Origin of the sequence: Shewanella sp. SM20 (assembly GCF_025654545.1) — a bacterium.
GTDB classification, from domain to species: domain Bacteria; phylum Pseudomonadota; class Gammaproteobacteria; order Enterobacterales; family Shewanellaceae; genus Shewanella; species Shewanella oncorhynchi.
In genome coordinates, this window is record NZ_JAKKRK010000024.1 from 1 (window position 1) to 57,671 (window position 57,671).

53 protein-coding genes (1 of these 53 running past the window's edge) are annotated in these 57,671 nt (G+C 45.6%); 30 read left to right on the forward strand and 23 right to left on the reverse strand.

Translation table 11 applies throughout. The annotated features are described in order from the left end of the window. Positions 1–238: integrase core domain-containing protein (locus tag L5M18_RS11475; RefSeq protein ID WP_263197006.1), on the forward strand; the 238-nt coding region annotated here is incomplete at its 5' end. Between the two features lie 1,114 nt (positions 239–1,352). Beyond that, positions 1,353–1,745 (forward strand): DUF6678 family protein, encoded by a 393-nt coding sequence (locus L5M18_RS11480; RefSeq protein WP_263197008.1) that lies wholly within the window; start codon positions 1,353–1,355, stop codon positions 1,743–1,745. 196 nt (positions 1,746–1,941) lie between these two features. Here the strand turns inward: L5M18_RS11480 and atcC are convergent, their stop codons facing one another. The 6 genes from atcC to ppk1 all read right to left on the reverse strand — a co-directional run bounded on the left by atcC (position 1,942) and on the right by ppk1 (position 8,604). Then, on the reverse strand, positions 1,942–2,838 hold the full coding sequence (gene atcC, locus L5M18_RS11485) for a cold adaptation protein AtcC (RefSeq protein ID WP_263197009.1): 897 nt from the start codon (positions 2,836–2,838) through the stop codon (positions 1,942–1,944). 11 nt (positions 2,839–2,849) lie between these two features. Continuing rightward, positions 2,850–3,608: a cold adaptation protein AtcB gene (gene atcB, locus L5M18_RS11490; protein WP_006086363.1), complete on the reverse strand. Its 759-nt coding sequence runs from the start codon at positions 3,606–3,608 to the stop codon at positions 2,850–2,852. After that, on the reverse strand, positions 3,608–4,135 hold the full coding sequence (gene atcA / locus L5M18_RS11495; RefSeq protein WP_263197011.1) for a cold adaptation protein AtcA: 528 nt from the start codon (positions 4,133–4,135) through the stop codon (positions 3,608–3,610). The genes atcB and atcA overlap by 1 nt, the downstream gene beginning before the upstream one ends. A 22-nt stretch (positions 4,136–4,157) precedes the next feature. Further along, positions 4,158–4,442 carry a J domain-containing protein gene (locus tag L5M18_RS11500; protein WP_006081330.1) on the reverse strand — a complete coding sequence of 95 codons (285 nt, stop codon included), beginning with the start codon at positions 4,440–4,442 and terminating at the stop codon, positions 4,158–4,160. A gap of 403 nt (positions 4,443–4,845) precedes the next feature. Beyond that, on the reverse strand, positions 4,846–6,390 hold the full coding sequence (gene ppx / locus L5M18_RS11505) for an exopolyphosphatase (protein WP_263197013.1): 1,545 nt from the start codon (positions 6,388–6,390) through the stop codon (positions 4,846–4,848). A gap of 42 nt (positions 6,391–6,432) precedes the next feature. After that, on the reverse strand, positions 6,433–8,604 hold the full coding sequence (gene ppk1 / locus L5M18_RS11510; protein WP_028760273.1) for a polyphosphate kinase 1: 2,172 nt from the start codon (positions 8,602–8,604) through the stop codon (positions 6,433–6,435). 375 nt (positions 8,605–8,979) lie between these two features. Here ppk1 and yegD point away from each other — a divergent pair, with 375 nt between their 5' ends. Continuing rightward, positions 8,980–10,452 (forward strand): molecular chaperone, encoded by a 1,473-nt coding sequence (yegD, locus tag L5M18_RS11515; protein WP_263197014.1) that lies wholly within the window; start codon positions 8,980–8,982, stop codon positions 10,450–10,452. Between the two features lie 71 nt (positions 10,453–10,523). After that, positions 10,524–11,012 (forward strand): CreA family protein, encoded by a 489-nt coding sequence (locus L5M18_RS11520; RefSeq protein WP_006086367.1) that lies wholly within the window; start codon positions 10,524–10,526, stop codon positions 11,010–11,012. Between the two features lie 155 nt (positions 11,013–11,167). On the opposite strand, the gene L5M18_RS11525 is transcribed toward L5M18_RS11520, so the two are convergent. The 3 genes from L5M18_RS11525 to pdsR form a co-directional block, all read right to left on the reverse strand. After that, positions 11,168–12,367 carry a cystathionine beta-lyase gene (locus L5M18_RS11525; protein WP_263197016.1) on the reverse strand — a complete coding sequence of 400 codons (1,200 nt, stop codon included), beginning with the start codon at positions 12,365–12,367 and terminating at the stop codon, positions 11,168–11,170. A 229-nt stretch (positions 12,368–12,596) separates the two neighbouring features. Beyond that, positions 12,597–14,756 (reverse strand): proteobacterial dedicated sortase system histidine kinase, encoded by a 2,160-nt coding sequence (pdsS, locus tag L5M18_RS11530; RefSeq protein ID WP_028760269.1) that lies wholly within the window; start codon positions 14,754–14,756, stop codon positions 12,597–12,599. Positions 14,757–14,849: 93 nt separating this feature from the next. Continuing rightward, the gene (gene pdsR, locus L5M18_RS11535; RefSeq protein ID WP_006081337.1) at positions 14,850–15,542 is read right to left on the reverse strand and encodes a proteobacterial dedicated sortase system response regulator; all 693 of its coding nucleotides are present in this window, start codon (positions 15,540–15,542) and stop codon (positions 14,850–14,852) included. A 258-nt stretch (positions 15,543–15,800) separates the two neighbouring features. On the opposite strand from pdsR, the gene pdsO reads away from it, so the two are divergent. From pdsO to L5M18_RS11550, 3 genes are all read left to right on the forward strand, one after another. Further along, positions 15,801–16,631, forward strand: a complete 831-nt coding sequence (gene pdsO, locus L5M18_RS11540; RefSeq protein ID WP_263163079.1) for a sortase-associated OmpA-like protein PdsO — start codon at positions 15,801–15,803, stop codon at positions 16,629–16,631. A gap of 87 nt (positions 16,632–16,718) precedes the next feature. Beyond that, on the forward strand, positions 16,719–19,025 hold the full coding sequence (locus tag L5M18_RS11545) for a marine proteobacterial sortase target protein (RefSeq protein WP_263197018.1): 2,307 nt from the start codon (positions 16,719–16,721) through the stop codon (positions 19,023–19,025). A gap of 17 nt (positions 19,026–19,042) precedes the next feature. Further along, the gene (locus L5M18_RS11550; RefSeq protein ID WP_263197019.1) at positions 19,043–19,750 is read left to right on the forward strand and encodes a class GN sortase; all 708 of its coding nucleotides are present in this window, start codon (positions 19,043–19,045) and stop codon (positions 19,748–19,750) included. Between the two features lie 105 nt (positions 19,751–19,855). Here the strand turns inward: L5M18_RS11550 and L5M18_RS11555 are convergent, their stop codons facing one another. Next, a complete protein-coding gene (locus L5M18_RS11555) occupies positions 19,856–20,881 on the reverse strand; it encodes a GGDEF domain-containing protein (RefSeq protein ID WP_028760265.1) in 1,026 nt (341 codons plus the stop codon). Between the two features lie 209 nt (positions 20,882–21,090). On the opposite strand from L5M18_RS11555, the gene L5M18_RS11560 reads away from it, so the two are divergent. Beyond that, on the forward strand, positions 21,091–22,713 hold the full coding sequence (locus L5M18_RS11560; RefSeq protein WP_263197020.1) for a M28 family metallopeptidase: 1,623 nt from the start codon (positions 21,091–21,093) through the stop codon (positions 22,711–22,713). Between the two features lie 139 nt (positions 22,714–22,852). Here the strand turns inward: L5M18_RS11560 and L5M18_RS11565 are convergent, their stop codons facing one another. The 3 genes from L5M18_RS11565 to L5M18_RS11575 form a co-directional block, all read right to left on the reverse strand. Next, a complete protein-coding gene (locus tag L5M18_RS11565) occupies positions 22,853–23,716 on the reverse strand; it encodes a hypothetical protein (RefSeq protein WP_212599818.1) in 864 nt (287 codons plus the stop codon). Positions 23,717–24,095: 379 nt separating this feature from the next. Then, entirely contained in the window at positions 24,096–25,097 is a 1,002-nt protein-coding gene (locus L5M18_RS11570; RefSeq protein WP_263197022.1) for a RimK family alpha-L-glutamate ligase, read from the reverse strand. 20 nt (positions 25,098–25,117) lie between these two features. Further along, positions 25,118–25,567: a DUF413 domain-containing protein gene (locus tag L5M18_RS11575; protein WP_028760261.1), complete on the reverse strand. Its 450-nt coding sequence runs from the start codon at positions 25,565–25,567 to the stop codon at positions 25,118–25,120. 108 nt (positions 25,568–25,675) lie between these two features. Here L5M18_RS11575 and hdfR point away from each other — a divergent pair, with 108 nt between their 5' ends. After that, the gene (gene hdfR / locus L5M18_RS11580; RefSeq protein ID WP_263197023.1) at positions 25,676–26,545 is read left to right on the forward strand and encodes an HTH-type transcriptional regulator HdfR; all 870 of its coding nucleotides are present in this window, start codon (positions 25,676–25,678) and stop codon (positions 26,543–26,545) included. A gap of 10 nt (positions 26,546–26,555) precedes the next feature. Here hdfR and L5M18_RS11585 read toward each other — a convergent pair whose 3' ends face one another. Further along, positions 26,556–26,927: a diacylglycerol kinase gene (locus L5M18_RS11585; RefSeq protein ID WP_028760259.1), complete on the reverse strand. Its 372-nt coding sequence runs from the start codon at positions 26,925–26,927 to the stop codon at positions 26,556–26,558. Between the two features lie 280 nt (positions 26,928–27,207). On the opposite strand from L5M18_RS11585, the gene L5M18_RS11590 reads away from it, so the two are divergent. From L5M18_RS11590 to L5M18_RS11620, 7 genes are all read left to right on the forward strand, one after another. After that, on the forward strand, positions 27,208–28,137 hold the full coding sequence (locus L5M18_RS11590; protein ID WP_263197025.1) for a DNA ligase: 930 nt from the start codon (positions 27,208–27,210) through the stop codon (positions 28,135–28,137). Positions 28,138–28,212: 75 nt separating this feature from the next. Continuing rightward, positions 28,213–28,431: a hypothetical protein gene (locus L5M18_RS11595; RefSeq protein WP_263197027.1), complete on the forward strand. Its 219-nt coding sequence runs from the start codon at positions 28,213–28,215 to the stop codon at positions 28,429–28,431. Between the two features lie 223 nt (positions 28,432–28,654). Continuing rightward, on the forward strand, positions 28,655–29,122 hold the full coding sequence (locus L5M18_RS11600; protein ID WP_028760209.1) for a GNAT family N-acetyltransferase: 468 nt from the start codon (positions 28,655–28,657) through the stop codon (positions 29,120–29,122). Positions 29,123–30,155: 1,033 nt separating this feature from the next. Beyond that, positions 30,156–31,430, forward strand: coding sequence for a hypothetical protein (locus L5M18_RS11605; RefSeq protein ID WP_263197028.1), 1,275 nt, complete (start codon positions 30,156–30,158; stop codon positions 31,428–31,430). Positions 31,431–31,449: 19 nt separating this feature from the next. Then, positions 31,450–31,980, forward strand: a complete 531-nt coding sequence (locus tag L5M18_RS11610; RefSeq protein ID WP_263197029.1) for a hypothetical protein — start codon at positions 31,450–31,452, stop codon at positions 31,978–31,980. Then, positions 31,977–33,965 carry a GMC family oxidoreductase gene (locus L5M18_RS11615; RefSeq protein ID WP_263197030.1) on the forward strand — a complete coding sequence of 663 codons (1,989 nt, stop codon included), beginning with the start codon at positions 31,977–31,979 and terminating at the stop codon, positions 33,963–33,965. The genes L5M18_RS11610 and L5M18_RS11615 overlap by 4 nt, the downstream gene beginning before the upstream one ends. Before the next feature lie 334 nt (positions 33,966–34,299). After that, a complete protein-coding gene (locus L5M18_RS11620) occupies positions 34,300–34,677 on the forward strand; it encodes an SH3 domain-containing protein (RefSeq protein WP_263197031.1) in 378 nt (125 codons plus the stop codon). 293 nt (positions 34,678–34,970) lie between these two features. On the opposite strand, the gene ylqF is transcribed toward L5M18_RS11620, so the two are convergent. Both ylqF and L5M18_RS11630 read right to left on the reverse strand, forming a co-directional pair. Further along, the gene (ylqF, locus tag L5M18_RS11625) at positions 34,971–35,912 is read right to left on the reverse strand and encodes a ribosome biogenesis GTPase YlqF (protein ID WP_011919190.1); all 942 of its coding nucleotides are present in this window, start codon (positions 35,910–35,912) and stop codon (positions 34,971–34,973) included. Between the two features lie 150 nt (positions 35,913–36,062). Further along, complete coding sequence (locus L5M18_RS11630) at positions 36,063–36,902, reverse strand: isopenicillin N synthase family dioxygenase (RefSeq protein ID WP_011919191.1); 840 nt, start codon at positions 36,900–36,902, stop codon at positions 36,063–36,065. A 359-nt stretch (positions 36,903–37,261) separates the two neighbouring features. Here L5M18_RS11630 and L5M18_RS11635 point away from each other — a divergent pair, with 359 nt between their 5' ends. Then, positions 37,262–38,167, forward strand: coding sequence for a bifunctional methionine sulfoxide reductase B/A protein (locus tag L5M18_RS11635; protein WP_263197033.1), 906 nt, complete (start codon positions 37,262–37,264; stop codon positions 38,165–38,167). A gap of 156 nt (positions 38,168–38,323) precedes the next feature. Here the strand turns inward: L5M18_RS11635 and hemB are convergent, their stop codons facing one another. Further along, a complete protein-coding gene (gene hemB, locus L5M18_RS11640) occupies positions 38,324–39,307 on the reverse strand; it encodes a porphobilinogen synthase (protein WP_028760201.1) in 984 nt (327 codons plus the stop codon). A 351-nt stretch (positions 39,308–39,658) separates the two neighbouring features. Between hemB and tsaB the strand changes: the two genes are divergently transcribed. From tsaB to rnd, 7 genes are all read left to right on the forward strand, one after another. Beyond that, positions 39,659–40,372: a tRNA (adenosine(37)-N6)-threonylcarbamoyltransferase complex dimerization subunit type 1 TsaB gene (gene tsaB / locus L5M18_RS11645; RefSeq protein WP_263197035.1), complete on the forward strand. Its 714-nt coding sequence runs from the start codon at positions 39,659–39,661 to the stop codon at positions 40,370–40,372. A 106-nt stretch (positions 40,373–40,478) separates the two neighbouring features. Further along, positions 40,479–40,793 carry a hypothetical protein gene (locus L5M18_RS11650; protein ID WP_168824022.1) on the forward strand — a complete coding sequence of 105 codons (315 nt, stop codon included), beginning with the start codon at positions 40,479–40,481 and terminating at the stop codon, positions 40,791–40,793. Beyond that, entirely contained in the window at positions 40,786–41,514 is a 729-nt protein-coding gene (locus L5M18_RS11655) for a M50 family metallopeptidase (protein ID WP_219233714.1), read from the forward strand. The genes L5M18_RS11650 and L5M18_RS11655 overlap by 8 nt, the downstream gene beginning before the upstream one ends. Positions 41,515–41,724: 210 nt before the next feature. Then, complete coding sequence (locus tag L5M18_RS11660; protein WP_263197036.1) at positions 41,725–42,537, forward strand: class I SAM-dependent methyltransferase; 813 nt, start codon at positions 41,725–41,727, stop codon at positions 42,535–42,537. 21 nt (positions 42,538–42,558) lie between these two features. Next, positions 42,559–43,422: an alpha/beta fold hydrolase gene (locus tag L5M18_RS11665; protein ID WP_263138284.1), complete on the forward strand. Its 864-nt coding sequence runs from the start codon at positions 42,559–42,561 to the stop codon at positions 43,420–43,422. Positions 43,423–43,626: 204 nt separating this feature from the next. Beyond that, a complete protein-coding gene (fadD, locus tag L5M18_RS11670; protein WP_263197038.1) occupies positions 43,627–45,300 on the forward strand; it encodes a long-chain-fatty-acid--CoA ligase FadD in 1,674 nt (557 codons plus the stop codon). Between the two features lie 70 nt (positions 45,301–45,370). Beyond that, positions 45,371–46,480, forward strand: a complete 1,110-nt coding sequence (rnd, locus tag L5M18_RS11675; protein ID WP_263197039.1) for a ribonuclease D — start codon at positions 45,371–45,373, stop codon at positions 46,478–46,480. A gap of 92 nt (positions 46,481–46,572) precedes the next feature. On the opposite strand, the gene minE is transcribed toward rnd, so the two are convergent. From minE to minC, 3 genes are read right to left on the reverse strand one after another with little or no spacing between them, the layout of a single operon-like run. Continuing rightward, on the reverse strand, positions 46,573–46,830 hold the full coding sequence (gene minE / locus L5M18_RS11680; RefSeq protein WP_028760193.1) for a cell division topological specificity factor MinE: 258 nt from the start codon (positions 46,828–46,830) through the stop codon (positions 46,573–46,575). Positions 46,831–46,832: 2 nt separating this feature from the next. Further along, positions 46,833–47,642 (reverse strand): septum site-determining protein MinD, encoded by an 810-nt coding sequence (minD, locus tag L5M18_RS11685; protein WP_006086391.1) that lies wholly within the window; start codon positions 47,640–47,642, stop codon positions 46,833–46,835. Between the two features lie 27 nt (positions 47,643–47,669). Further along, entirely contained in the window at positions 47,670–48,335 is a 666-nt protein-coding gene (gene minC / locus L5M18_RS11690; RefSeq protein ID WP_006086392.1) for a septum site-determining protein MinC, read from the reverse strand. Between the two features lie 122 nt (positions 48,336–48,457). Here minC and L5M18_RS11695 point away from each other — a divergent pair, with 122 nt between their 5' ends. Both L5M18_RS11695 and L5M18_RS11700 read left to right on the forward strand, forming a co-directional pair. Further along, entirely contained in the window at positions 48,458–48,736 is a 279-nt protein-coding gene (locus L5M18_RS11695; RefSeq protein WP_028760191.1) for a YcgL domain-containing protein, read from the forward strand. A 143-nt stretch (positions 48,737–48,879) separates the two neighbouring features. After that, positions 48,880–49,320 carry a YcgN family cysteine cluster protein gene (locus L5M18_RS11700; protein WP_263197041.1) on the forward strand — a complete coding sequence of 147 codons (441 nt, stop codon included), beginning with the start codon at positions 48,880–48,882 and terminating at the stop codon, positions 49,318–49,320. A gap of 172 nt (positions 49,321–49,492) precedes the next feature. Here the strand turns inward: L5M18_RS11700 and L5M18_RS11705 are convergent, their stop codons facing one another. Continuing rightward, complete coding sequence (locus tag L5M18_RS11705; RefSeq protein WP_263197042.1) at positions 49,493–51,013, reverse strand: methyl-accepting chemotaxis protein; 1,521 nt, start codon at positions 51,011–51,013, stop codon at positions 49,493–49,495. Between the two features lie 469 nt (positions 51,014–51,482). On the opposite strand from L5M18_RS11705, the gene pheS reads away from it, so the two are divergent. From pheS to lpxM, 4 genes are all read left to right on the forward strand, one after another. After that, positions 51,483–52,466, forward strand: a complete 984-nt coding sequence (gene pheS / locus L5M18_RS11710) for a phenylalanine--tRNA ligase subunit alpha (protein WP_263197043.1) — start codon at positions 51,483–51,485, stop codon at positions 52,464–52,466. 15 nt (positions 52,467–52,481) lie between these two features. Then, complete coding sequence (gene pheT, locus L5M18_RS11715) at positions 52,482–54,869, forward strand: phenylalanine--tRNA ligase subunit beta (RefSeq protein ID WP_263197045.1); 2,388 nt, start codon at positions 52,482–52,484, stop codon at positions 54,867–54,869. 3 nt (positions 54,870–54,872) lie between these two features. After that, a complete protein-coding gene (gene ihfA / locus L5M18_RS11720; protein ID WP_006081370.1) occupies positions 54,873–55,169 on the forward strand; it encodes an integration host factor subunit alpha in 297 nt (98 codons plus the stop codon). Between the two features lie 104 nt (positions 55,170–55,273). Next, positions 55,274–56,212 (forward strand): lauroyl-Kdo(2)-lipid IV(A) myristoyltransferase, encoded by a 939-nt coding sequence (gene lpxM, locus L5M18_RS11725; protein WP_263197047.1) that lies wholly within the window; start codon positions 55,274–55,276, stop codon positions 56,210–56,212. 155 nt (positions 56,213–56,367) lie between these two features. Here the strand turns inward: lpxM and hypA are convergent, their stop codons facing one another. Together hypA and hypE are read right to left on the reverse strand one after the other, a co-directional pair. After that, the gene (hypA, locus tag L5M18_RS11730; protein WP_028760186.1) at positions 56,368–56,721 is read right to left on the reverse strand and encodes a hydrogenase maturation nickel metallochaperone HypA; all 354 of its coding nucleotides are present in this window, start codon (positions 56,719–56,721) and stop codon (positions 56,368–56,370) included. Further along, positions 56,721–57,671, reverse strand: the 3' portion of a protein-coding gene (gene hypE, locus L5M18_RS11735; protein ID WP_263197049.1) for a hydrogenase expression/formation protein HypE. It continues 66 nt past the right edge of the window; the window shows 951 of its 1,017 coding nt (coding positions 67–1,017); the start codon falls outside the window, past its right edge — the gene reads right to left on this strand; its stop codon occupies positions 56,721–56,723. The genes hypA and hypE overlap by 1 nt, the downstream gene beginning before the upstream one ends.

Below are 57,671 nucleotides of genomic sequence, written 5' to 3' on the forward strand. Positions count from 1 at the left end.
TCGTCGCGGGAATTGTTGGGATAACGCACCAATGGAGCGTTTCTTTAGAAGTTTGAAATCTGAGTGGATACCCGCCAATGGTTATGGGAATTTTACAGAAGCAGATAAAGAGATCACAAATTACATCACTGGATATTACAGTGAGACCAGACCCAATCAATATAATGGTGGGTTAACGCCAAATGAGTCAGAACGTTTATATTGGAATGACTCTAAAATCGTGGCCAATTTTACTTGACCACTACAAACTCATGAAATAATATCTCTTCGTTATCCTATTGGGGATATAGTTGGAGGCTCTGATATACATTTTTGCCATACATCGGAGTGGCGGGAAAGCCATGTAGATGGTCTCCATATATACTACAACCCCTTTGCGGAAGTGCCGCTCGATAGAAAGTTGCTCAATACCATGCAAATAACCCAAAACAGCTACGATACAAAGGCTAACCACTCAATTCAAATCCATCATGATGGGTGTTTGGTTTCTAGGCAAGTTTACACAAACGACGGACAATAATTCGCCTAACACAGAATTATGAACAGCCTCTTAGACAATGAATTTCGCGCGCTGTTGGGTGCCCGTTAACAAACGAACTGGAAACTCGCGGCGTTTCCAGTCCCATTGAGGCGTGGTGGTTGTTGTGTTTGAGTTTGGGGGAATGCGTTGTCAGTCCCTTAGGCGAGAGTTAACCCATAGAAATTTTTATCCGAAATTCACCTGATACAGTCGACGTCCTGACACGCTTTTGTCCCAAAGCGTGCTGCGTAACGCTTTTAAATCTACAGATTACGCGAATGCACGAAAGGTGAGCCATGGTGATTTGTGAGACGACCGTCCGCCCCATGGACGGGGCGGTCGAGCATCCAAGGATGGACTGGCTGCGAGTCGACGAGCGAATGCCATGGCAAGCCTGTGCGAGTGGATACCCGTAAACGCTAAACTTCTAACAACTGAAATTACTGCTCCCCAAACACTACTTTTCAACACATTTCTGTCCCAAAGTATGTTGCGTATGTCTTTAAATCTACAGATTACGCGAATGCACGAAAGGTGATCCATGATGATTGGCGGACTTGAACAACATCCATGCTTAACTGCCAGTTCGCCCTCCATGGCTCTCGTTCATAAACTTAGAATCCCTAGGCTTCTATTCACCCTGTCGACGAGCAAATACGATGGCAAGCCAATATGAGTAGGTCAAACCAATAAGCGCTCCACGATTTAAAATGGCTGGCCTAATTTATTACCCATCATTTTATCTGTCATATTAATTAGTTTTTATTGGCAATATATATCTATTAAAGCTATATCATTTAGTTTTTCACTGAGTCGCTTGGGACACTAAAAAATGAATTCTGAAGTTTTGAAGTATGTGAACGAGCATCAGCTTTCGTCTGTAATGAATAAAACAAAGTGGTGCGAGCTTGAAAAGGCATTAAATGGATCTGAAGACTTTATTCCCTATGTGCGATACAAATTGATTTATGATGAAAACCCTAATGCAGGTTTTACTGCTGTGTGGTGGCACGAGTTACTTGAAATAGCAGAAACCATTGAGTGGTTAGAAGTTAATCCATTCAAAAGAGAATGGCTAGGCCGATTAGTGGCGGATCGAGTGACGGACTTTTCTGATGTTGTAAGCGCACAATTAGCCCAATATTCAATTCCTTATTCGATAGAAAATGGCATGTTTCGGATTTGGGGTTATCTGAGGAGGGATGAATCTCCAGAATTTATCTAACTGAAGAGTTATATCTCTGTAAGTCACTTATTTTAAAGCTAAAACTACTCAAAACTGAGACCTCAATACTGATTATTGAGATTGGGCATAGAGACAAAAGACAGTAAAAAAGTGCTTTATTTTTCAATAAAGCACTCATTTTAAGCGAGTCAAGCACTCGTTAACCTATTGATCATATTACCGATTAAAGTAGCGGTCAAAGTACTATGTAGAGTGGCCAGCCGAGAAGGCCGACGAGACCTTCCTTGTGTTCGAATCTTTCTAAGCGTTCGGGTGAAGCGTCGCTGAGTAATAGTTCGCGGTAGCTTTTCGCAAAGTGCAGGGTACGCAGTAGGGCGGGGACAAAGTTTTTACCGAGATCTTTACTGATGGTTTCAGCGAGTTCTGCGGGTAATTCTGCTAACGCTTTCTGGGTTTCCAATTCAATATGCTCACGGGTAAACCACTCCTCTTTTAAGGTGATTTTGCCGATACGCTTTTTCAAATCTTGTCTGACTTTGGCGCCATCAAACAACAATCGATACAGTACCGCTTCGGCTAATACACTCTCTAGATTGAGAAAATCTAGCGGATCATAGCTCGATTGCGCGTAAAACTGTGCCAATAGGGCCGCAATTGACTGTTGGCGTTGATGCTCAAGCAGGGCATCTTGATAGGCTTCATAGCCTAACCATTCTTCCGCATCGGGCGGGCTAGACACTTGTTCTAGCAAGAACTTGTCGACATCACCGTACAGTGACTTGCCGTTGATGAGTTTATGCTTGCTGACAGTGCTGAGCATGCTCCAGCCTTTTTGAAAGCATTTGACTACGCCATCTGCGGTGATCAACAGGCGTATCGCCTGCTGCGGGTTTTGGTTTGACAATTCCATCAAACCAAGACTCACCACACCAATGACATCGTGCGCCGCTTGTTCGAGCAGGTGCATTTTATACTTGTTGTAAAACTTATCGGCCAGTTTGAGGCTCATCAAAATGGCTTTGGATTTGATTTGTGACAGCTGTTCACCGCTCAGCGTTTCGTCTGCTTGGCCTTGGACCAATACCTTGCTCAGGTAGGGTCCTTGATCTACATCACGCAGTACCAGTTGCATCAAATAATTCCTTAATCCAAAAAGCTAAACATATCATCGACTTCAGCGTATTCATCCGTCACTTGGTTTTTCTCTTTGGCTTGAATAACCAGCTCGTTGACAAACTTGCTGATGATCATTTCCCAACCTGAGCTTTCGTTTCGCAGCAGACTCTTAATGGCTTTTTCAACATCGGGCGCGAGCTCGTGGATCAAGGCCATTAGGCTGCGTGGGTCGTCTATGCTGAGGCTGTGTGCATCTTCACTAGCGACGCGGCTGTCATAGCCGATGGTTTCAGTGTCTTCTTCGTCATCGTAGAGATCTGTGTAGCCGTCTTCATCTTCATGTTTTTCGCCTAACATCATTTCGATGAAAGGGATCGACAGGTAGAAGAGGCCCGCTGGATCTTCGGCGATACATTCTAAAATCGCAGTTTGCTTTTCTTCGCTATCTTGGATGCGAATTAAATAGGTTAAAAAATCAAAGGTATGCTGAATAAGTTCTTCGGCATTGTTTTTGATTTTTTCTTCCCAGTACAAAGGTTGCTGACAGACGATGTCGCGAATTTGTTCTGGGGTCATGAGTTCAGACATGATCGAAGGACAAGAGATATCATGATGACTGTTGATTTGGGTCAGCGTGACGATATCCATGTGTTCGATAACTTCGACTAATTGCTCATCGCTCATGGTATTTGCAATGATTTCAAAGCGTTTGCTCGCTTGTTTTGGCTCTACGTCCGCCAACTCTTTAATTTCGGCGACGGTAATCTCAATGAGACTAGTGTTCATTAGCGGTCCTCATCATCGTAGTGATCGTAGTAGCCATCTTCCTCTTCGCCTTCATCATCCTCGTCGTTATCTGAGGTGCCAACATAATCGTTGTCATCATCTTCATCGTCGTGATGCTTCGCTGCTGGCGTTGCTTTACCTTGAGTTTCAAGTAAATACAGTACGGCGCAGCTTTCAATCAGTAAGGTTTCCGAGTAACCACGCACGGCTAACACTAAAGGTAAATCAGCATTGTTAAAGCCAATCGTGACTTTAAACTCATCCCACTCGGGTTGAGTAGCCGTGTTTATCCAATGTGCCCACTTGAGTTTGGCTTCGGCGGGAAATTTAATTCGACCGTAAAGCGCGACAGGCAGGTACTCAGGCACAGTATCGAGCATCTTAGGATCGGCTTCTAACACCTTTTTGATTTGGCTAGTAAATTGCTCTAGCGCTTTAGGTGTATCGGGATCGTCGTAGGACTCGATATTGTCGTAGGCATTATTTTTAAGCTCATTAATGCGTGAGATATTCAGTTTTTTGACCATTTGACACTACTCTAGAAAACGCTCAAGGATAAAATTGATCCCACAGCTCGCGCATGGCGCTCGCGGGATCGGTCACTATGACGTTATTGAAATCTTTGATAAACGCGTTACGTCGCTTAGGATCGGACAACACATCATAAGCATTTTTAACGCGTTCAAGTTGTACGGCGGCTTGCTGCTTTTCCTCTTCCGAGGCGCCTAACAACTTGTCGGGATGATATTTGTTTGACAGCCGTCGATAGGCTTTTTTAATGTCGTCTTCTTTGGCACTGGGTTTTATACCAAGCACACTAAAGTGGTTAATCATACTTGTACCTGCAGGCGATGGGGCTGATATCGCGAGATAAAAAGGGTTTGACTCTGATTATCTTTAAATTCGTGGAATTATGATTAGTCAGCCGTGGATGATAGCAGAAATCCCCACTCAGCGGCAAACGCGCGAGCAGGAATTTGTGCTTTAGTGAAGGGTTAAAAATCCTTTAAACTTTAATCTGTTGTGGCGCATGGATTAAGTCTACCGCTATGCTGTTGAAATCCCATTATCAAGCCAGATTCACTGCTAACTTAACCTTGTTTTTAGGCGAGATAATGGCCCTCGATTAAGGGCAATATTTTAGCGCCGAACAGTGCCGAATCCTCGCTAAACGCATTCACACAGAGCTAACCCACACTCGGCTCGGCCACGTTAGGCTGAGCTAACGCCGTAACCGCTAAGTCAGACTAGACACTAAACGTAGGTTCATTCCAAGGGTGAGCATTTGTTTTTGTTCTCGCTGTAAATCTTTCATAAACAAGCTGATTTTCCGCTTATGGCTTGGTAGTACTAGCATGAGTCCATCGGGGATCACTTTAATATGATCTAAGGTCAGCGTCTTAGCGATACGGCCAAGATTGAGCAAGACAGCAAGCCTAAGCAGGCAGAGTAGGCGATTGAGTGTGAGCTTATGGTTGGGATCGAGCTCAGCCAGCATTAATTCGTTAGGCTTTTTTCTGTGATTGGTGATAAGCCGCGCTAAATCCAGCTGTAATGCTTCGCTAAACCCAGGTAAGTCACTGTTACTGATAATGTAACCGCCGTGTTTGTGCAGGGATTTTGAATTAATGTGTAATCCGATCTCATGTAAAGTCGCGCTATAGGCGAGCAAGCGCGCATGGGGCCTTAATTGCCATTCGTCGGCGACTTGTTCAAACAAGGCCATGGCAGTGTCGCGTACCTTAGCCGCGTGGGCCATATCGATATGATAAAGCTGGGCAATACTGTCGACGGTGCGGTGGCGAATATCCTGATATTGACCAATCTTGGCCAGTTCATAGAGTACGCCTTCACGCAGTGCACCTGGGCTAAACTCAAGTTTTTGAATCGGTAAGCGCCTAAAAAAGCTGATCAAAATGGCAAGTCCGGCGGGCACTAAAGGAATGCGTTTATCATCGACGTTGGCAAATTGGATTTGGCTAATATGGCCACATTTGATCAACTTGATTTTGAGCTGTTTGAGTCGTGATAGCGTGATGGTTTCATCGCCGTGCTCTTCTTGAATTGCTTCGCAGATGGCTTTTACTGTGCCTGAGCTACCCAAGGTGAGTTCCCAGCCGCCCGCGAAATATTCCTTTGAGAGCGACGCGAACTGCTTATCGGCCGCACTTTGGGCATCGCGAAATGAGGCAGGGGTGATGAGCCCATCAATAAAGAAACGCTCATTAAAACTCACACAACCGCAGCGCAGGCTAGATAACTGAGTTGGGGTATTTTTCTGGCCGATCACCACTTCGGTAGAACCACCACCGATGTCGATGACTAAATTACTTTTCCCTAGCACTTGGCTTTGTGCAATACCGTTATAAATCAAACGCGCTTCTTCATGGCCCGAAATGACCTCCACCGGATAGGGCATGATGGCGAGCGCTGCCTCGATAAACTGATCGCGGTTTTTGGCGATTCTCAGAGTGTGGGTGGCGACTAATCGTACTTGCGCTTGGTCGAGATTGGAAAATCGTTGGTTAAAATCCCGTAGGCAATTGAGCCCACGTTCTATGGCGTCATTGTCGAGAATATTTTGCGCATTGAGCCCTGTGGCGAGCTGAACCTGTTGTTTTTCTTTATGTAAAATCTGTAAACTGCCATCTTGCTCGCGGGCAATGACCAGATGAAAACTGTTCGACCCCATATCGATGGCGACAAAGTGGCGCGATTTAGAGTTTGCGAGTACATTGCTGGGCGTAGCGTGTGACTGTGTGTGCGAATATGTGGTTACCAATCGGATTATCCTTAGGCAATCAAAGCGATATAAAGCCAGCGATTAGCTGGCTTTGGCCCGTAACTCAGGTGTTATGTCAGGCTGAGTTTTCACTTCTCGCTCAGCGTCACCCTCATGGGTGGACATACGTAAGGCATTAAATTCTTGCAGTTGGCGCTTCTCATAATTAATCAGATATTGATAAATGGCAATTTGAGAACGCACTTTTCGTTTGTTACCGCGATTCCGATAAGGATTACTTTGTTCCTTGTTGATGACACGTGCTTTAGTGTTGTCATTGAACTGTAAGGATAAAATATCCATTATCATCTGTTTTAGGCGCAGATCATAAATCGGCACACTCACTTCAACGCGATTATCTATGTTGCGGCTCATCCAGTCGGCGGAGCAGATAAAGAGTTTGTTCTCTCCACCCGCGTGGAACAGCATCACCCGTGAGTGTTCGAGGAATCGGTCGACGATACTATAGACTTCGATGTTGTCGCTGATCCCCGGAATTTGCGGGATAAGCGAACACATGCCGCGAATAAGTAACTTGATTTTGACCCCAGCGGCTGAAGCCTCATAGAGTTTTTGGACCAAGGATTCATCGAGTAAGTTATTTAATTTTAAGGTAATCGCCGCCTTCATATGGCTCTGGGCATTAACGATTTCATTATCAATTAAGTGACTCAGTTTTTGTCTGGCATCGTAGGGCGACACAATTAAATGCTGGAAGTTATCGCGACGATACGGATGTTCAATCAAGTCAAACACTTGCTCCACTTCACGGGCAATTTCTTGATTGGCGGTGAACAGTGACAAGTCGGTGTAAACCCGCGCCGTGCCTTCGTTAAAGTTGCCTGAGCCAACGTGACAATAGAGTTTGATTTCACCTTGTTCTTCGCGGCCAATCAAGCACAACTTGGAATGCACTTTTAAACTGGTGATACCGTGGTGAACTTTGACGCCCGCTTCGGCCAAGATGCGGGTCCATTCGATGTTGGATTGCTCATCGAATCTGGCCCGCAGTTCAATGACTGCGGTGACTTGTTTGCCGTTTTTCACTGCATCGATAAGCGATTGCATCACATGGGATTTTTTCGCGACTCGATATAAGTTAATTCGAATAAAGCGCACCGCCGGATCGTAGGCCGCTTGGCGCACCATTTCGGTAAAGTGGGAAAACTTATGGTACGGATAATTGAGCATGATATCGCCCATCCGAATCGCATCGAAACTGTTGGCACTGCGGCCGAAACCTGCACTATTGAGCGCCGGTAGTTTTTCGTTTTCTAGGTAGTCGCGGCTCGGGTTGGGGAAGGCGATAAAGTCTTTAAAGCTGTGGTAACGCCCGCCTGGGATCAAACATTCGGTCGAGCTGATGTTCAGGTTTTCTTTGAGCATCACCAACATGTGTTCAGGCATTTCTTTGTCGTACACTAAGCGCACAGGCTCTGCGGTAAGACGTTTTTTCAATCCCTTGGTCATTTTCTCAAGCTGGGTTTGTTCAAGCTCGTCAGTGATATCAAAATCGGCATCGCGGGTTAACTTCATCGAATACACTTCGATAGCATCGTACTCGAAGAAGGGACCAAAGAGTTCATCTACGCAGTGGCGAATAATGTTATCTAATAAAATCAGATATTTTTTCGCTTTACTCTTTTCGGCTGGGAGTTCGATAAACCGCGGTACATTTTTAGTCGGCACTTCGACTAAGGCGTATTGGCGGCGAGCTTTAGTGAACAAACACACACACAAATAGGTGGCGTCGTCGTTGATTTGCTTGATCAGATCGCGATTATTATTGACCATAAGCGGCGCGATATGGCGTTTGAAATGGTCTCTAAAATGCTTTTTCAGCCAGTCGCTGTGGAACTCGCTTAATTGTTTCTCATTGATTAACAAAATATTACGACGTACAAGTTCGCGCATTAAATCCGTGTATATGCCATCGAACCTTTCTTGCAATGCCATCACTTTCGATTGGATCTTGGCCATTAAATGGCGGCTATTACTGCGACCTTCCTGCAGGGATGACAGCAAAATGGAGCGTCTGACCGCAGCCACTCGCACCCTAAAAAACTCATCCATGTTATTGGAAAATATCCCTAAAAAGCGGACTCGCTCCACTAAGGGAACATTGTGATCGCAGGCTTCTTGCAATACCCGCTCATTAAAAGACAACCAAGAGAGTTCTTTATCAATCGAAAGTTTATCGGTATTCGGGGACACTGCACAGCTCCTTTAAGCAAGCGTCATGGCGCAATATACAATAGCATTCATCCGCCGTTGTGCAATCAGATTTACTGCCGACAAGTGAAGGAATTTCAATGATAAATATTGCGTACACGCCAAAATCAGTCTGGGATTTATCTGGGATAAAGATACGAGGGAAATATGTCAACTTGATGACGAGTGTGACAGAAATATGACCTTATGATGATCATCTTGGATTGGACTGAAACACTGCCCGTGCAACTGCGCTTTACGCAATGAGCCCGCTATACGCGATGCCAGTTTGCGAGTAAAGCCTGCAGTGTTAACTCCTTGGGCATTATCGCAAACTATGTTATCTTGCTCGGCTTTTTTATCGCGGGAGTAAAAGGTATGTTTGTTGGATTTGATTATGGTAGTGCTAACTGCGCCGTAGGGATCATGCAGGGCGATGATGTGCAGTTATTGGCGTTATCAGAGCAATCAGCTTATTTACCTTCGACCTTATATGCGATGGACAGGGAGCTGATCGCCGAGGCGGTTTATCGTGGTCTTCCCACTGAGTTAAAAGCCGATTACGCCAAAAAGCGCGCCGCACAATTGAGCCGTGCCCGTATGGTGCGCCATGAGTTAGATCTCGATGCTGACGTTCAGGCCGTGTTTGTCGGTGAGCAGGCGGTAAGCGCGTATTTAGAGATGCCGGAGGAGGGATTCTATGTCCGTTCGCCAAAATCCTTTTTAGGTGCGACAGGGCTTAGACCCGAACAAGTGGCCCTGTTTGAAGACATAGTTACCCTGATGATGCAGCACATTAAAGTGCGCGCCGAATCTGTATTAGTGGAAAAGCAGCTTGCTAAACAAGGCGCTGCGGCAACGATCACCCATGCGATTATTGGTCGCCCGGTGAACTTTCAAGGCATAGGCGGTGAAGAGAGTAACCGTCAGGCCGAATCCATTTTGACCTTAGCGGCAAAACGCGCGGGTTTCGTCGACGTTGATTTTCTGTTCGAGCCATTAGCGGCGGGGATGGATTATGAAGCGACCTTGACCGATAACAAAACCGTGCTGGTTGTCGACGTGGGCGGCGGTACAACGGACTGCTCTGTGGTAAAAATGGGACCCGCCCATAAACAAAAAGCGGATCGCAGTGAAGATTTCCTCGGTCACAGCGGCCAGCGAATCGGCGGTAACGATCTTGATATCGCCCTTGCAATGAATGCCTTTATGCCGCACTTTGGTTTAGGCTCTTTAATGACCAATGGCAAACCTATGCCCAGTAAAGCTTTTTGGAATGCGGTGGCGGTAAATGATATTAGCGCCCAGCGAGAATTCAGTACCTTAAGCAGCCGTAAACTGATTGATGAATTGGTGAAAGAAGCCGAGCAGCCTCAGTTACTCAACCGACTGTTAAAAGTGCAACAACAGCAGCTAAGCTATCAGTTGGTCCGTCAAGCCGAACGCGCCAAAATTGCCCTGTCGGATGCCGAGAATACAGATATCAATCTCGATTTTATCGAAGCGGCGCTGCACGCGGGTGTGAGCCGCAATTTGTTTGAGAATGCTATCGAGCCTTCACTGACAAAAGTAGAAGCCCTGATGCATCAAGCACTTGCGCAAGCGGCAAAAACCTTAGCGGCTGACGGCTTAGCTCAAGACTCTGTGAATCACGAGAATGTATCTGCCGACAATGCTGCAGAATGCAAACCCGATGTGATTTATGTGACAGGTGGCACGGCACGAAGCCCGGCGATTTACGCGAAAATCGCCGGTATTTATCCCGATATTCCAGTGGTGGTCGGCGATCACTTTGGTTCTGTGACTGCAGGGCTAACTCGCTGGGCACAAAAGCTATTTGCTAAGCATTAACGTATAAGCATTAACAAAAAATCACTAACATATAAGCACTTATATAAGCACTAATGTAAAAGGATGTAGGAATGAAAACTCTGTTGAAGTGTGCGTTTGCCGCCACTGTGGGCTTTTTGCTCGCGGGTTGTGGTGACGATGTAGGTAAGGTGAGCTTAGGGCTTTTTACCACTAAAGATGTGATCATCGATGCTAAGCACGATCCTAAAATTCCTGGGGTGACTTGCCATATTAGTCGTATCGAAGCCAATTTAGATTTTGCCGATCCATCGGATATGGGCATAAGTTGCCGTCAAACGGGGCCAATTAACGCGGCCGATTTGGCTAATATCGACATGGGTAAACACGGTGAAGTGATTTTCACCGAATCCCTGAGTATTTTGTTTAAGTCATTAAAAGTGCGCCGGATTTATGATGCGCAGAACCAGACTCTGCTGTATTTGTCCTATTCGACGAAAGAGACCAACGGCAGCCATAAACATGCCTTGTCGACAGTGCCGCTATATGGCTCTGCTGCTTGGGTTGACCCTGCGTTGAGTGCTGGAGCAAAAGCGAATTAATCACCCTAGAGTTTATGGTTTAGCGGTTTATTTGCTATAAGCATAATGATATTGCAGTAAACATTCGTATTTGTGTCAGTATCGATAAGAGAAGGGGCGGAATATTTATTCCGCCCCTTTTTATATTCTGCTAGCACTTAGCACATTAAATATCGTTATTTAGCTTTGGCCGCCAATACTGCGTTAAAGCGTTCAAACCCAGCACTGAGATCGGCGATTAAATCAGCGGGATTTTCTAAACCAATATGTAAACGGATCAAAGGTTTGCTCGCATCCCATTGAGTCGCTGAGCGGATTTTTTCAATACCGAAAATGCCGAGGATTAAACTCTCGTAGCCGCCCCAAGAAAAGCCCATCTTAAAGTGACTCATATTTTCAACCAGTGCGGTGACGGCATCGGCATCGCCCTGTTTTAAGATAAAGGAGAACAAGCCGTTGGAGGCACTAAAGTCGCGTTTAAAGAATTCGTGCCCAGGGCATGTCTCGAACGCGGGGTGACGCAGATGATCGACTTCTGGCCGGGTTTTCAACCAGTTGGCTACTTGCAGGGCATTTTTTTCATGTTGCGCCATACGCACGCCTAAGGTACGTAGGCCGCGGGCAGCAAGGTACACATCATCAGGGGAGGTAGTTTGTCCCATCAAATAACTGTGTTCACGTAATTGTGGCCAGTATTTTTCGTTGGCCGTGGCCGTGCCTATCATCACATCCGAGTGACCGACGATATATTTGGTCGCCGCTTGAATTGAGATATCTACACCCATTTCAAAGGGTTTGCTATTGATGGGTGAAGCCCAAGTGTTGTCCAGCATAGTAATCAGCCCATGCTCGTGGGCGATGCGGCACAAGGTCGGTACATCTTGCACTTCCATTGTGATTGAGCCTGGAGACTCTAAAAACAACACTTTAGTATTAGGGCGAATGAGGTCTCGAATGCCCGCGCCAATTAGCGGATCGTAATAAGTGGTTTCGATACCAAAACCGCCGAGAATATGGGTGCACAGATCCCGCGTTGGCTCATACACGCTATCAACCATTAACAGGTGATCGCCCGTTTTTAAAAATGACAATAACGCCGCACTGATCGCCGCAGCGCCAGAAGGATACAGCGCCGTACCGACGCCGCCTTCTAGTTCGGCAATCGCGGCCTGAAAGGCAAAATGGGTTGGGGTGCCACGGCGGCCATAAAACATCTCGCCATTGGTTTTATTTTTTGCGGCGTGGCGCATTTCATCCATGGTTTCGAAGACGATAGTCGAAGCGCGAAAGACGGGCGGATTGATCACGCCTTTGGTCCATTTTTTGTCTCGACCTAAGCTGACGATTTGAGTGGCTTGATGATGTTTATCTGTCATTGGATCATTACCTTGGCATTTAGGTTGAACGAAGAGGTTGAACAATTTGGGAGAATAATTGGCGTTTCTAATCGATTGTTATGGCGGTCATCTTAGCATCTGCCCGCATAAATGACAGGAGGCGCATGATGAGTTTGGCTCATGTTATTGGCCTCCTGTATTTTAGCTGTTGAGATTATGACGCAGGGCTTAAAAGCTGTAACACGCTTAACTTAAAGCCCGCATGTTCTTAATTTAAAGGTAAGGTAACAAGGATATCCACACCATTATGTTCGCTGCGATTACGGGCAAGGATTTGTCCTTGGTGGAACTCGGCGACCAATCGCGCGATATACAGACCTAAGCCTAGGTGGGGTTTATCTTGGGCTTGATTTATCCGCACCGACACCATGGAATCGAAAATCTGCTCCGACATATCAATGGGCAGTTCAGGCCCTAAGTTGCTGATAAGCAGAGTCGCTTGCTTACCCACTTGGGTGAGTGTGACTTCGATAGCACTGTCTTTATGGCAAAACTCAATGGCGTTGGCGATAAGTTTGTCCATTAACTGGGCGATATATTCTGGCACCCCTTGCATCATCAGTGGTTGCTCGGGCACTTTCACACTAAAGCCTTGTTCTGGATAGGTCATTTGATAACCTTGCATACAACCGCTGACCACTTGAGAGAGTGGGAACTTAGTGATATCGGCCTGCGTTAAACTCTGCTCTAAGCGTGTTGCCTCGCTCATGTTATTTAAAATCATGCTTAAGCGGCTGACACCTTCTTGGGCTCGGTCGACATATTTTTGCGTGTCTTTATCTAAGGTTTGCAGGTTTAAATGCTCAAGGGATGAACGCACCACAGCCACGGGCGTACGTAATTCATGGGACAGGCGCGATGACATGTTCTCCAGATAATGGGTATATTGGCCGAGACGGCCGACTATGCTCGAGAAGCTACGGGACAGATCGCCAATTTCATCCCTAGCCTTCGACGGTTTGAGGTGATTACGCACACGGCCTTGGCTATCGATGGCATTTTCGGCTTCATCGCGTAATTTACGAATGCGGTTAGAAATACTCGAGGCGAAGAAGAACAGCGCCAAGGTGCCCATACTCATTATGGTCAAAATCACGTTAAAGAGTTTTTCCAGCGCTCGGTTACGTAGAGTTCGAATTCCGTGGGTGGTTTCTTCGGCGACGACGGCACCCATCACATTGTTATCAATCCAAATGGGGCTCGCGGCGGCGAGTACCACAGCTTTGTTGTCTGGAGTTAACCGCCAAGTCGAACTTTGCTGACCCGCGAGGGCTTTTTGGATATGACTGCCGTCAAGCTCGGTGGAATCTTGTAAGGAATCAATAAAGTCTTTGGGCGGTTTAGTGAGAATTTTATAGTACAGCGGATGCAGATAATCACGCTTGAAGGTATCCCACAGCGCGGTACTCTTTTCATCTTCTAAGGTGCGGGTCCATACACTGTCATTAGCGCGAATGTCGCCGGATTTTGCCAGTACGCGACCGTGTTTATCGACTACCCAAATACGTGAGCTATAGTGGCTCATACCTTTGATAATACTTTCAATTTCCGGTGATGGTACCAGCACAGTGCCGAGATTGTCGACCGTATCTAAGGCCGAGGTGCCGACAACTGCAGCGACATCACGGTATTTGCTGTCGTTGACATCGGCAATGGCAAATCCGAGTTTGCTGCCGACCATGTCTAAGGGAATACGCAGTTCGACATTGTAGCCCACATCTGTCGTCGCCCATTGTCCTTGGATGCGCACCTCAGGTGTAACAGGCACCGTTTGCTTAGGATTAGCGGGTAATTCGAAGGCGCTGATCCAGCCGGGTTGAGTCGTGGCAACGATATAGCGTTTGAATTTATTGTCGGGCGCGAGTGTTGCAATCGAGAGATGATCGTTTCTATCGACACTTAGAGCATTTTTACCCCGCAGTACCACGGTTGGATCAATGACTTGAAAAAAAGCATACAGATAACCATCGTATTGGCCGACCATGTGGGTAAAGCTTAAGGTCAGGGGGGCGTTCGGATCGGCACGCATAATTTGGTGCGCCTCACCGTATTGGATAAATCTGTGCTGATATTCCTGCCATTCGTTGAGTTTGCCGTCGAGTAGAATCGCCCCCGCCAGTGGATAGGCGTATAGATCGCGGCTTTTTTCCACTTGCTTTAAAAAACTCGCTTGCCCATCGAACAATTTTGGCCGCTCGTGCAGCGCGGTGGCCAGTGCTTGAGTAGTGCCTTCTAAGGTGCGTTCTTGGCCGTGGCGAAGATACTTTTCCATTTCCCACACATATTGGTACCCCAGCCAAGGTAGGCAGAGCAAGAACAGGCTAAGGCCGATGACTTTAGTGCGTAGACCAAAGGGGAAACGTGTCATAAGTTAGGGATCAGCATTAATGGGTTTAAAAGTTCATTCATCCAAGGTTATCTGGTTCAACGCCGCGCGCTTAAAGGTTGGTTAAGCCATAGATCAGGCCAAGCTGTCCCAGCGATAACCCATACCATAGACAGTATCAATACAATCAAACTCTGGCGCGGTAGCGATAAACTTTTTGCGAATGCGTTTCACATGGGAGGTGATAGTGCTGTCATCGACAAAGATTTTAGCCTCTTGCATTAATTCATGGCGACTGCGTACATGGCCTGGATGTTTGGCTAACGCATGCACCATCCAAAATTCGGTCACAGTAAGCTCGATTGGTAACTGGTTCCAATAGACTTGCATGCGGTTGGCATCAATGGTCAGTGGGCCACGTTCGAGCAGGTTTTCCTGCGCTGTTTGGCTGGCCGCAAGTTCAGAGCGTCGAAATAATGCGGCTAAGCGTGCGGTTAAATGGGGGAAACTCACTTCTTTGCTCAAGTAATCATCGGCGCCTAAACGCAGGCCACACACAGTATCAAAGTCACTGTCACGGGCGGTTAAAAAGATGATCGGCAGCGTGCTCGACATGGCGCGCAATGACTGACATAGCATAAAGCCGCCGTCAATTTCATTACCTAAGCCGATGTCGATAATGGCTAAATCTGGTAAACGGGTATTAAAGGCTAGCATTGCCGATGGTCTGTCGGCGTAGGTTTGCACGCTGTAACCGTGTTGTTGCAGCACGTCCTTGTAATTCTCGCGAATGGCCGCTTCATCTTCCACTATGGCGATACGCTTCATAGAGCCGTATTCCTATTGACTTGGGGGAGTAAGTTTTCGTGACTATACAGGATTTTACCCGAGAAAAAAGGCCACAAATGCAATTGCCATTTTGTTGCCACAATTGATAGTTGTATTGCCATTTTCCATCCCTGCTCATGCCATTCCACTTGTGTTTAATAGCCCCATTCAGTTTTGTACCCGTTTGACCTGATGTGGTGTTGAGTGGATTGCTTCAGGTACGAGTCCAAGCTCAGCTAATAATCAAAAAGGAATGAGATGATGAAAAAGACACTAATTAATCTATTGGTTTTGAGTTTATTAAGCGCACCTGTAGCCAGTGTGTCGGCGCGGGTTTCACTGCAAAATCAAGTGATAGGACAAGACCTCACCCTAGAAAATGATGCCTATGCAAGCGGTATAGCGATGGATGACGAATACGCAAGCGAGGATGAACAACCCGAAGCCCTCATTGGCCTCGGTGGTGGAGCCTTAGTAGGGGCGTTAGTCGGTGGTCCAGTGGGGGCCATTATTGGTGCGTTCACAGGCACCTTAATTGGCAAATCGGTCAGCGATACAGACACATTGCATGTTCAGCAAAGACAGATCCATTTGCAAGAGTCCCAGTTATCCGAGTGGAGTGTAAAACAGCAAGCCGCCGAAAAACGGGCGAGCGAATATACCAAGGCGCAGCAAGAGCTTGATGAGTTGCTGTCAGCGCAACGTCAATTGCTCAGTGAACTTGCTTTGGGGCTTAGCGTACAGTTTCGTACCGGTTCCTCTGAGGTTGAATCGCATTTTTTGCCCCAATTAGATGATGTGGCTGAGGTGATGAATTTGTCACCAGAACTCAATCTTGAGCTGAAGGGTTATGCCGACCGCCGTGGTGATGAGAGTTACAACCAAGCCCTTTCTGAGCAGCGTCTACTGGAGGTGCGTGGCTACCTGATTAAGCAAGGCGTCACTGCCGAGCGTATGACCACTCAAGCCTTTGGTGCTTTATCGCCTTTGCAAGCCGACCAAGACAGAGAATCGGATGTGTTCGACCGCCGCGTGACATTAACACTACAGCCTCATTTGGCCTTGACGGCCAGGCATGCTGCTGACTAGCGGTCAATTTAAGTAGTCCATTTTACGTCGTTCATATTAACGACGACCAACATCAGTTCATATTTGTTAATAGAGGAAGCCTTTGTGATGATCACAGGGAAAAGGGTAAAAGAAGTGAGTGAAGCGGTAGCGGTATTGCTGATCAGCGCCGCCGTGTGTTGGGGTTTGCCCTTTGTGGCATTGGCTTCGTCGAATAGTACCGGCACATTGTCTGCGCCACAGAATATGGCTTCGGCATTGGTCGGGCAACATAACACAGAGTCACACATCATTAATTACGATGATATTACGCAGGGGCTGTTGCTTTATCGCCAGCCGAGCGGTGCTTGGGTGCCATCTTTGCCGCTCGATACACAAGTGTCGATGCAAGTCTCTGGCTTAAGTAATCGCGTGAGCGTGAAACAGGTTTTTCGCAACAACACTGAATTTGTGTTGAATGGGCAATATTTGTTCCCGCTGCCCAATGAGGCTGCGGTGGATTCGTTGCGATTACATATAGGCAAGAGAGTGATCGAAGGGCAAATTCATCCTAAGGCCGATGCCAAGCAGATTTTTGAGCAAGCGAAAGCTGAAGGCAAACGTGCCAGCTTAGTGAGCCAAGAGCGCCCTAATATGTTTACGACCGAAGTCGCAAACCTAGCACCTCAAGAGGAGCTGATTGTAGAAATCAGCTATCAGGAGACCATTAAATATGAAGATGGTTTGTTTAGTTTACGTTTTCCGCTGGTGGTCGCGCCCCGTTATATTCCGGGATTAACATCGGATTCAAGTGCTAGCGATTCACATGATCCTATGGCACAGGTGCGCCAATCAAGCCGAGTGACAAGTTCGCAGGTGTTTGATGCTGACCGGATTGTGGCACCTGTGCGGGACGGCGCCAGTGGACGCGATCCTGTGCTGAAGGCAGACATTCAAGTCTTACTTGCAAAGGGGGTTGATAAAGCGTCCATTGAGAGTCCTTACCATGACATCAAACTCAAGCAAGACAACAGCGGCGCGGTCGATGTATCGCTGGCGCAACGTGTGCCCGCTAATCGTGATTTTGTGCTGCAATGGCGAGTAAAGCAGGGCACGAGCCCAATGGCTTGGGTGTTTAATCAGCAAGGTAAAACCCATAAGCTCGATGGCGAAAATTTGTCTCAGGATACACTTGAGACAAGTAAAACTAGCGGCGTAAATGATGATAGTTACAGTCTCGTCATGGTGTTGCCTCCTAAGGTTGAAAAGAGTACTCAGCCGAGTTTGTCCCGTGAATTAATTTTAGTGATTGATACTTCGGGCTCTATGGCGGGGGATTCTATCGTTCAAGCTAAAAATGCACTGTTATACGCGTTAAAAGGACTGAAGCCGGAGGACCGTTTTAACATTATCGAATTTAACTCCAGTTTATCTCAGTTCTCAGCAGTACCATTACCGGCGACTTCGTCGAATTTGTCACGGGCCCGTCAATTTGTGAGCCGTTTACAGGCCGATGGTGGCACTGAAATGGCGTTAGCACTGGACGCTGCCTTGCCAAAATCCTTGGGCAGTGTATCGCTTGATGCAACGCAGCCTTTGCGCCAAGTGATCTTTATGACCGACGGCTCTGTGGGCAATGAACAAGCGTTATTTGATTTGATCCGCTATCAAATTGGTGAGAGTCGCCTATTTACTGTCGGCATAGGTTCGGCGCCTAATTCTCACTTTATGCAAAGGGCGGCTGAACTCGGTCGTGGCACTTTTACCTATATTGGCAAAGTGGATGAAGTCGATGAGAAGATCAGCGCCTTACTCAGCAAAATTCAATATCCAGTGTTAACCGATATTCAAGTGCGTTTTGATGATGGCAGTGTGCCCGATTATTGGCCATCACCGATTGCCGATCTGTACCGCGGTGAGCCAGTGCTCGTGAGTCTAAAGCGCAGCGCCCGTGAGCCACAGGAGTTAGTGATTTCAGGACGCCAAGGGCATCAAAACTGGCAACAGTCGCTCTCGCTGCAGGACAACTCCGCAGGATTGATGACCCATCAAGGTGCGGGTTTAGATTTGCTGTGGGCGCGTAAACAGATTGGTGCATTGGAGTTGAGTAAAAATGGTGCGAATGATGACAAGGTCAAACAGCAAGTGACGGCCTTATCGATGAATTATCACTTAGTCAGCGCCTATACCAGTTTAGTGGCGGTGGACTTAACCCCAATTGATTCAACTGCAATGAGCCGTGATGCCGTGGTTCGTCAGCACTTGCCCTTAGGTTGGCAACCTTTTGGAGCCTTGCCGCAAACCGCGACGTCAAGCCGTTTGGATATGTTATTAGGTGCGCTGACCTTGCTACTCGCATTGATTCTTACGGGATCGATTCTTCGACAAAGACGGGAAGAGAAGGCGGCCTTGGTGGCGCTTACCTGTGAACGATGAGCGACGAGTTAAGCGCGATGAGCAAACGCAGAACACAGCGATTTTTAGTGGTGGGATTATTTTTAATTGGCGCAACATTGTTAGGAAAGGGACTCTATATGCAAGCTAAAGCACACTTTGCCCAGTATTTGATTGAACAGGCGTGGACTAAAACCTTGGCTGATGGTCAATCCCATAAGCCTTGGTCATGGGCGGATACCTATCCCGTGGCAAAGCTGTCTATTCATCGTGAGCAAGTGGCGGCGAACAACAATATTGAAGCAGAGCTTAATGACAGTTTATATGTTCTTGCGGGGGCTTCTGGGCGAAATTTGGCCTTTGGTCCGAGTCTGGTGTTGTCCAGTGCGCCAGCGGGGCAAAAAGGCAATACTGTGATTGCCGGCCACAGGGACACGCATTTTGCGATACTTAATGGCATGGCGGTGGGGCGTCGATTATCGTTACAAACGCTTAAAGGCAATCACATTATTTATGAAGTGGTGGCGACTCAGGTCGTAAATGAAACCGAAACTCAATTTATGGCGCCATCCGATGATAATCGCTTAACGTTAATTACGTGTTATCCCTTCGATTCACTTCAAGGTGGTGCTGAACTGCGGTTTGTGGTGCAGGCGATACCCGTCGAAAATGAGTCGATGGAAACACACGGTACGAATGTATCCGTTTCAATAGGGAGTGGCGTGCAAGGGAATATTGGAACTGTTTCTCGCAGTTTCAAACATTAATCTGAAATCTCATTTAAATCCTTCATGTAGCTTTCAAAAAAATGCTCCTTTGTTAATCATCTTAGCCTGAAGCTGAATTATCGGCTTCAGGCTAAGTTATAACCATCAGTTACTGATAGGCAGCACACGATTTCGTCCTAAGCGTTTGGCTTCATAAAGTAATTTGTCTGCTGCTTCAATCAATTGCATACCCGTTTGTTTTTCTTGCCATTGGGCGACGCCAAAGGAAGCACTGATATTATTGATGCGTTCGTCTTTGCGTCTGTCTTTTAAACTGAGTTTTTCGAGTCCACGGCGCATAGCTTCGGCCAGTTGCCTTGCGATACGTAGCTGACTTTTAGGGACAATAATCGCAAATTCTTCACCGCCAAAACGATACAGTTTCGTGCCATCGCGGCAGGATTCCTGTAGTCGTTTCGCCACGGCGCGTAACACTTGGTCGCCGAGCTGGTGGCCATAGGTGTCGTTAAACACTTTAAAATGGTCGATATCGGCCAAGATCACACAAGTGCCTAAGGGGGCTTGGGCTATCATTCCAGCAAAATCAGTGTCAAAGGCGCGGCGATTAAAGCAGCCCGTCAGTGCATCGTAGAGAACGTCTTTTTCTGTTTGTTCAAGTTTTTTCTTTAGTGCGTCTATTTCGGTTTGAGCCTTCTGCAGCTGACCGGTAAAGAACTCTGTGCTCGAGCGAATATTGTCCGACTCTTTCACTAAGCTGCGGACCAGATCGAGTACTTGTTCGACGCTAAAGCCTTCGTCTTCGATGCGATTGAGCTTTTCAAAATTACTTTCGATACGTGACTGGAAGTCATTGGCATCTAGATTGGTATCTTTGAGTGATTGGGAAAGCTCAGTCACCATAGCATCCAGATTTTGGCGCATTTCTCTGACATCGAGTTCAACTGGGTCGGCAACATATTGGCGATACAAGATTTCGCTACTGACAGGAGGGCAAGTATTGTATTGGGCAATAACAGTATCGAGTTGTTGATTTAATTCGGGATTTTGTTCACCAACATAAGTGTACCAAAGCGCATAGTTAACGGGGGTGGTCGGAATTTTATGTTTGAGCATCAGAGGCACTGCTTTTTTGAGGTTCAGTGCAGCGGCTTGTAATAACTCTAGCGACATATTGTTACCTTACTCAATGAAAATACACGGATATTTTAAAATTTCGCTATTTTTTATTCTGTTGCAGTCAGGTTTAGGTCAACGACAAGAATATCGGTCAGATGGAGACATGATTACCGTTTACTCTTGGATGCAGCGACTCCGTTTGCGCTAAGACTTCCATCATAAATTAAAGATGATATGGTAAAGTCTATCCTTAAAACCAAATAATGATAATAACTTGGGAGAAAGTTGTGAAAAATTTAATCATAACCACAAGTCTGTTGGCCACTATCTCATTACCTGTTTTTGCTGAAACGGCATTTGTGAAAAGTCTCGATCTCGTGCAATACCGAACCGATGTTAAAACCTTAGCGAGCGATGCTTTTGGGGGACGCGCGCCCTTATCTGAAGGAGAGACGTTAACTTTAGACTATTTAGTGACAGCATTTAAAGATATGGGTCTCAAACCCGGATTTGGCGATAGCTATTTACAGGCGGTTCCTTTGGCGCAAATTAGTGCCGATCAAAACATGCAGCTTGATATCGGCGGACTTAAATTTGCTAATGGCAGTGAATTTACCGCGAGAACCCAAAGAATCGCTGACACCGTGAGCCTGAATAAAAGCGATGTGGTATTTGTTGGCTATGGTATCAATGCACCCGAATATGGCTGGAATGATTATCAAGGGTTAGATGTAAAAGGCAAAACGGTCATCGTACTCGTGAATGACCCCGGCTTTGCGACCCAAGATCCAACAATATTTAAAGGCAATGCTATGACCTATTATGGTCGCTGGACTTATAAATATGAGGAAGCGGCGCGTCAAGGCGCTGAGGCCGTGTTTATTGTTCACGAAACAGCGCCTGCCGCCTATGGCTGGGGTGTGGTGCAAAACTCCAACACAGGGACTAAGTTTACTCTGGTCGATGCCAATAATAACCAAGGTCAAGTGGGCGTGATGGGCTGGGTTCAGCACGAAACCGCACAAAAAATCTTTGCCAAAGCGGGATTGGATTTTGATACCTTAAAACAGCAAGCAGCCAAGCCAAACTTTAAGGCTATCCCACTTAAGCTGAGCGCGCAGCTCACGTTAAACAATAAAATTGAACGCGCCGAGTCCCATAACGTCGCGGCTTTACTGCCCGGTAAAACGCGCCCCGAGGAAGTGGTGATGATGCATGCCCATTGGGATCACCTTGGCACTGTGATTGAAGACGGTAAGTCAGAGATTTTAAACGGAGCTGTCGATAATGCCAGCGGTGTGGCGGGGGTTTTAGCGTTAGCGCGTTACTTCAAACAGCAAGCTAGCACGGCGCCACTGGATCGCTCGGTGCTCTTCAGTGCCTTTACTGCAGAAGAAACGGGTCTGATTGGTGCACTGCATTTTGCTCAGCATCCCAGTGTGCCAACCAAAAATATCGTCGCCTTTTTAAATATCGATGGCATGAATGTAAATAAAGGCGTGGATTACATTTTGCGCTATGGGGAAGGGGTATCTGAGTTGGAGCAATACTTAGATAAAGCCGCCAAAGCCCAAGACCGTTCGGTAAAAGCGGATCCAAGACCACAGAATGGATTGATGTTTAGATCAGACCATTTTGCGCTGGCCCAGCAAGGTGTACCAGGATTGCTATTTATGAGTCTTGGGGATACAGATCCTGACTATATTGCGCATAAATATCACCAAGGAGCCGATGATTATGATCCAAATTGGACGTTGGAGGGCGTGAGTCAAGACCTAGACTTGATCGCCAGTATGATAACCACCTTAGCGAATGGTTCAGATTGGCCCCATTGGCTTGAATCATCAGACTTTAAAGCCAAACGTGAGCAGGATGGCCGTAAATAGGTTTAATGGGTTGGATCATGAGGGCGTCCAGTAGGCGCCCTTATTTTTTAGCACTAATTTGGGCTAGGGTTTGGGCAACGGTTTGAGCGAGAAGTGGTGTTTAATACAATATGGGAAGAGATTTTTTATAGAATTAAAATTAAAAGGAATAACTGATAGAAAGCATAGGGCCAATAAAATTGTAATAGATGTTGTAATCGGCGATTTGAGTATCTTTATTCGGCGAATTTTGGGCGATATCAACGTCAACTTTATAGTAGTTATAGGCCACGCTCATTCGCCAGTTTGGGGTGATTTGTGCATTAACCCCCACTTTAATATCAACCAGTTCGCCTTTGACATCATTGAGTTTGATGTAAAAATACTGTGCATGGCTGGTGATTTGCCAACCGGGAACAAATTCATACTGACCATATATGCCAATGTCGGGCAGTGGCGCAGTGACATTTTCGTCAACAATGCGCGGAATTGCTTGGCTACCGCAGACATTATTGAGTAATTCCGATGAAGCGCAAACACCAATCACCCCTTCAAAACCTGTCTTGATAAACATAGTATGTAAACCAAGTGATAGACCGACATCATAGTTACTGCCTTGAAATACATCATAGCCATAGCCGAAGCGCAGTACATCAATGTTTAAGGTTGAATTTAGATTACCGCCTGCTTTGATATCGTAAATGGTGTCGTTAATCTCGAGCTGGAAGGGTTTGGTTAAGGCTTGGGTTTCGGCGTTACGATGAAGCTGTTTCCAGTCTAGGTAGATATTGTGCCGTTCGTTAAAGTGATAATTTAACTCGATAAAGGGTAAAAATTCGTTTTCTGCAAGTTGTAGATCGGACTCATAATCTAAGGTGAAATTATTACCCGAAACAGGGTTAGTGACTTCCATATTGGTGTCTGATTGCGAATAAAAGCCGCCTAACTGAATAGTAAAATCATCGGCTTGCACTTGAGTGCTGAGCAGTGACGCTATGATTAGGGGTAATAGGCGTATCGACATGTTAAGGAGTGACTCCTGCATTATTCTTATTATGTTTAGCGATAAGGTCAGAATTTAGTGCCATAAAAAAACAACATTTGGAGTTTAACAGCAAATTTTTCAATGTGAACAAAATGTTTTAAAAAATGCAAAAAATTGTGATTCAAAACAAAAGTAGGGTTGGTTCTCGTGAGGTTGAATGAAATTTGAGTGAGCGATCACATCAATTGTGGATTGAAAGACTAAGGGTAAGTGTTTCCTTCCTGAACGGCTTTAGGATTGTTGCGTTGTTGATGGGGCGAGATACAAATGGATATAGACACAAACATGGTGGAGAATCATCGATATTGAGAATATCTAGCGGTACGATCCCGCTAGATATTGATATGTCCTAGTACTTCTATTTCGCCTCGATAGAGGACGATAGAGGTGACGGGGTAGAAGTCTCAGCCTCTACGCTATCAGTCACGATTTTTGGGCTACTTGGTTCATCTTTATTAAACATGCCTAAACGGATGCGAATAAAATGCAAAATTTGCGCGGCAATATCCACATTCAAACAGGACTCTAAGCCCTCAAACCCTGGAGATGAGTTAGCCTCACAAATTTTGTAATGGCCGTTATCAAACAATAAATCGATACCTGCAACATCAAGATCGAGGATATTGGCTGTTTGGGTGGCAAGCCATTCAATTTCAGGAGTGATCTGAAATGGACGCGCTGAACCACCGGCACTGACATTGGCTTTGAAGCTGTCTTCTTGACCACGTCTTTCATAGCAACCCGCCACACGACCACCAATAGTGAATACGCGTAGATCGCGCCCATGACTGTTAGCGATAAACTCTTGCAGAATGATGTTAGCGTTTTTATTGGTCGCTTCAATCAACTGCATTAAATCGTCAAATTCACGCGCCTTATGGGATAAAAACACACCACTGCCCTGTGAGCCTGAAAGTGTTTTTATCACCACAGGAAAACCGAGATGGCGTTCTACGAGGGCGATATCGACGGGGAATTTAACCAACATGGTTTTAGGCGTAGGCAGATTCTTCTCGGCCAACAATTGTTGGGAGAATAACTTGTCTTTAACGATTTCAATGGCTTTAGATGGATTGAGGCAATATACCCCTAATCTTTCTAAGTGACGAATAATGGCTAAAGCAAAGTAGGTTGTGCCTGAGCCCATTCGCGGAATGATAAAATCGGGCAGCTCGACGGCTTGCCCATTCAATAAAATACTCTTGTTATCTTCTCTGGTGACAGTCAGATCAAATTCATCAGGTGCGTAAACTTCCAACTCTATGTTATCGGCTTTTGCTGCCGCCAGTAGACGCTCAATTTCATACCATTCAGGTTTTAGCTGAGTCGCGGTTTCTTTATATAAAATCCAACCACGCATTTAGTAGCAAACCTTAATCTTCATTCTTTATCCTCGGGTTCAGGTTCATCCTGAACATCATCTTCAATATCAAATACAGCCTCAGCCTCTATTTCTATCTCGGGCTTGGTTGCAGGCAAATGCACTGTACCAACCACGGCATAAAAGGGTTTCCCCATGGCGAGCCTGCGATACTTTACCCAGATCTGCTCTAACAAGCTACTGGGGGCGATATTTCCTTTGGCGACTTCCACAAATTGGGCTTCATCAGAGGTGCAAGGCAGCGTTTTTCCTTCCGCTAAATTCTTCATCGCATGACCATGCAATTCAAGGAGTTCAGCTTCTTTATTGGTAAAATCACCGCTTCGCTTAAAGCCTTTGGGGAAATTAGCATCATCGTAGAAACGTTTTTGAGAGACAAAACTGGCAGCAACTGAGCCGTTAAACGTCTCAGAACCCTTGTTAGCGTTAAAAAAAGACTGTTCAGACATGGCAGATACCCTCTAGTTTTTGATATACAAAGATTTGCAACTGGAGTATTGGCTAGTATTATTGATTTATAAATCAAAAAAATTTGCCTATGTTGGTCAAGAATTTTTATGGATACCGATTTACTAAAAACCTTTCTCGAAGTCTCCCGTACTCGCCATTTTGGTAAAGCGGCTGAGAATCTTTATCTCACCCGAAGCGCTGTGAGCTTTAGGGTGAAACAGCTTGAGAGCATTTTGGGTGTCGCCTTATTTGAACGGCAACGTAATAATATTCAGCCCACGCCAGCAGGCGAACGTATGCTTGGCCATGCCGAGGCGGTGTTAACAGCATGGGAGCGGGCTAAGCAAGATGTTTCCCTCAGCCAGTTACAGACAACGCAGCTTGCCATCGGTGCAGGGCCGAATATTTGGGACGCTTACTTGCAAGGTTATTTACAGGGACTGCATGTCGGTTTACCCGGCGTGGCGTTGCGCACGGAAGTACTACCTGCGAATGCAATGACGCGTCAGCTAATGGACCGTACCCTCGATATTGCGATTTCATTCGATCCGCCAAAGCTTGATCAATTTGAGATAGTACAACTGGGGCAAATTAATTTGTTGTTGGTGTCGAGCTTAAAAGGTCAAACGGTAAAAGCGGTTGTGCCGGGGCAATATGTAAAAGTCGATTGGGGGACGGCGTTCAATATTGTTCACGCGCAGGAATATGCCTCACTGCCTGTGCCAACGCTGCACACGAGTTCAGCACGTATTGCGTTAGATTTCATCTTGAATAATGGCGGCTGCGCATTTTTACCTGAGCATCTAGTGCAACATGCATTGCGCGGCGGCGAATTGCATCTCGTCAGCGGCGCGAATGCCATTTCACGAAATGTGTATCTTGCGTATTGGGCTGAGAATGACCGCTTAGCCCAGATCAAACAAGCCATCGACTTTTTAAGGGACGATGGCTCAATGGTTGCTCATGCGACGGTTTAGAGACTAAGAATTAAAGCACTAGCGGTGTTAATACAACCAGCCAAGTTAATCCACAAAGCGCAAGACTCATAAAGACGGCAGCCGAGGCAATGTCCTTGGCTTGGCCACTTAACGGGTGTATTTCACTGCCGACACGGTCAACCACAGCTTCAATTGCCGAGTTTAATAGCTCAACAATCAACACGATAAACAACGTGAAAATCAGCATAAGGCGTTCAATAGTGCTGATATCAACCCATAAGGCTACGGGTAACATGACTATCGTCAAGATTAATTCCTGTCTGAAGGCGGCTTCGTGGATCCAAGCGGCCTTTAGGCCCTTCATCGAAAATCCCGTCGCTCTGAATATGCGCTTAATACCGTGATTATTGGCTGGTTTCATAGTGTTTCCAATTGACGTTAGCGACAAAGCGCTGAGGTTCTGCTCATTCAAAACAGGGGGGAATAAACCCTACTGTTGTCTTTGTTAACATTTGACTGAGTCATAAATTTGGCCGCAGTATAGCCTGAGATGAAAAGTGCATAAACAATTAACTGAGCAAATTTGATCATCAACATTCGTTGTTAACTTAGGGAGTTAGTGACTTTTGCGGTTATTTTAGTGCAACTTTAGCCGTGCGGCCTAAGCTTGATGAAGGATATATTGCAGCGTGGGCAAGGGAATGACTCATACAAACCCGTTACGAAATTTAACATTTAATCATTTCATCCGTTTTAGTGCTTTTAAGCTCAGCTTGCTCATACTTTGCGGTTTAGCTCTTTCGGTTAACGCACAAACCTCACCACCTGCGATACAACTTGCTACCGAGTTTGATGCGACTCGAACTTCGCAAGATATTAATATTCAAAATTTTTTGATTAGTGAGAAACTCGACGGGGTTCGAGGTTACTGGAATGGCAAGGAATTATTCACTCGGCAGGGAAATGCCATCGCTACACCTATTTGGTTTACTGTAAATTTTCCGAATTATCCTCTCGATGGTGAATTATGGCTTGGGCGGGGCCAGTTTGAAGCGATGTCGAGTTTAGTTCGACAAGCCTCAGCGAAGGATGATGATTGGCGCAAAGTGCGATTTATGGTGTTCGATGTCCCTAAGGCGAGTGGCGACTTTCAGCATCGCTATCAATTTGCGCTGACTGAACTGAGTGGCAAATCGAATTATCTTGAAGTCATAGTGCAGTTCCAAGTAGAAAGCCTTGAAGCCCTGTATCAAAAACTCGATGCCTTAGTTGCAAAAGGCGCCGAAGGCTTGATGCTGCATCGCAGTTCTGCGACTTATATCAGTGGCCGCAATCCTCATTTGATGAAGCTAAAACCTTATTATGATGCTGAAGCTACTGTTATCGCTTATATCCCTGGTAAAGGTCAATTTGCAGGGCAGATGGGCGCATTAAAAGTGCAAACCCCAGACGGCCGAATTTTTAGTATTGGCACAGGTTTTAGTCTCTCTGAGCGCCAACATCCCCCCGCAGTGGGCACTATCATTACCTATAAATATCTTGGTCTTACTGTCAATGGCTTACCCAGATTTGCCAGTTTCCTGCGGGCACGCAGTGATGTCGAGCCAAGTAATAAACCCACCGCAAAGTAAACATCATCATAACGTTATTCATAGATATAACTTTGCTTGCTGTTTATTAAGCCTGCCGCGAGGTGTGCTAATACTGTGGACAACAGCGATGGCCGAGTCGTGTTTGCACCGAGCGCTAATCGAACTCTTGTTCAAGCATCTGGATTGCATAACTTTGATGTAGGCTGTAGTGCTGATGACAATCGCGATTTTGTAAGGGATAAGGATAACAAACTGATGTTTCACCTGTGGCGGTTTGACAATGTGAAGCCACTGCCAAGATTAATTGAGGATGTGAAAGTTGAAAAACGGTAACCCGTTACGGGCGAGTTTGACTGTGCTCCATCAATGGAGGGGGGATTAAATTAGCAACATAGTATTTTAAGTGAGATTATCGGGACATCAACCAAAGTCAGTGGAAATCGCAGTATAGTTTGACTACAAACATCAATGGTTGTGGGCTGCTTGCCTTACAAGGTTAAGTTGGTAAGATGTTGTTCATAAAGAAAATCAAATCGTTGTACATCTAAGGACATATATGGAAATTTCATTACTTGCCGATAATCCCTCTGCGATAGACACGGTAGCTAGTTGGTATTTCAACGAATGGTGCCAAGACAATGGTAGCTATACCAAGGAGGAGGTCGTTGAAAAAGTCTCTGCATCAATAAATCGAGATACCGCGCCTATTCTGATCATTGGAAAAGTAAATGGTGTTCTTGCTGGTTCAGCAGAGCTAAAAATTCGAGAAATGGACATATACCCAGAATTTGAATTTTGGCTTGGTGGTGTTTACGTCACTCAGCAGGCTAGGGGACAGGGTGTCGCCTCAAAACTTGTGAAAGAGATAATATCGCTAGCACATAAAATAGGTGTGAAAAAATTATATCTTCAAACAGAAGATTTAACTGGAGGTTTGTACTTACATCATGGGTTTAAGCCTATAGAACAAGTGAATTATAAAGGTATAAATGTATTGGTTATGGGCACAAACATCGGTGAATAACAAGTTTGTGAAGGTACACTGCGGCTCAATTGTGGGAAGCAAGTGGAACGATATGATCATATTTCACAGGGCTACCTAAGTAGGTCAAAGCATCCCCAAATGGCATCATTTTTAATCTTAGAGTTTTCGTCAGTACAAGAAAATAGATTTCCTGTTTCAACAGTAAGAACAAGTTGTGTTCTGTTTCAGTCAAAGTGTTTATAAAGTCATTAGCAAGGCCATATAATCAGATGCTGAGTGACTCTTTACAGAATCTAATGATGAAAATGAGTCGAAATCTTCCAAACTTTGACAGTTATTGTTGAATCAATGGCTACCAAATAAGAATAGGCCGCGCGTAGTTGCGACCGATTTTACGATCGCTTAGTTAGTTCCTGTCCACGCTTGGTCCTCGCAGACTTCAGATCAATGTTGAACTCTTGATATCACATTATGCTTTTTACCGCTGTTATCGTCGTGTCGTGCGGCGAGCTTTTTTGCAAATAAAATAAACCTCCTGCCTCACGCTTGACAATAAGTGAAACGTAAACAATCTTTTAACATAGAATATTTTCAGAAGGTTACTTTTCTTTCTGCAGAATAGAATTATTTTCACTACGGGAACACAGGAGTGTTTAACCCTTCCACTGAGATAACTAGGTTTCATTTGAGGTGATCATCAATGAATAATCTAGACTCAAGGTATCGTGATAAAACGCAATCATGAAAAGGAATTTCAATGAAAGACGTTAATATTTATCCGTATCAATCAATCTGTTCAGACTGGCTCAGTAAGCCAGAGACTGCGATCAAAACAGCAAACTTCAATTTTAATATCGAAACCCATTTATTTGGATTTGGTTGAGGTCAAGTCTTGTACGCTATTTGTATCGTGCCATCACGCCTGCAGTGGCGGGTGTTGTGAAAGCCCTGATTTTAAGTCGTTAAAGAAAGTGGAGTTGTAACGTTTTAAGCATTGAATAAGTCCCAATAACAAGGAGAGTTAATTTCATGTCTATCAAATCTTTTCGCTATAGTGCGTTTTTTTTTGTGTATGAGTGCTGCTGTACATGCAGAAGCACCAGTAGAGACAAAAGCAGCTATAACGCTACCCACGTTAAGCCCTGTTATGCCGCTGGAAATCACAGCAAAACCCCCGTTCTCACTCGAAAGCCTGCAACATGATTTTGATGATTTTTCTTGGCAATCGTTTATTGCACTTAACTGGCCAGCAAATGCCGATGGCACACCCAATACTATGTCTACCATTGGGCAAAAAACTAACCAGCCAGTCGTGTGGCTGCATTGGAAGGAAAGCCGGGAGATTTTTTTATCCGATGGCGTAAAACCACCTGGGTGGGATCTGTCCAATAATGTGCCGGATGTTTGCAAAAGTATTGATCCAAAGTCCATTCCTGAAGGGACTATTTATTTAACGCAAGTAGGGAAGACCCCGAATGTGTTGGATGAAAGTGGTGAGCCTTTTACAACGGGTCCATTGATTGATCAAAACGGGCTTTATACCCGTTATGAAATATTAACCAATGAAACCATGTTCAATTTTATTTTGGACAATAACCTTTACAGTAAAAAAGGACAGAAACAGTTTAATGCCGATGTCGACTTTACCGCGAGCGACAGTAAAACTGGGCAGGTAGGTTCTATCATGCTTAAGGCCTCATGGATAAAAATGGGCGGCAAGTTTGATGCGACGAATTACTATACAACTTACGCGCTAGTTTATAACAATCCCGAAGAGCAACACGGGGTTAAGCCAGCTTGTGCGCTTGAGCAAGTCGGGTTAGTAGGGTTTCACATTGCTCACAAAACCACGGGTGAACCACAATGGATTTGGTCTACCTTTGAGCATGTCGCTAACGCGCCAACCCAAGGTGAGTCAGCATCATTGTCGGCATATAATTTTTACGATCCTAAATGTACTGACTGCAAAGTGAATGAACCACCAGCACGCCCGTGGGATCCGGCAAACCCGCACACTAAACCAACTCAAGTGGAACGCGTCATTCCTATCACTGCCGACGCTAAAGCCTTAAATGCCAGTTATCACGCTGCACTCGACGCTGTAGTGCCGGGATCGGTATGGATGAATTACGAATTGGTCAGTACGCAATGGCCTACCGATGCTAAAAATCCCACCGATCCAACGGGCGTGCCTGCTCCCTCATTTTTAGCGAACACCACGCTCGAAACTTATATCCAAGGTTCGGTAAAGCAAACATCAAGCAGCTGTATGGCTTGTCACAATAATGCGGCAACCACTAACGGTAATTTTGCTGATTTCACTTACTTGCTGCAACGCGCGCAATAATTTACGAAAGGAACTCATCATGACTGATATTACAGGCGCGACTGCCGATACTATGAATAATTTTATTGGTTTGAGCGCGGTATTAACCGGCTTTGCTACCAGTATTATTGCCCCGACATTGGATCCCGTGGATATTAAATCCGAATACTTAGCCGTGTTTACGCAAAAAATAACCGAAGAATCGAAGGACCTAACTTTAGTTACAACTATTCTGCAAAAATTTGCGGCGTTAAAAGCGCAGCAATTATCAGATCAACAAATTGGCACGCAAATGCTGGCGCCAGACAACGGGGCTAATTTTGTGTTGGCCTGTCGTAAATTGATTTTTATGTGGTACTCAGGTGCATGGCCAACCATTATTCCCGCGACGGATACAGAGCCGGAAACCACGGTTAGCGATATGATTTCGGCAAAAAGTTATACCACGGGTCTAGTCTGGCAAGTTATGCAGGCGCATCCGATGGGGGATTCAAATTATCGCTATGGCTATTGGGCAAAAGCACCCGCTGCACTGTCGGCATATACGGGTCATCAAGGAGGTGCAGTATGAGCGCGCAAACCAATTACGATGTCATTATTGTGGGCTCTGGTATTGCGGGCTCTATCATGGCTTATCAACTGGGGATGGCAGGGAAAAAAGTATTAATCCTCGAAGCAGGGCAGGAAGTGCCTGTTGACCGCAGTGGTTACATGGAAACCTTTTTTAAAGCCAATGCCAAAACACCTGAGTCACCTTATCCTCCAACCACGCAAAATCCAGCGGCATCGACGGCGGATAATCCACTTGGGCTGCCTGATCCGGCGAAGGAGAATGTGCCGCGTTATACCGTGTTGCAAATTGGCGCATGGCGTAATCCAAAGCAATGTTATTTCGATTACACGCCGCAGCCTGAACATTTGAAACCTGACAGCCCTGAAGCAAAGTTTGCTTTTGCTAGTTCCTATGAGCGTATTGGCGGCGGCACAACTTGGCATTGGCTAGGAACCAGTTTGCATTTATTGCCTAATGATTTTGAGTTGCAAACCCAGTATAAGCAGGGGGTGGATTGGCCCGGTGGAAAACAATTTTATCAGGCGTTGGTTCCTTACTATGAACAGGCGACCAATGAGATTGGCGTCGCCGGTGACAAAGAGGCGATGGATCAGCTTTATCGCGGATTTAATGTTTCACCGGATGGTGTTTATGGGCCGAATTACGATTACCCAATGCCTGGCATTGTTTCATCTTTAGTCGATCAACGATATGAACAAGCGGTGAGCGACATGGTCTATGACAATATTCAATTGTCAGTCACGCCAACCCCTCAGGGGCGCAATTCATTACCGGGTGAACGCCGTCAATGTGCGGGGAATACAAATTGTATTCCTATTTGCCCTATCCAAGCCAAATACGATGCTACTGTGACGCTCTGGCGAGCATTGCAAACCGGTAATGTTGATGTGTTTTATCGTCACGTCGCGACAAATGTTCAAGTGGATGAAAACACAAAGGATGTTGTTGGTATTGATTATGTGACCTATCAAACTCACGGGGGGATAGCGACGGGCGGCGGTACAGTTACGGGTAAAAAATATGTGATTGCAGCTCACGCGATTGAGACGCCTAAATTATTGCTCATGTCTAAGCGTAATAAAGCCTGTCCGAACGGCGTCGCCAACCATAGCGATCAAGTGGGGCGTAATTTGATGGATCACATTATGTATTTGGCCTGGGGTCTGGCGAAAGATCCTGTCTATGGTTTTCGGGGGCCTTTATCTACTGCGGGTATCGAAAGTTTACGTGATGGCGCCTTTCGTAAAGACCGTGCCGCCTATCGTATTGAAATCGGCAATGAAGGTTGGCAGTGGGCAGCAAATGATCCATTCACGACCTTAGCTGATTTTGTATTTGGGCAAAATAATTCGCAATTAAATGGGGATTCTGTCAATCAGCAGGGGATTCCATTACGGTTTGATCCCGCCATGTCTGCGAATAGCGCCTTATTTGGTGCCTCACTGGTGAATACCTTGAATGGTATTTACACACGGCAAATTCGTATGGGCTATTTAATTGAACAATTACCTGATCCGGAAAACCGTGTCGAGTTGTCGGAGACGCTGAAAGATAACTTAGGTTTGCCGCGCCCCAAATTAACCTATCGTGTACGGGAGGATTATGTGCGCAATGCGTTCGTGTCGGCTAAAGATATTTCGACCAAACTCTTTGACGCCCTTGATGCGCGGGAATATACCAAGGCTCCGCCTGCGCCGGTATTTTATGGTGATAAGAGTCAAGTAACGTCGAATAATTTTGAATATCAGGGCCATAATTTTACGTTTTACGGTGCTGGACACATTGTGGGGACGTATCGAATGGGGGACTGCAGAGATACGTCGGTGGTGAATCCTCGTCAGCAATCTTGGGATCATAGCAATCTGTTTTTAGTCGGTAGCGGAGTGTTTCCAACGGTTGCAACGGGTAATCCAACCCTCACTTTGGCAGCGTTGGCATTCCAGGCTGCAGATCATGTTTTGGAAGACCTTAAAATAAGTTAAAAAAGTTGTAATTATTCATTAGCTTGCTGTTAATTCCCATTGAAAACCGCGTGCAAATTGGCGCGGTTTTTGGCTAACTGAATATACCTTCATATTACGCTAACTGGCATTTTCCTACTCACAATGCAGTTTATTGTCATCGTATTTAAAATCAAAATATTACAGTTTTTTTATGCTGATAATTAGTTTGAAAACTGTGCATGCGTGTGTTGTCGGATAGTATGTCTGATAGAAAACTGATAAGTCTCACTCAAACCGAGCGTTAATTGGGCGTGCTTTAATAAGCGAACAAAGTTAATTTTTACGAATATTTATCAAAAGGTTAGCTGAATACATGACTACTAAGAAATATATCGTTGTCAATCCACATGAAAGTGAGTTTCCTAACCCCATTACGTTCAAAAAAGGTGATCCTCTTGTCGTTGGAGAAAAATATGCAGGTCCTGAAGGCTGGGATCTCTGGTTCCTTTGCACTACGTTGGGGCAAGATGCTGGTTGGGTTCCTGGTCAAGTGATTCAGCGCCTAAAAAATGCCAACGGGCTGGCGCTTGAGGACTATACGGCAAGAGAACTTAATGTGTATGAAGGTGAACAACTCATTGGCACACGAATGTTGAATGGCTGGGTATGGTGTATAAAAGCTGTCAGTGAAGAATCAGGGTGGGTACCATTAGAAAACTTGAAAGAAGTGGTAGATCTATCCCGCGACTAAAGCACCTTTACTGTGCAGTCAAATCCAAGATGGCTCCTTGGTGTATTGTGCCAAGAGGATGATGACTGGCTGATATTGAGAGCTTATATCTGGCACGCAGAAGTCATTGGCGTAAAAGTGTTTTTTAGCACAAGCTTTCCGTTTCTGTTAATAAAAAAGCCAGTATATTCAATATACTGGCTTTAACTTTAAACTTGATTAATGAGCACTATAAGCTGGAATATAAAAGTCATCAGCATCTTGTCTTTAACAAACTATGCGCCTTATATTCCAAATGCAGAGTGGCGGGCTGACTAGTCGTTATGACGTTTGCCTGAACGTTTAAGTCTCTCTGCTGCCAGTTTGGCTTCTTTCTCTGCTTCTTTTTCGGCCATGATACGGGCGACTTCAATCTTTTCAAGCTCTGCCATCGCAGGCGTTTCTAGCGAGAGTAAGCCTATTTTCCCCGAGCGATATTCATGCAGTAATAACTCTGATGCCTTGTGCATATCGATGCGACCACCGGGACGCAGCGCACCACGTTTACGGCCGATTTCCTCGAGAAGTGCAACATCATCCTTTGGTAATTCACTTAAGTTATAGCGCTCACAAATCTCTTTTGGATAAGCGGTTAAGAAATACTTGGCGGCGAACAGGGCCACATCTTCATATTCCATCGCCGTATCTTTAATGGCACCAGTGACGGCAAGGCGATAGCTGCTCGCTTCGTTATCCACTTTGGGCCATAAAATACCTGGGGTATCCGACAGCACGATACCGTTACGTAAATTGATCCGTTGCTGGGTTTTGGTTACCGCAGGTTCGTTACCGGTTTTGGCGATAACACGGCCAGCTAAGGTATTGATGATGGTAGATTTCCCAACGTTGGGTATTCCCATGATCATAGTGCGAATGTCTTTTTCGGTTTTATCGCGACTTGGCACTAGTTTACGGCAGAGATCAGGGATTTTTTTCACCATTGCCGCTTGCAGTGTCGTGATCGCCGTGGCTTTGACGCCTTGCTCACGCTCTAAGTATTCAATCCATTGTGCGGTGATCTCTGGATCGGCCAGATCAGATTTATTGAGCAGTTTGATACAAGGTTTGTCGCCTCGAAGCTGAGCCACCATGGGGTTTTCGCTACTGTAGGGAATACGCGCGTCCAGCACTTCGATAACAAGATCGACCTGAGGCATTGCCTCTTCAATCTCCTTGCGTGCCTTGTGCATATGCCCCGGATACCACTGAATTGCCATGATAACGCCTTGTCCTAAATAACTTAAAGAACGGCTATTCTACCTTGAAGGTGGCGAATGTCATAAAAAAAGCGCCCTAAGGCGCTTTAATCGCTTAATCCTTGACTGTCTCTTGCGATTGTTACTTGGATTAATAGGCTGAATTAAGGCTTAGATTACTCCTAGTTCGCGCAATCTTTCCATCAGATAACTGTCAGCGGTATAGCGATCCGATAGCACGACTGCAGGGTTTGGATGTAAAAATAACGGCAAAGAGATCCGTGACTTGGTTTTATCCGTACCTTCAGGATTGATGACGCGGTGAGAGGTCGATGGGAAATAGCCGCCAGAGGCTTCCTGTAACATGTCACCGATATTGATAATAATGTTGCCAAAATCGCTGGGAACATCTAACCAAGTGCCATCTTTGGCTTTCACTTGTAATCCAGGCTCATTGGCCGCAGGTAACACTGTGATAAGGTTGATATCTTCGTGGGCGGCGGCACGAATGGCGCCCATTTCTTCACTGCCCGTCATCGGCGGGTAATGCAGAATACGCAGTAAGGTTTTTTGGCTATTGGCGATCATTTCTGGCAATGGCATCGAAAACTTGGCTTTTATGTCTTCTGGTGAGTAGGTTTCGATCCACTCTAATAGTTCTGCAGCCAGTGCGTTGGCTTTATCGTAATAGGCGAGAATATTGGTACGTAGTGAATCGGGGATACGGCCCCAAGGGTACACGTGGTAGTACTCTTTAATGTCTTTGACTGTGTTGCCTTTGGCAGTTTCAGAAATCGACGCAGGGAAGAAACCGTCGTGGGTTTCTTTTTTAAACATATAATCGTTTTTAGCTTCTGAGTTAAAAAAGGCTTGCCACTCGGTGTAGATGTCTTCAACTAAGCGCTTATCAATCGGATGATTAGATAAAACACCAAAGCCAGTTTCCCGAAGTGATTCAACGAATTGCTGGGCACTGTTTTCAGCGCGGTAATCAATGGTTTCTAATTTCATTTTGGTTTCTACTTGTTATATTTAGTTGTAATTTGACCCGCTGCAAGTGTAGCCGTGCGCTGATGTGGGTGCAAATACTCAGCGACTGTGATCTGGATCAACTGCCGTATTTTCCGTCATTTATGCAGTCGCTTATATAAGCACTTATATTAGTACTTACTTGAGTGGTAAGATTTTAGTCACCAAATCCGTTAGTATGGGCATTAGATTTGTTGTGATTGGATTGATGTCAGCCGCATTTTGAAGCCGAGTGCAAGAAATCTTGCTTGGAGTGGGTCTTATGTTGGCTTCCTTATAAATCAGCTTCTTAATCGAAGAGTATCGAAATACACGACGACGTGAGTCGAAAGGGCATTAATATGAATAAACTGACCGATTTTGAACGCTATGTTATCGAAGAGAAAGGCACTGAACGCCCCTTTAGTGGTGAGTATTATGAGCACGATGCTAAGGGTTTGTATTTATGCAAAAAATGCCATGCCCCCTTGTATCGCTCTGAGCATAAATTTAATGCCCATTGTGGCTGGCCTGCCTTCGATGATGAAATTGCCGGCGCTGTAACCCGCCATGTTGACGCCGATGGCCGCAGAACTGAAATTGTTTGTAGCCAGTGCGGCGGTCACTTGGGGCATGTCTTTGAAGGTGAAATGTTAACACCTAACAATATCCGTCACTGTGTTAACTCAGTTTCTATGGTTTTCAAAGGGATGGATGATGCTGTTGAACCAGTACCGAATCACTTTGCGACTTTTGGTGCTGGGTGTTTTTGGTGCGTCGAAGCGATTTTTAAAAGCCTAAAGGGCGTGGTGAATGTCACTTCTGGCTATGCTGGCGGTGATGCCCATGATGCCGATTATAAATCTGTTTGCTCGGGCCAAACCGGCCATGCAGAGGTTGTGCATATCGAGTTCAACCCAGAGGAAATTGATTTTACGACGCTATTACAGGTTTTTTTTGAGAGCCATGATCCGACCACGCTTAATCGCCAAGGTAATGATAAGGGGCCACAATATCGTTCCGTGGTGTTTACCCATAATGCTGAGCAGATAGAGCAAACTACCGCTATGCTTGCTCAGTTAGCAGCAGCCAAGGTTTTTGATGCGCCGATAGTGACCCAAGTTTCAGCGTTTGATACTTTTTATCCCGCTGAAAATTATCACAACGACTACTTCGCTTTACACGGTGAGCAGCCCTATTGTCAGATGGTCGTGCGTCCTAAAGTGGAAAAAGTGAAAGCCTTGTTTGCAAGATTGCAGAAGGCTTAAGCGATTTAGCACAGGGTGTTAAATACAAAGACGCCACCGATAAAGGTGGCGTTTTTTTATGGGGTTTCTAAAGTGCAAAACCTAGTTGTTCTCTTAACAAGCTGCTTAGCTATCGGTTTAACGATTAGCGTAACTTTTGATTCGCTACCGACGCAACTATCGGCTTTCAGTTAACCATTGGGCGTATTGTTTGGTGTAATAGCTGACAATCAAATCTGCACCCGCCCGCTTTAAGCCGATAAACGTTTCAGTCACCACCGCACGCTCATCCAACGCGCCCGCAAGGGCGGCAAATTTAATGCCCGCATATTCACCGCCGACTTGATAGGCGGCGAGTGGTAAGTGGGTTTCTTGTCTTAAACGGCTGAGCACATCTAAGTAGGGTGTGCCGGGTTTAACCATCAGGATATCGGCGCCTTCGGCTTCATCTAATGAGGCTTCTAACAGGGCTTGACGACCATTAGCATAATCCAGTTGATATCCCTTGCGATTTCCACTGAGTTCACAATCGACCGCGGCTCTAAAAGGACCGTAGAAGGAAGAGGCGAATTTTGCCGAGTGGGCCAGAATCGCCACATGTTCAAAACCTGCGGCATCGAGCCCTTGGCGAATGGCTTTCACTTGACCGTCCATCATGGCCGATGGTGCTAACATATCAGCGCCCGCTTTGGCGGCTGTTATCGATTGCTTAACTAAATTTTCGACGGTGAGATCGTTGCAGACTTCATTATTGTGCACCACGCCGCAATGGCCGTGATCTGTGTATTCACAAAAACAAATGTCGGGGATCACCATCATCTCAGGCACGGTAGCTTTAATGGTGCGCACCATACGGGCGAGTAAACCATTGTCGTCCCATGTATCGCTGCCTTTATCATCTTTAGTGTGCGAAATCCCAAAGGGCATCACATAGCGGATCCCTAGGGCGTAAAGCTCGCGAACTTCATCCGCCAGTGCGCTCTCAGGTAAACGGCTGATGCCAGGTAGCGTGGAGATAGGCACGGCATGGGTGATGTGCTCTTCAATGAACAGGGGATGGATAAGATCGCTCAGCGAAATATGGGTTTCGCGCAGCAGATCGCGCATTGCTTCTGAATTACGTAAGCGTCTTAAGCGACGCAATGGAGGCGTGTTTAACATGAAATGTCCTTATCGAAGGCGGGTTAAAGCAATCGTACAATACTAAGGGAATGGCAAGGGATAAATTCGCCCCTTACTTTTCTGCTCTGACAATCAAAGTTGAAAAAGTTTCCCCAAGCGAGCTATATTCATTAATGAGTTTATTGATCATTGACTTAGATCACATAAATCCATCTCGTCCAGATTTGCGACTGAATATCATGCGGGCGCTATTTTAGCTGAGTTGCTTGCTTAGCCCTTTGTTTTCGGGCATTTGATGTTATTATTTGCGCCAGTTTTCTCATGGCATATTCGCGCAATACAGATTATGTAAATTTGATGCGAAATCTTGCCCGCTAATCCGGTTTTGAAATGACAATAACACATGAACACTCTGCTTGTATTCTTGCCTTAGACACTTGTACCGAATCCTGCTCAGCTGCGCTGCAATATCAAGGTCAGATTTATGCTGAACTTGCCGATGCACCGCGTGAACACAGTCAGCGTCTGTTGCCTATGGTCGATTCAGTGCTCAAGCAAGCGGGCATTCGCTTAGATAAAGTGACTGCGATTGCTTACGGACGAGGCCCTGGCAGTTTTACGGGGATCCGTATTTGCACTAGCATGACGCAAGGTCTGGCACTGGGGTTAGATTTGCCTGTGATTGGTATTTCAACCTTAGCGGCAATGGCACAAATGGCGATTAGCGAACATCAAGCCGAGCAAGTTTTGTGCACCATTGATGCGCGCATGGGCGAAGTGTATTGGGGCCAGTTTGTGGCCGTTGATGGTATTGCAACACTTGTCGGTAAAGAAGTGGTCAGTGCGCCTGCGGACGTACTACTTCTGCTTGATACTGAAGCGCCCATTGTGGCTTGCGGCACCGGTTTTGATGCTTATCCGGATTTACTGGCACTCGGCAAAGGGATTTTAGCTCTTGACGCCGTGAAATATCCCGATGCAAGGGCTATGCTGATATTGGCTGAGACAGGTATCAAAGCAGGGCTAACAACCTCGGTCGATGAGCTTGAACCTGTGTATTTACGTGATACAGTCACATGGAAAAAGTTACCCGGTCGTGAATAAGCTGTTCTTTGCCTGAGTATCTGCGATAGAATCTCAGTCAATTAATGCTAAGCATTCTTAACTATGAATGGCTTAACGATGAATAGTGCAAACTTAAGGCTTCTTGATGCAAGTTAATGTGAATCAAATGAGTTTGACGAATGCTGTAGCGAGTAATAGACCCGCTATCGCTCAGGGGCTGACTGCGCCTGAATCGTCACGCCCAGTGATTGAGCAAGATGCCGTCGAAGCCCTTAGTTTAGAAACTCAGCCTAAAAGTAAAAACGCAGCGGGAAATTTACAGTCAAGGCTTGGTGCGCACCTCGAGTATGAGCAAGATACTCGTGGTCATCAGGGAGCGATTGCCCAATATTTACAAACCCAACATGCCGCCAAACGCGATGAAATTCAGCAAATGGTGGGTGTGGACTTGTATGCTTGAGCATCAAAAAACGTCTTCCAGTTCAACCTCGCGATTTTCCTCTTCTAAACTGACAGGCTTAGCCACAAGTGGTGTGCCAAGCCGTGGTTTGTTTATTATCGAGTTAGTTTTAGCTTTATTGATAACTCGAATTCCCTATTTGAGCGTGCCGTTTAAATGGCTTGAAAGCTATTTTCATGAACTGTCCCATGGTATTGCAACGATTTTAAGCTCAGGCGTGGTCAGCCATATTCAGTTGTTTCCGAACGGCGCAGGATTTTGTTTTAGCCAAGGCGGCTCGCCGATGTTTATTGGCTTTGCAGGGTATTTTGGTGCGGCCTGTTGGGGATATTTAATCTATTTATTAGCAACTTGGCCAAAGGGGATCCGCGTGAGTTTTGCCTTGCTAGGTGCCTTAGTCGTGCTAAGCGGCTTGCTTTGGGGCAGGGATATTCTCACGTTAGCGATTTTAGCTGTGCTGACTATTATTTTGTTGTTACCGCTTAAACTCAGTCAAAACAAAATGTTGACTCAGTTTTTGCGTATTATTGGCTTGATGATCATGCTTAATGCACTTGCGAGTCCGACTGTGTTGCTCGGGCTTGATGGTCAAGGTGATGCAGTGATGTTGGCCGAGCGTTCTTGGATCCCCGCGTGGATTTGGGTGGGATTATGGTTATTAACCAGTGCCTGCGCTTTGTATTTTGCGTGGCGCCGCGTAGATAATGCCGCAAGTCGTTAGTTCTCAAGCTTGTTTAATGCCTCAGTCGTCTAGTGTTTTCCCCATCGTTTTTCTGCTTTGAACTTTGTTGATTTAGGTAAAGGTGATTTTGCTCATCACTTTGAGCTATAACCACTTATGTCGCTTAAAGCTTAGTTTTCCGACTTCTATTCCTTGGATTTTTGGCCATTGGCTGCTAGGTTAAGCCTTCGGTATCCATGGAGAATTACAATGAAAAAAGTCACCTTAGTTGCCAGTCTGCTGTTTGCTGGTTTATGTTCGAGTGTTACCTATGCCGATGAAAGCTTAGATAAAGTCTTAAAAAGCGATTTTCGTCAGGCTAAAAATGCCAGTCGTGACGTTTATCGTCATCCCGCTGAAACCTTAACTTTTTTTGGCATTACCCCAAAACAGACTGTGATTGAACTCTGGCCGGGTAATGGCTGGTACAGTGAAATATTAGGGCCTTATCTTGCTAAAGAGGGCCAATATATCGCAGCCAGTTTCGAAACGGCTCCTGCAACAGATACTCCCGGAAATCGTTATCGCGCGAACGCGGGTACTAAGTATGCTACGTGGATGACGGCCAATAAAGACGTCATGGGCAATGCTAAGATTGTTACCTTCGATCCTCCACATAAGATGGATTTAGGCGCTGATGGTAGTGCTGATCTGGTATTAACCTTCCGAAATTTACATAACTGGGCATCAACAGATCAGTTGGAAAACGTGTTTGCCGCGTCTTATAAAGTGTTGAAGGACGGCGGTATCTTTGGCGTGGTAGAGCATAGAGCCAACGAAGGAATGAACTTCAGCACTGGCTATATGGATCAAGCGGCTATGGTTGCTTTAGCCAAAAAAGCAGGTTTTACCTTAGTTGAAAGTGCAGAAATCAATGCGAACCCCAAAGATACGAAAGATTACGCCAAAGGTGTTTGGACGCTACCGCCCTCTTTTGCCTTGGGTGATACCGATAAAGAAAAATACCAAGCTATCGGTGAAAGTGACCGTATGACACTTAAATTTGTCAAAAAATCATCTTAATTACCTGACATCAGAGGCATTATGTGGCAATCTTTCGCCCCCAAAAATCAAATCGAATTTGTATTACCTCATATTACGGTCGCGGGCCGATTATGGGGGGCGAAGGATAAACCTTTATTGCTTGCCTTACATGGTTGGTTAGATAACGCCAACAGTTTTGAACCCTTAGCAGCGCATTTACTTGATTATCAAGTGCTCGCTATTGATTGGCCAGGACACGGCTTTTCTGCACATAGGCCGGGACACTATCCACTGCATTGGATTGATTATTTGTATGATTTAGACGCGTTGTTAACGGCATTACCGCAAAAGCCAGCGGCAATGATTGGGCATTCGCTCGGCGGTATTATTGCCTCAGCTTATACGGCGACGTTTCCCGAAAAGGTTAACAAGCTGGTATTGATTGAAGCGTTAAGCCCCTTGTCTGAGTTGCCAACGCAAGCTAAGGCGCGATTGAAAAAAAGCTTCTATCAGCATGAGAAGTATTTAACTCAGAAACATGGGCAGGCAAAGATTTACGACAGTATAGATACTGCGGTGCGGGCGAGGGCACATTTAACAGGACTTGCCGAACCTTGGTGTCGTTTGTTGCTCGATCGTAATATGCAGCCCGAAGGTGATGGCATAGGTTGGCGTAGTGATCCTCGATTAAGATTAGATTCACCCCAACGATTAACCTTCGCCCAAGTTGATGCCTTGATGCAGGACATCAATGTAGAAACCTTATTAATTTGTGGCAAACAGGGATTTAGTCAGTTGCAGAGCGCGATACCTAAGGCCAGAACGTGGTTCAAGCATTTGTCTGAGCACATAATTGAGGGCGATCATCATGTGCATATGGACAATGCCGAAGGCGTTGCACGTTTGATCCGCAAATTCGTTTAATAGGTTGCTTATATGGGTATAAAAAAGACGCTAGGTTTTTTGTTTTTTTTATGTGATGATGATCAAAATTAAAACGCTCGTATGATTTATGACGAGTAAATCAATAACTATAAAATGTAAGCCGGTATTTTAACTCGGTATTTATCGAGTCTTGACGCTTGTATGGATATTGTTTCCGCAGTTGTGGGGATTTAGGAGAGAGTAGTGGATCAGCCTTGGATTAATCATTTGCCAGAAGATGTGCCTGCTGAAATTAATGTGGAACAATACTCATCGCTTGTCGACATGTTCGAGACAGCGGTGGCTAAGTATGAAGATCAACCTGCATTTATCAACATGGGTGCCACGCTAACCTACCGTAAATTGGAAGAACGCAGCCGAGCATTCGCTGCGTATTTACAAAATGAATTAAAGCTTGAAAAGGGCGACCGTGTCGCCTTGATGATGCCAAACCTGTTGCAGTATCCCATTGCACTGTTTGGTGTTTTGCGTGCAGGTATGGTGGTTGTTAACGTTAACCCACTTTATACACCGCGCGAACTTAAACATCAGTTGATTGACTCTGGCGCCAAAGCCATTGTGGTGGTGTCAAACTTCGCCCGCACTTTAGAAGAAGTTGTCGAACAAACTCCCGTTGAAAGCGTGATTATCACCAGTTTAGGTGATCAATTAAGTGCACCAAAACGTACCTTAGTGAACTTTGTGGTGAAGTACATCAAGAAGTTAGTGCCAAAATACGATTTACCCCATGCCTTATCAATGCGCGATACCTTATCAACGGGTCGTCGCATGCAATACATCAAACCTGAAGTCACTAACGATGACTTAGCATTTTTACAATACACTGGTGGTACCACAGGGGTCTCTAAAGGCGCTATGTTGACCCATGGTAATATTGTCGCAAACGTATTGCAGGCCGATGGTGCATATTCTCCCGCTTTAAACGATGGCAGTGAGTTTGTCGTAACGGCTTTGCCGCTGTATCACATCTTCGCCTTGACCGTGAATTGCCTGCTGTTTTTGCACAAAGGTAGTCAGAATTTACTCATCACCAATCCTCGCGATATCCCAGGATTTGTGGCTGAGTTGAAAAAGTATCCTTTCACCGCATTAACTGGGGTAAATACCTTATTTAACGCTTTAGTGAACAGTGATGATTTTTCCCTGTTGGATTTCTCACGCTTAAAACTCTCTATCGGTGGCGGCATGGCGGTACAGAAAGCCGTGGCGGATAAATGGCAAACCATTACTAAAACCCGTTTACTTGAAGGTTATGGTCTGACGGAAGCCTCACCCTTATTAACCTGTTGTCCATATAACTTAGACGGTTATAACGGTTCAATTGGTTTTCCTGCACCTTCGACACTGATCCAAATCCGTAATGATGACGGCAAGGTATTAGCCCAAGGCGAAACCGGTGAACTGTTCGGTAAAGGTCCTCAGGTGATGAAAGGCTATTGGCAACGTCCTGAAGAAACCGCCAAAGTGATCGACACTGACGGTTGGTTAGCTACGGGCGATATTGGTTATATGGATGAGAAAGGTTTCTTCTATATTGTCGACCGTAAGAAAGACATGATCTTAGTATCAGGCTTTAACGTATTCCCTAACGAAGTCGAAGAAGTGGTCGCACTTCATCCAAAAGTGATTGAAGTGGCTGCCGTTGGTGTGCCAAACGACGCCAGTGGCGAGTTAGTGAAGGTATTTGTGGTGGCAAAAGATAAATCTTTAACCGCTGAAGACATCATTAAGCACTGCCGTATTCATTTAACGGGATATAAAGTGCCGAAGCTGGTAGAATTTAGGGACGAGTTACCTAAAACCAACGTGGGTAAAATCTTGCGACGAGAGCTTAGAGACGAAGCTAAGCGCGCGTAAGATTGAAGCCGGCATTTGCCGGCTTTTGTTTTTATGGACTGTGATTGACCCACAGGATCTGGAGAAGAATTTGTCAGCGTTTCAATATGTGAGTGATGAAGTAAGCCTTAATGCCCTCGTTGCCCAATATAAACAGAGTAAGATACTCGTGTTAGATACCGAGTTTGTTCGTACTCGTACTTATTATGCCAAGTTAGGTTTGATCCAAGCCTATGATGGTAAAACCTTAGCTTTGATTGATCCGGTGGCTTTACCTGATTTAGCCCAGTTTTGGGCGCTGTTATCGGACCCGAATATCGTTAAGCTAGTGCATTCCTGCAGTGAAGACTTAGAAGTTTTTGCGCACTACGGTAAATGTCAGCCTACGCCTTTGTTTGATAGCCAAATTGCCGCCTCTTTGTGTGGTATGGGTCATGGGGTGGGTTATGCCAAGTTAGTTGAAACTTGTCTTGGTGAAGTGATCGATAAAGGTGAGTCGCGTACAGATTGGATCCGCCGCCCGTTAACGGAAGCCCAGTTAAGCTACGCCGCTAATGACGTCCTTTATTTGTATCAGCTCTATCCTCAACTTGAAGAAAAACTCAGCACCCAAGGGCGTTTAGCTTGGTTATACGAGGAAGGGGAAAGGATGACTCAGGGCAGGCTTGCCGATCCTGATCTTGATACAGCCTATTTGAAAGTGAAAAATGCTTTTCAACTTACTGAAATTCAATTGGCTTACCTTAAAGTGCTCGCCAAATGGCGCCTTGAAAAAGCCTTAGTCCGTGATTTAGCCTTAGGTTTTGTGATCAAAGATCATGGTCTTATTGCATTAGCGAAGAAGCAACCTAAAACTTCGGCTGATTTGTTTAAGCTCAATGACTTGACCGAACAGGAAAAACGCATTCACGGCAAAGATTTATTACGTGTGCTACAAACTGCGGATTTGGTTAATTTACCCGAGTTAGTGGATGTATTGGCGTTAAAATCAGGCTACAAATCGGCCTTTAAAGCGATTAAAAGCTGTTTGGTCGAATTATGCGAAAAGCATGATGTGCCGCAGGAAATGCTCGGTTCTAAACGTCATATCCATGAGTTTTTGCAATGGCGTTGGGATAAGCAACAAGGGGATTTACCGGCAGTGTTATGTGGTTGGCGAGGGGAATTAGCAACTGAGGCTTTAGCAAAGCTTGAGGTCTAGTGCTTAATATTTCGTACTTGAAGCTATCGCTGAAAAACATCCACATCAAAATGTCATCTTCAATTGAAGATGACATTTTTTGTGTCATCGACTTATCTGTCAGGCAAAGTGACGTTAAGCTCGAGTACCGACAGGTTGGCGTCGTTTTGATCTAACTGCACAGAAACTTGATCATCAGAAATCGGCACATATTTGCGAATAACGGCAATGATCTCTTGTTTCATCTGTGGGAAATAATCGGGAGTGTCCCTTTGTCCACGTTGATGAGCCACGATGATCTGTAGGCGCTCTTTTGCCATTACCGCAGTGCTAGGCTTTTTCTTGCTTTTGAAATAGTCGAGTAAAGACATAATTAGCTACCAAATATCCGTTGTAAGAAACCTTTCTTTTCTTCCGTAATAAAGCGTACTGGCACATCTTCACCCAGTAAGCGTGCGACTGTATCACTGTAGGCTAAACCTGCATCACTTTCTTGGTCTATAATCACTGGTACGCCTGAGTTAGAGGCTTTCAGTACAGATTGTGACTCAGGAATAACGCCGAGTAACTCAATGGCCAGAATTTCTTGAACATCGTCGACACTTAACATTTCGCCCGATTTTACACGGCTCGGTGAATAACGAGTCAAGAGTAAATATTCTTTTATCGGCTCTAGATTCAGTTCTGCGCGGCGTGATTTGCTTTGCAACATACCTAAAATACGGTCTGAGTCGCGCACTGAGCTGACTTCTGGGTTAGTGGTCACAATGGCGATATCGGCAAAATACAATGCCATCATAGCGCCTTGCTCAATCCCTGCGGGAGAGTCACACAGAATAAACTCAAAGTCTTTGGCCAAATCGTCTAAAACACGGCCAACACCTTCTTTGGTCAGTGCATCTTTATCACGGGTCTGTGAAGCGGGTAAAACGAATAACTTATCGCAGCGTTTATCTTTGATCAGCGCTTGATTTAAATTGGCTTCACCATTGATCACATTAACGAAGTCATAAACAACACGACGCTCGCAACCCATGATCAAGTCTAAGTTTCGTAAACCTATATCGAAATCAATAACGACTGTCTTGTGTCCTTGCATGGCAAGACCGGTCGCAATTGCAGCACTCGATGTGGTTTTACCTACGCCGCCTTTACCTGAAGTGACAACAATAATTTGTGCCATGTTTCTCTCTATCCTTTGTTCTGCCATTTAGAGGGGCAATGATTCAACCATAAGCGACTCACCGTTTAGGCGAATGCAGCCGCTTTTATCTGAGCTATGTTGTTGTAGATTTTCAGCGAGCCAATATTGCCCTGCTATTGAAACGAGTTCGGCCTCCAGAGAGTGGGCAATGATAACGGCGCTAGTATCGCCCGCGGCGCCTGCCATGGCTTTCCCTCGTAATGCGCCATAGATATGAATGCTACCATCTGCGATGACTTCTGCGCCATTGCCTACCGCACCAAATATGATTAAATCACCATTTTTTGCGTAGACTTGTTGGCCTGAACGAATATTTTGCTTCACTATCTTAGTTTGGCGCGGGGCTGGTGGCGGGGTACTGCTCTGTTTTCCCGCTTTGACTATGGCAAGGCCTAAGTCTTTTGCCTGTTTACTGAGTACGGTTGTCGCGCCCGTTATGCCAACAATCACTAATTGACGTGAGATCAGCAGATCCTTTAACGCACTTAAATTCAAGCTGTCGTGCTGAATGGCACTCAGATTGACGACTAAAGGAGCACCCAGAAAAAACTGAGGAGCCTGTGCCAATTTATGGTCTAATTCAGTCATGACAGCTTGTAAATCGCTGCTATTAATATGAAGCACTGAAAGAGTAAAAGAAGCGCCTTTTAACTCTAAGCTAGGTTTTGACATCCCGGCACTATTCTCCAGAAATCATCAGTCGGTTCGCTGATTTTACAATTAAATTACTAGGCGACCATGTTATAGTGTGCCCCATTGACTGGCAAGTTTGAACTATTGGATATTTGATTCTTATGCTATGTGCCGTTTATAAAAGTAGCCGAAAGGCTGATACTTATTTATTTGTGAAGAAAAGAGATTGTTTTGACGATGTTCCAGTGCCTTTGATGGAAATGTTTGGCGTGCCAAAGTTGGTGATGGTGTTTCCTATCGCTAAACGCGACGCGTTAGGTATGGCAGATATACATAAAGTCAGAGCAGCAATGGCAGAAAATGGCTTTTATTTACAAATTCCGCCACCTCAGGTGAATTTATTGGCTGAGCATAAGCTGAGCCTTGGGATCAAAGATTAACTGGGTAGCATCAAGACGCTGCTAATGAGCTCAGGCGCGTCAAACCACACTCGTTAATCTCAGTGGCATTGCGTATCTGACGACAAATTAGTGTAAAATAGCCCGCATTGAGCGGGTTTTTTATTAAGAAGATACAGTTAATCATGGCATTTTGGCAGAGTAAAACATTAGCGCAGATGAGTACAACCGAGTGGGAATCCCTGTGTGACGGTTGTGGTAAATGTTGTTTAAACAAGTTGATAGATGATGAAACCGAAGACTTGTATTACACCAATGCAGCTTGCCTTTTGCTCGATCATCAAACGGCAGGCTGTCTGCATTACAGTGACCGTTTCACCCATGTCCCCCAATGTACAGTGATCACGATTGATAATATCCATGAGTTAACTTGGTTGCCCGACAGTTGTGCCTATCGCCGCCTAGCGGCAGGGTGTGAGCTACCGAGCTGGCACCCGCTGCTCACAGGCTCCAAAGAAGCGATGCATTTAGCGGGTATGTCGATCCAAGGCAAGGTGGTGGATGAAAGACGCGTAAAGGATATTGAAGATCATATCGTGCTATGGCCACTTAAAGACGTGGATTAACAGACGTGAATTCATTTTGCCGTAGTATTATCGATTGAAAATTAACTTATTAATTGAAACGACACTTGTTGATTGGAAAGTGACCGTCAGAATGAAAACAAAAAGGGAGCGATTCGCTCCCTTGTGCATTTTGGGTGTTAAGTGAATTTAAATTCCATCAAATAACGCGTAGCTAGATTTTTAATCCCACCATCAACTGATCCAGTTGCCCCGCAGTCGCTTGCAGCTCATCGCAACCTGAAACCGACTGGTTGGCCGATTGCTCCACATCGTGTGATTGGTTGCGAATTTCCATTAAGTTAGTCGCAATCTCATTGGCCACTGCCGATTGCTCTTCGGCCGAGGTCGCAATTAGCACACTCATTTCAAACACTTTGTTGCTGTGGTGGGCGATAAACTCTAAGTCTTTACCCGTTTGCAGTACGTGTTGTTTACCTTCATTGGCTTGATTCACAGTACGCGACATCACTTGTGTCAGATTGCGAGTACCCGATTGCAGTGATTCGATCATGGTTTTGATTTCAACCGTTGCGGCCTGAGTTCTCCCCGCTAAAGTACGTACTTCATCAGCCACCACGGCAAAGCCACGACCTTGTTCACCGGCGCGCGCTGCTTCAATTGCCGCGTTGAGGGCCAGTAGGTTGGTTTGCTGGGAAATCGCATTAATGGTTGACACCACTTCATCAATTTTACTGGCGTTGTCATTGAGTACACCTACCGCATTTGAGGCCGCGGAGATTTCATCCGATAACACATCGATGGCCTTAACTGTGGTTTCAATATCTTTCCCGCCCGCGCTAACCTGTTGATTGGCTTCTTGGGTTTCGGCTGAGGATTGTTCGGCATTGCGGGCAACTTCTTTCACTGCGGCGGTCATTTCTTCCATTGCCGTCGCTAAGGAGTCCAGATGTTGTCTCTGGTTTACCGCCAAGGATTGACCTTGCTGCGCTGTGCTACGAAACGATGATACAACTTCGCGTATTTTAGCGGTCGATTCTGCGATTTGCTTTACTAAGGTATGTTGACGTTCTACTAAGGTATCTATGCTGATGGCTAAGATACTGAACTCGTCTTTTACTTCGAAGAAGTTTAAACGCCCCGTTAAATCACCCGATGCGGCCCGTTTTAATGCCATCACTGTCGTATAAAGTGCGCCGCCTACGAAGGTTGAAATGTAATAGCTGAACAAAAATAGCACAAACAAGAGTGCCGCCATTAGGCCATAAACCAGCAGGTTATCGTTGGCGAGCAAGGCATCAATTTCTTTGCTGTCTAGGGGAATAATCGTGATCAGATTTTGATCGTTAACCCGACTCACAGCTCTAGGTTGCTTACCGCTGTCATCGATACCACCGCCACTGCGAGCGATGGATTGCGCTTTGCTATCGGCTTCATTTACCGAAACAATACTGACATTACCTTCAATTTCGCGACTTAGCTGGCTAAGGATAGTTTGGCGTTCTTGCTCTGGTAGTTTGTTATATAAGCTGCCAGTGACTTGGTTAATTTGTTGTGAAGCATTTTGCAGACTGTTGAGCTGTCCTTGAATTAAGGTTTGCTGGGATTGGTTATCTAGGAAAAGCGCCAGTCCAACAATCATCAACATGGGAACGATAGAGAGAATAGCGAATTTAGTTTTTAAGGTCATATGGATAAGATATTGATCTATCCAGCGAAATTTTACTTCTTTCATGAGTGCCTCGATAAAATGGGCTGTGAACCGAATGTATATCGGTCAGTTTGCCATAGACTTTATAGTTTTCTGTTTTGTAATGATTTATGTGGTTAATGTAGTCTAATTGCAGTCGTTGTTGTGTTGTTTGCTGCAATTTTGGCAAGGTACAGGTGTTAGTTTACAGTTTAGTTACAAATGCTGCTAGTGGCTGAAAGCGGAAGTTGTTTACGTCAGAATCGAGGTTTGGGTTTCCCCTTGAGCAAAACTCAGGCTCCAAACTGGGGTAACACATGAATTTGCATGATAAAAACCCCCAATAAGCCCTAGTAATATGCCGCTCGCTCGCGTAAAATTTCTATCCTTTTATTTCGTTATAGCTAGCAAAGCGTCTGGCATTAACGCCCGATAACCTGAGCACCCAAATAGCCTGAAAGTTTGGCGCCCATAGCACTTGTTTATCAAGCGCGACTATGCAGTGGAAGAGAAAATGCAGCAGTTAACTGAGATCGTAGAACAAGCCTTAGTCATTATTGACCAGGCCAGTGATCTAAAAGCACTGGATGATATCCGTGTCGATTACCTTGGTAAGAAAGGTAAGATCACCGACATGATGAAAATTATGGGTAGCTTAAGCCCCGAAGAAAAGCCAGCCTTTGGCCAAGCGGTCAATGATGCTAAACAGGCGATTCAACAAAAATTAACTGAGCGCATCGATGGTCTGAAGAGTTCGGAATTGGAAGCCAAATTAATCGCTGAAAAGATTGATGTGACTTTGCCAGGCCGCACCCAAGAGATCGGTGGCTTACATCCTGTGACTCGAACCATTGAGCGTATCGAAACCTTTTTCGGGGAATTAGGGTTCTCAGTAAAGCAGGGGCCTGAAATTGAAGATGATTTCCACAATTTCGACGCACTGAATATCTCTGAGCACCATCCTGCGCGTGCTGATCATGATACCTTTTATTTCAATCCTAAACTGATGCTGCGTACCCAAACTTCGGGCGTGCAAATCCGTACTATGGAAACTGAAAAGCCACCATTACGCATTATTTCTCCTGGTCGTGTTTATCGTAACGATTACGACCAAACTCACACGCCTATGTTCCACCAAGTGGAAGGGTTGTTGGTTGATGAGCATGTTAACTTTGCTGAATTGAAAGGCATTTTGCATGACTTCCTGCGTAATTTCTTCGAAGAAGATCTGCAAGTGCGTTTCCGTCCATCTTACTTCCCATTCACTGAACCTTCAGCGGAAGTGGACGTGATGGGCAAAAATGGTAAATGGCTAGAAGTGCTTGGCTGCGGTATGGTACATCCGAATGTGCTGCGTAGCGTTGGCATAGATCCAGAAAAATACTCTGGTTTTGCTTTTGGTATGGGTGTCGAGCGCTTAACTATGTTGCGTTACGGCGTAAACGATTTACGTGCGTTTTTCGAAAACGACCTACGTTTCCTGAAGCAATTTAAATAACGGAGCTGTAATAGCATGAAATTTAGCGAATCTTGGCTTCGTGAATGGGTAAACCCTTCAGTCAGCCGTGAAGCATTATCCCACCAGATCACTATGGCTGGTCTCGAAGTCGATGACGTTGAAGCCGTAGCTGCCGATTTTAGCGGTGTAGTGATTGGTGAAGTGGTTGAGTGTGGTCAGCATCCCGATGCCGATAAACTGCGCGTGACCAAAATCAACGTTGGTGGTAGTGAACTTATCGATATCGTCTGCGGTGCACCAAACTGCCGTCAGGGTCTTAAAGTGGCCGTGGCTATGGTTGGCGCCGTATTACCTGGCGATTTCAAAATCAAGAAAGCCAAGCTGCGTGGCATGCCATCAGAAGGCATGTTGTGCTCTTACAGCGAGCTTGGCATTAACGTCGAAAGCGATGGCATTATCGAATTGCCATTGGACGCGCCACTTGGCACTGATATCCGCGACTATCTGCAACTTAATGATGCCGTTATCGATGTAGACTTAACGGCTAACCGTGCCGATTGCTTAGGTATGGCAGGTCTTGCCCGTGAAGTGGGCGTGTTAAACCGCCAAACAGTGGTTGAGCCACAGTGGCAAGCCGTCACGGCAACGACAGATGCAAAGGTCACGATTAACGTTAACGCGCCTGCTGCGTGTCCACGTTACTTAGGCCGTGTGGTTAAAAACGTCAATGTGAAAGCGCCTACGCCATTATGGATGCAGGAAAAACTGCGCCGTAGCGGTATTCGCTCTATCGATCCCATCGTAGACATCACTAACTTTGTGTTGATTGAATTAGGTCAACCTATGCACGCTTTCGATCTTGCCAAGTTAACGGGCGATATCCAAGTGCGTTTAGGCACTGGCGAAGAGAAAATCACTCTGCTTGATGGCAGCGAAGTGACCATCCCAAGCGATACCTTAGTGATCGCCGATGATGCGCGTCCATTAGCCCTTGCTGGTGTGTTTGGCGGCGAATATTCAGGCGTGAGCGACACGACCCAAGACATACTGCTTGAATGTGCGTTCTTCGCGCCGCTTGCCATTATGGGTAAGTCACGTCGTTTAGGTTTGCATACAGATTCATCACACCGCTTTGAGCGTGGTGTTGACCCTGAGATGCAACACAAGGTTATCGACCGTGCTACGCGTTTAGTACTGGATATCTGTGGCGGTGAAGCTGGCCCTGTAGTTGAGGCTAAATCAGAGGCTGATTTACCCAAACCTGCACAAATCGTTTTACGTCGCAGCAAGTTAGATCGAATTTTAGGTCACCATGTACCTGATAGCGATGTCGTTGAAATCTTACAACGTTTAGGTTTTAGTGTGGTTGTTGGCCAAGATAGTTGGCAGGTCACTACCGCGACTTATCGTTTTGATATGGCGATTGAAGAAGATTTGATCGAAGAAGTGGCCCGTATTTACGGTTATAACAATATCCCGAATACGGCGCCTGTTGCTGCGCTGCGTATGTCAGATCATAAAGAATCTGACTTAAGCCTAAAACGCGTGCGTGCCTTATTGGTCGCTCGTGGTTTCCAAGAAGCGGTAACCTACAGCTTTGTCGATCCAAAACTGCAAAATCTGGTTCATCCTGGTTTAGACGCTATGGTGTTACCAAACCCAATTTCCAGTGAAATGTCGGCCATGCGCCTGTCAATGTTCACCGGTTTATTGGCCGCCGTTGGCTACAACCAAAGTCGTCAACAGAGTCGCGTGAGACTTTTTGAAACTGGCCTGCGCTTTGTTCCTGATATCAATGCAGAATCCGGTATAAGACAGCAAGCAATGCTCGCTTGTGTCATTACTGGGCTCCAAAATGATGAACATTGGGCTATGGAATCGAAAACTGTTGATTTTTTCGACCTTAAAGGTGATTTAGAAGCAATTATCGGCTTGACAGTTTCCGCATCAGAATTTAGCTTTAGAGGAGCGACGCATTCTGCTCTCCATCCGGGGCAATGTGCTGAAATATTGAGAAATGATCGAGTGATCGGTCATATAGGTGCAATCCATCCTAGTTTGGAGAAGCCTTTTGGACTCAATGGTAAAACCATCGTTTTTGAGTTGGAATTGGATGCTTTATTGCATACCAGTTTGCCGCTAGCCCAAGCTGTATCTAAGTTTCCAGCTAATCGTCGTGACATCGCAGTCGTAGTAGATGAGAGTGTATCTGCAGGTGATGTAATGAAATTGATAAGAAAAGTTGGCGAAAATCAGTTGGTTGGCATAAACTTGTTCGATGTATACTTAGGTAAAGGTGTTGAACCCGGCAAGAAGAGCCTGGCGATAGCACTTACATTACAAGACACTACTCGTACGCTTGAGGAAAAAGAGATTGCTGAGACCGTTGGTTCAGTCGTTTCTGCCCTTAAGTCCGAGTTCAACGCATCGTTGAGGGATTAAAGTATGGCACTTACCAAAGCCGAAATGGCAGAACATCTTTTTGAAACACTCGGAATGAACAAACGTGTCGCCAAAGAGATGGTTGAGTCGTTCTTTGAAGAGATTCGGGGCGCACTTGAAAGTGGTGAGCAGGTCAAGTTATCTGGCTTTGGCAACTTTGACCTTAGGGACAAGAATCAAAGACCGGGAAGGAACCCAAAAACAGGCGAAGATATCCCAATTTCTGCTCGTCGTGTCGTGACTTTCCGTCCCGGCCAAAAGCTGAAAACTCGTGTAGAAGCAGCAAACACGGGTAAGTAATTTCGTTTGTTTGATGGGAAAGCCACTCCTTAGAGAGTGGCTTTCCTGTTTATTTTTTCATGCAATATCTCCATTGTTTTTATCCACTGTCTGAGGTGAATTCTTTGTCAAGACAGCCCAAACATTTTGACCGTCGTTTTAAACTCGCCTTATTACACCCTAGATACTGGGCCACTTGGTTAGTGATTGGTCTATTAGTGATTTTTGGACTCATGCCCGCATGGCTGCGTGATCCTATTGCAAAATTATTGGCAAAAATAGTGATGCCAATTGCCAAAAAGCCCATTAGCGTTGCCAGAGCCAACTTAAGGGCGTGCTTTCCTGAGCAATCCACCGCCGAGATTGAAGTGTTAATCCGTGAGAACGTGCAAAACTTCGTTTTGGTGTTGTTAGCACAGGGCGAATTGCTGGTGCGCTCAAAAGCGCATTTGCGTCGTCGAGTGAATTTAATCGGCTTTGAGCATGTGACTAAAGCGCAGGCCGCGGGGCAACCGATCATTTTTATCATGCCCCATGTGTGGCCAATCGATTATGCTGGTTTACGCCTTAACCTTGAGTTGCCTATGGTGACTATGGCCAAAGCCCATAAAAACGGGTTATTCAATTGGTTTAGTAATCGTGTACGCAGCAGTTGTGGTGGCCATGTGTATATGCGCGAGGCGGGCATTCGGGCGTTATTGGCTGAGCTTAAGCGCGGTAACAGTTTCTTTTATCTTCCCGATGAAGACTTAGGTCCTGAACAAAGTGTGTTTGCGCCTTTTTTAGGCACAATGAAGGCAACGCTACCTGTTGTTGGGCGTTTAGCGCAGGCGGGGAATGCCCAAGTGTTGCCAGTAAAGATTGGCTACAATCAAACGTCACGCCAATTTGACCTCACTGTGATGACGGCCGTTGCGCCTGAAGACATGGTGGGCAAAGAAAACGAGGCGTTGGCACTGAACAAAGTGGTCGAGCAAGTGATCTTAGCTTATCCAGAGCAGTATATGTGGTTCCTGCGGTTGCTCAAGACGCGCCCAGAGGGTGAGGCTTCTATCTACAGCTGATGTAGCATGACTGAAATAGTGTGGTTTAAAATGGCTTTGAGCTCTGTGTGCTCGAAGCCATTTTTGTGTTGAAGAGCGTTCTTTATTGATAGTATTCTTTATTTATAGAGCGTTTTATCAATAGCGTTGTCGTTAACAATGCGTATCGTGGATGATTAATCCTCGTTCTGCTCCATCTCAAGTTGCATCAGTAACATATCTTCGCCATCGAGTACGCGAGTACGAAAGCTTTGACATGCAGGGCAGACGACCGTGCGCTCACTCAGTACGGATTCAGTCTGGCAGTCTTGGCAAAGTATCACTAGCGGCTGAATTTGCATATTGAGTAGGGCTTCTTTGCAAATCCCATCGAGCTTGAACGTATCGAAGGCCGTTTGTAGCAGGCTAGGTTCAACCCCGCTCATGACTCCCAGTTTGATATCCACTCGGGTGATTTTATCGGCATGATTGGCCAGCGCGTGCTGTTCGCATTGCTCAATCAGGGCACTCACAATCGAATATTCGTGCATCAGCAAATCCTTGGCAGCAGTTCACCTTGGGGAAGATCGAGATAACGCTTAGTATTCCAAGGCGTTCTTAGTACGACTTTCCCCACTAAATCATCACTCACAGTGCCGATTATCGCTGCATGCTCACAGCGCCCAAAGCGTTGCATGATCTCGAGCGCGCCTAAGGCGATGTCGTTGGGAACAGCGAGGATGAAAGTGCCTTCGTTGGCAAGATCCATGGCTTCGAAACCATAGAGTTCGCACAGACCTTTGACTTCATCGCTAACGGGAATACTGGCTTCATTCACTGTGATGCCGACATTGGAGGCGACGGCCCATTCGTTGAGCACCGCCGATAAGCCGCCGCGAGTCGCATCGCGCATCGCATGAATGGGAATATTGGCGGCGATCAATTGCTCGACTATCGGCCAGAGCGTCGCGCAGTCACTTTGTAATGCTGATTCGAGCGTGAGTCCTTCACGCGCCATTAAAATCGCTGCACCGTGGCAGCCAATATCACGGGAGACAATAATGGCATCGCCCACGGTGACATTCGCCGCGGAAATATTGGGACGCAAGATGCGACCAATGCCTGAGGTATTAATAAATAAACCATCGGCGCACCCCTTGGGTACGACTTTAGTGTCGCCGCAGACAATCCGTGCACCACTGTGTTTTAATTCTTTCGCCATACTGCGGACAATCGTAGTTAACTCCTTGATAGAAAAGCCTTCTTCTATGATCACACTACAACTCAAATACTGAGGTTCTGCGCCCATCATAGCGAGATCGTTGACTGTGCCTGCGATGGCGAGCTTGCCGATATCACCGCCGGCAAAAAATAAAGGGGATACGGTGAAAGAGTCTGTGGTAAAGGCATTAGCACCGTGCAAATCGAGTTTAGCAGCGTCTTCTTCGCTGCGAAGGATTGGGTTATCAAACTCGGCAAAAAACAGATCACGGATCAGTTT

What these genes read in the sequence shown, in the direction of transcription:
- L5M18_RS11480 (WP_263197008.1), top strand. Translation starts at nt 1,353, where the DNA reads ATGAATTCTGAAGTTTTGAAGTATGTGAACGAGCATCAGCTTTCGTCT.
- atcC (WP_263197009.1), bottom strand. Translation starts at nt 2,838, where the DNA reads ATGCAACTGGTACTGCGTGATGTAGATCAAGGACCCTACCTGAGCAAG.
- atcB (WP_006086363.1), bottom strand. Translation starts at nt 3,608, where the DNA reads ATGAACACTAGTCTCATTGAGATTACCGTCGCCGAAATTAAAGAGTTG.
- atcA (WP_263197011.1), bottom strand. Translation starts at nt 4,135, where the DNA reads ATGGTCAAAAAACTGAATATCTCACGCATTAATGAGCTTAAAAATAAT.
- L5M18_RS11500 (WP_006081330.1), bottom strand. Translation starts at nt 4,442, where the DNA reads ATGATTAACCACTTTAGTGTGCTTGGTATAAAACCCAGTGCCAAAGAA.
- yegD (WP_263197014.1), top strand. Translation starts at nt 8,980, where the DNA reads ATGTTTGTTGGATTTGATTATGGTAGTGCTAACTGCGCCGTAGGGATC.
- L5M18_RS11520 (WP_006086367.1), top strand. Translation starts at nt 10,524, where the DNA reads ATGAAAACTCTGTTGAAGTGTGCGTTTGCCGCCACTGTGGGCTTTTTG.
- L5M18_RS11525 (WP_263197016.1), bottom strand. Translation starts at nt 12,367, where the DNA reads ATGACAGATAAACATCATCAAGCCACTCAAATCGTCAGCTTAGGTCGA.
- pdsS (WP_028760269.1), bottom strand. Translation starts at nt 14,756, where the DNA reads ATGACACGTTTCCCCTTTGGTCTACGCACTAAAGTCATCGGCCTTAGC.
- pdsR (WP_006081337.1), bottom strand. Translation starts at nt 15,542, where the DNA reads ATGAAGCGTATCGCCATAGTGGAAGATGAAGCGGCCATTCGCGAGAAT.
- pdsO (WP_263163079.1), top strand. Translation starts at nt 15,801, where the DNA reads ATGATGAAAAAGACACTAATTAATCTATTGGTTTTGAGTTTATTAAGC.
- L5M18_RS11545 (WP_263197018.1), top strand. Translation starts at nt 16,719, where the DNA reads ATGATCACAGGGAAAAGGGTAAAAGAAGTGAGTGAAGCGGTAGCGGTA.
- L5M18_RS11550 (WP_263197019.1), top strand. Translation starts at nt 19,043, where the DNA reads ATGAGCAAACGCAGAACACAGCGATTTTTAGTGGTGGGATTATTTTTA.
- L5M18_RS11555 (WP_028760265.1), bottom strand. Translation starts at nt 20,881, where the DNA reads ATGTCGCTAGAGTTATTACAAGCCGCTGCACTGAACCTCAAAAAAGCA.
- L5M18_RS11560 (WP_263197020.1), top strand. Translation starts at nt 21,091, where the DNA reads ATGATAATAACTTGGGAGAAAGTTGTGAAAAATTTAATCATAACCACA.
- L5M18_RS11565 (WP_212599818.1), bottom strand. Translation starts at nt 23,716, where the DNA reads ATGTCGATACGCCTATTACCCCTAATCATAGCGTCACTGCTCAGCACT.
- L5M18_RS11570 (WP_263197022.1), bottom strand. Translation starts at nt 25,097, where the DNA reads ATGCGTGGTTGGATTTTATATAAAGAAACCGCGACTCAGCTAAAACCT.
- L5M18_RS11575 (WP_028760261.1), bottom strand. Translation starts at nt 25,567, where the DNA reads ATGTCTGAACAGTCTTTTTTTAACGCTAACAAGGGTTCTGAGACGTTT.
- hdfR (WP_263197023.1), top strand. Translation starts at nt 25,676, where the DNA reads ATGGATACCGATTTACTAAAAACCTTTCTCGAAGTCTCCCGTACTCGC.
- L5M18_RS11585 (WP_028760259.1), bottom strand. Translation starts at nt 26,927, where the DNA reads ATGAAACCAGCCAATAATCACGGTATTAAGCGCATATTCAGAGCGACG.
- L5M18_RS11590 (WP_263197025.1), top strand. Translation starts at nt 27,208, where the DNA reads ATGACTCATACAAACCCGTTACGAAATTTAACATTTAATCATTTCATC.
- L5M18_RS11600 (WP_028760209.1), top strand. Translation starts at nt 28,655, where the DNA reads ATGGAAATTTCATTACTTGCCGATAATCCCTCTGCGATAGACACGGTA.
- L5M18_RS11605 (WP_263197028.1), top strand. Translation starts at nt 30,156, where the DNA reads ATGAGTGCTGCTGTACATGCAGAAGCACCAGTAGAGACAAAAGCAGCT.
- L5M18_RS11610 (WP_263197029.1), top strand. Translation starts at nt 31,450, where the DNA reads ATGACTGATATTACAGGCGCGACTGCCGATACTATGAATAATTTTATT.
- L5M18_RS11615 (WP_263197030.1), top strand. Translation starts at nt 31,977, where the DNA reads ATGAGCGCGCAAACCAATTACGATGTCATTATTGTGGGCTCTGGTATT.
- L5M18_RS11620 (WP_263197031.1), top strand. Translation starts at nt 34,300, where the DNA reads ATGACTACTAAGAAATATATCGTTGTCAATCCACATGAAAGTGAGTTT.
- ylqF (WP_011919190.1), bottom strand. Translation starts at nt 35,912, where the DNA reads ATGGCAATTCAGTGGTATCCGGGGCATATGCACAAGGCACGCAAGGAG.
- L5M18_RS11630 (WP_011919191.1), bottom strand. Translation starts at nt 36,902, where the DNA reads ATGAAATTAGAAACCATTGATTACCGCGCTGAAAACAGTGCCCAGCAA.
- L5M18_RS11635 (WP_263197033.1), top strand. Translation starts at nt 37,262, where the DNA reads ATGAATAAACTGACCGATTTTGAACGCTATGTTATCGAAGAGAAAGGC.
- hemB (WP_028760201.1), bottom strand. Translation starts at nt 39,307, where the DNA reads ATGTTAAACACGCCTCCATTGCGTCGCTTAAGACGCTTACGTAATTCA.
- tsaB (WP_263197035.1), top strand. Translation starts at nt 39,659, where the DNA reads ATGACAATAACACATGAACACTCTGCTTGTATTCTTGCCTTAGACACT.
- L5M18_RS11650 (WP_168824022.1), top strand. Translation starts at nt 40,479, where the DNA reads ATGCAAGTTAATGTGAATCAAATGAGTTTGACGAATGCTGTAGCGAGT.
- L5M18_RS11655 (WP_219233714.1), top strand. Translation starts at nt 40,786, where the DNA reads ATGCTTGAGCATCAAAAAACGTCTTCCAGTTCAACCTCGCGATTTTCC.
- L5M18_RS11660 (WP_263197036.1), top strand. Translation starts at nt 41,725, where the DNA reads ATGAAAAAAGTCACCTTAGTTGCCAGTCTGCTGTTTGCTGGTTTATGT.
- L5M18_RS11665 (WP_263138284.1), top strand. Translation starts at nt 42,559, where the DNA reads ATGTGGCAATCTTTCGCCCCCAAAAATCAAATCGAATTTGTATTACCT.
- minE (WP_028760193.1), bottom strand. Translation starts at nt 46,830, where the DNA reads ATGTCTTTACTCGACTATTTCAAAAGCAAGAAAAAGCCTAGCACTGCG.
- minD (WP_006086391.1), bottom strand. Translation starts at nt 47,642, where the DNA reads ATGGCACAAATTATTGTTGTCACTTCAGGTAAAGGCGGCGTAGGTAAA.
- minC (WP_006086392.1), bottom strand. Translation starts at nt 48,335, where the DNA reads ATGTCAAAACCTAGCTTAGAGTTAAAAGGCGCTTCTTTTACTCTTTCA.
- L5M18_RS11695 (WP_028760191.1), top strand. Translation starts at nt 48,458, where the DNA reads ATGCTATGTGCCGTTTATAAAAGTAGCCGAAAGGCTGATACTTATTTA.
- L5M18_RS11700 (WP_263197041.1), top strand. Translation starts at nt 48,880, where the DNA reads ATGGCATTTTGGCAGAGTAAAACATTAGCGCAGATGAGTACAACCGAG.
- L5M18_RS11705 (WP_263197042.1), bottom strand. Translation starts at nt 51,013, where the DNA reads ATGAAAGAAGTAAAATTTCGCTGGATAGATCAATATCTTATCCATATG.
- pheS (WP_263197043.1), top strand. Translation starts at nt 51,483, where the DNA reads ATGCAGCAGTTAACTGAGATCGTAGAACAAGCCTTAGTCATTATTGAC.
- pheT (WP_263197045.1), top strand. Translation starts at nt 52,482, where the DNA reads ATGAAATTTAGCGAATCTTGGCTTCGTGAATGGGTAAACCCTTCAGTC.
- ihfA (WP_006081370.1), top strand. Translation starts at nt 54,873, where the DNA reads ATGGCACTTACCAAAGCCGAAATGGCAGAACATCTTTTTGAAACACTC.
- hypA (WP_028760186.1), bottom strand. Translation starts at nt 56,721, where the DNA reads ATGCACGAATATTCGATTGTGAGTGCCCTGATTGAGCAATGCGAACAG.